Annotated in this window: 62 protein-coding genes and 1 tRNA gene (1 of these 63 cut by a window edge); 47 read left to right on the top strand and 16 right to left on the bottom strand. The window is 65.6% G+C overall.

All coding sequences use genetic code 11. From position 1 onward, the window contains the following. The 12 genes from ACSQ3P_RS08070 to ACSQ3P_RS08015 form a co-directional block, all read left to right on the top strand. A protein-coding gene (locus tag ACSQ3P_RS08070) for a hypothetical protein (protein ID WP_436165043.1) crosses the window boundary here: on the top strand, positions 1 to 58 show its end. 125 nt of this gene lie to the left of the window's left edge; the window shows 58 of its 183 coding nt (coding positions 126-183); its start codon lies off the left edge, out of view; the stop codon is at positions 56 to 58. Further along, entirely contained in the window at positions 55 to 264 is a 210-nt protein-coding gene (locus ACSQ3P_RS08065; protein WP_436165042.1) for a hypothetical protein, read from the top strand. Before ACSQ3P_RS08070 ends, ACSQ3P_RS08065 begins: the two co-directional genes overlap by 4 nt. Further along, positions 261 to 905, top strand: a complete 645-nt coding sequence (locus ACSQ3P_RS08060; protein ID WP_436165041.1) for a hypothetical protein — start codon at positions 261 to 263, stop codon at positions 903 to 905. The genes ACSQ3P_RS08065 and ACSQ3P_RS08060 overlap by 4 nt, the downstream gene beginning before the upstream one ends. Then, positions 905 to 2,641, top strand: a complete 1,737-nt coding sequence (locus tag ACSQ3P_RS08055) for a DNA primase family protein (RefSeq protein ID WP_436165040.1) — start codon at positions 905 to 907, stop codon at positions 2,639 to 2,641. The genes ACSQ3P_RS08060 and ACSQ3P_RS08055 overlap by 1 nt, the downstream gene beginning before the upstream one ends. Before the next feature lie 322 nt (positions 2,642 to 2,963). Beyond that, positions 2,964 to 3,725 carry a hypothetical protein gene (locus ACSQ3P_RS08050; RefSeq protein ID WP_436165039.1) on the top strand — a complete coding sequence of 254 codons (762 nt, stop codon included), beginning with the start codon at positions 2,964 to 2,966 and terminating at the stop codon, positions 3,723 to 3,725. Positions 3,726 to 3,974: 249 nt separating this feature from the next. Next, on the top strand, positions 3,975 to 4,565 hold the full coding sequence (locus tag ACSQ3P_RS08045) for a hypothetical protein (protein WP_436165038.1): 591 nt from the start codon (positions 3,975 to 3,977) through the stop codon (positions 4,563 to 4,565). Between the two features lie 22 nt (positions 4,566 to 4,587). Next, complete coding sequence (locus ACSQ3P_RS08040) at positions 4,588 to 6,633, top strand: terminase gpA endonuclease subunit (RefSeq protein WP_436165037.1); 2,046 nt, start codon at positions 4,588 to 4,590, stop codon at positions 6,631 to 6,633. 276 nt (positions 6,634 to 6,909) lie between these two features. Then, positions 6,910 to 7,119: a phage head-tail joining protein gene (locus ACSQ3P_RS08035; protein WP_436165036.1), complete on the top strand. Its 210-nt coding sequence runs from the start codon at positions 6,910 to 6,912 to the stop codon at positions 7,117 to 7,119. 1 nt (position 7,120) lies between these two features. Continuing rightward, positions 7,121 to 8,635, top strand: a complete 1,515-nt coding sequence (locus ACSQ3P_RS08030; protein WP_436165035.1) for a phage portal protein — start codon at positions 7,121 to 7,123, stop codon at positions 8,633 to 8,635. After that, complete coding sequence (locus ACSQ3P_RS08025) at positions 8,622 to 9,263, top strand: hypothetical protein (RefSeq protein ID WP_436165034.1); 642 nt, start codon at positions 8,622 to 8,624, stop codon at positions 9,261 to 9,263. The genes ACSQ3P_RS08030 and ACSQ3P_RS08025 overlap by 14 nt, the downstream gene beginning before the upstream one ends. Positions 9,264 to 9,343: 80 nt before the next feature. After that, entirely contained in the window at positions 9,344 to 10,972 is a 1,629-nt protein-coding gene (locus ACSQ3P_RS08020) for a phage major capsid protein (protein ID WP_436165033.1), read from the top strand. A gap of 89 nt (positions 10,973 to 11,061) precedes the next feature. Continuing rightward, entirely contained in the window at positions 11,062 to 11,400 is a 339-nt protein-coding gene (locus ACSQ3P_RS08015) for a DUF2190 family protein (RefSeq protein WP_436165032.1), read from the top strand. Here the strand turns inward: ACSQ3P_RS08015 and ACSQ3P_RS08010 are convergent. Next, positions 11,384 to 11,533, bottom strand: a complete 150-nt coding sequence (locus ACSQ3P_RS08010) for a hypothetical protein (protein WP_436165031.1) — start codon at positions 11,531 to 11,533, stop codon at positions 11,384 to 11,386. The two genes, ACSQ3P_RS08015 and ACSQ3P_RS08010, sit on opposite strands and share 17 nt — an antisense overlap. A gap of 59 nt (positions 11,534 to 11,592) precedes the next feature. On the opposite strand from ACSQ3P_RS08010, the gene ACSQ3P_RS08005 reads away from it, so the two are divergent. The 16 genes from ACSQ3P_RS08005 (at position 11,593) to ACSQ3P_RS07930 (ending at position 24,399) form a co-directional block, all read left to right on the top strand. Continuing rightward, on the top strand, positions 11,593 to 12,183 hold the full coding sequence (locus ACSQ3P_RS08005; protein WP_436165030.1) for a hypothetical protein: 591 nt from the start codon (positions 11,593 to 11,595) through the stop codon (positions 12,181 to 12,183). Next, on the top strand, positions 12,183 to 12,587 hold the full coding sequence (locus ACSQ3P_RS08000) for a hypothetical protein (protein WP_436165029.1): 405 nt from the start codon (positions 12,183 to 12,185) through the stop codon (positions 12,585 to 12,587). The genes ACSQ3P_RS08005 and ACSQ3P_RS08000 overlap by 1 nt, the downstream gene beginning before the upstream one ends. Positions 12,588 to 12,590: 3 nt before the next feature. Further along, positions 12,591 to 13,394 (top strand): hypothetical protein, encoded by an 804-nt coding sequence (locus ACSQ3P_RS07995; protein WP_436165028.1) that lies wholly within the window; start codon positions 12,591 to 12,593, stop codon positions 13,392 to 13,394. A gap of 14 nt (positions 13,395 to 13,408) precedes the next feature. Further along, positions 13,409 to 13,612, top strand: coding sequence for a hypothetical protein (locus ACSQ3P_RS07990; protein ID WP_436165027.1), 204 nt, complete (start codon positions 13,409 to 13,411; stop codon positions 13,610 to 13,612). A gap of 30 nt (positions 13,613 to 13,642) precedes the next feature. Beyond that, positions 13,643 to 15,145, top strand: coding sequence for a hypothetical protein (locus tag ACSQ3P_RS07985; protein WP_436165026.1), 1,503 nt, complete (start codon positions 13,643 to 13,645; stop codon positions 15,143 to 15,145). Between the two features lie 88 nt (positions 15,146 to 15,233). Further along, a complete protein-coding gene (locus ACSQ3P_RS07980; RefSeq protein ID WP_436165025.1) occupies positions 15,234 to 15,617 on the top strand; it encodes a hypothetical protein in 384 nt (127 codons plus the stop codon). Continuing rightward, positions 15,614 to 15,976 carry a hypothetical protein gene (locus tag ACSQ3P_RS07975; protein ID WP_436165024.1) on the top strand — a complete coding sequence of 121 codons (363 nt, stop codon included), beginning with the start codon at positions 15,614 to 15,616 and terminating at the stop codon, positions 15,974 to 15,976. The genes ACSQ3P_RS07980 and ACSQ3P_RS07975 overlap by 4 nt, the downstream gene beginning before the upstream one ends. Before the next feature lie 89 nt (positions 15,977 to 16,065). Further along, on the top strand, positions 16,066 to 18,000 hold the full coding sequence (locus ACSQ3P_RS07970) for a phage tail tape measure protein (protein WP_436165023.1): 1,935 nt from the start codon (positions 16,066 to 16,068) through the stop codon (positions 17,998 to 18,000). Further along, positions 17,997 to 19,187, top strand: a complete 1,191-nt coding sequence (locus ACSQ3P_RS07965; protein WP_436165022.1) for a DNA circularization N-terminal domain-containing protein — start codon at positions 17,997 to 17,999, stop codon at positions 19,185 to 19,187. Before ACSQ3P_RS07970 ends, ACSQ3P_RS07965 begins: the two co-directional genes overlap by 4 nt. Positions 19,188 to 19,204: 17 nt before the next feature. Further along, positions 19,205 to 20,320, top strand: a complete 1,116-nt coding sequence (locus ACSQ3P_RS07960) for a phage baseplate assembly protein (protein ID WP_436165021.1) — start codon at positions 19,205 to 19,207, stop codon at positions 20,318 to 20,320. Between the two features lie 6 nt (positions 20,321 to 20,326). Continuing rightward, entirely contained in the window at positions 20,327 to 20,824 is a 498-nt protein-coding gene (locus ACSQ3P_RS07955; protein ID WP_436165020.1) for a phage baseplate assembly protein domain-containing protein, read from the top strand. Then, a complete protein-coding gene (locus tag ACSQ3P_RS07950; protein ID WP_436165019.1) occupies positions 20,821 to 21,351 on the top strand; it encodes a phage GP46 family protein in 531 nt (176 codons plus the stop codon). The genes ACSQ3P_RS07955 and ACSQ3P_RS07950 overlap by 4 nt, the downstream gene beginning before the upstream one ends. Positions 21,352 to 21,364: 13 nt before the next feature. After that, on the top strand, positions 21,365 to 22,474 hold the full coding sequence (locus ACSQ3P_RS07945) for a baseplate J/gp47 family protein (RefSeq protein ID WP_436165018.1): 1,110 nt from the start codon (positions 21,365 to 21,367) through the stop codon (positions 22,472 to 22,474). Positions 22,475 to 22,478: 4 nt separating this feature from the next. Then, complete coding sequence (locus ACSQ3P_RS07940; RefSeq protein WP_436165017.1) at positions 22,479 to 23,114, top strand: hypothetical protein; 636 nt, start codon at positions 22,479 to 22,481, stop codon at positions 23,112 to 23,114. Positions 23,115 to 23,124: 10 nt separating this feature from the next. After that, complete coding sequence (locus ACSQ3P_RS07935; RefSeq protein ID WP_436165016.1) at positions 23,125 to 24,132, top strand: hypothetical protein; 1,008 nt, start codon at positions 23,125 to 23,127, stop codon at positions 24,130 to 24,132. Positions 24,133 to 24,141: 9 nt separating this feature from the next. Continuing rightward, positions 24,142 to 24,399 (top strand): hypothetical protein, encoded by a 258-nt coding sequence (locus tag ACSQ3P_RS07930; RefSeq protein WP_436165015.1) that lies wholly within the window; start codon positions 24,142 to 24,144, stop codon positions 24,397 to 24,399. Here ACSQ3P_RS07930 and ACSQ3P_RS07925 read toward each other — a convergent pair whose 3' ends face one another. Beyond that, positions 24,400 to 25,509, bottom strand: a complete 1,110-nt coding sequence (locus tag ACSQ3P_RS07925; RefSeq protein WP_436165014.1) for an acyltransferase family protein — start codon at positions 25,507 to 25,509, stop codon at positions 24,400 to 24,402. It lies immediately after the preceding gene. Between the two features lie 106 nt (positions 25,510 to 25,615). Between ACSQ3P_RS07925 and ACSQ3P_RS07920 the strand changes: the two genes are divergently transcribed. The 9 genes from ACSQ3P_RS07920 to ACSQ3P_RS07880 all read left to right on the top strand — a co-directional run bounded on the left by ACSQ3P_RS07920 (position 25,616) and on the right by ACSQ3P_RS07880 (position 29,642). Beyond that, a complete protein-coding gene (locus ACSQ3P_RS07920; RefSeq protein WP_436165013.1) occupies positions 25,616 to 25,933 on the top strand; it encodes a hypothetical protein in 318 nt (105 codons plus the stop codon). Between the two features lie 14 nt (positions 25,934 to 25,947). Further along, complete coding sequence (locus ACSQ3P_RS07915) at positions 25,948 to 26,082, top strand: hypothetical protein (protein WP_436165012.1); 135 nt, start codon at positions 25,948 to 25,950, stop codon at positions 26,080 to 26,082. Continuing rightward, entirely contained in the window at positions 26,079 to 26,303 is a 225-nt protein-coding gene (locus ACSQ3P_RS07910; RefSeq protein ID WP_436165011.1) for a hypothetical protein, read from the top strand. The genes ACSQ3P_RS07915 and ACSQ3P_RS07910 overlap by 4 nt, the downstream gene beginning before the upstream one ends. Beyond that, complete coding sequence (locus ACSQ3P_RS07905) at positions 26,300 to 26,782, top strand: lysozyme (RefSeq protein WP_436165010.1); 483 nt, start codon at positions 26,300 to 26,302, stop codon at positions 26,780 to 26,782. The genes ACSQ3P_RS07910 and ACSQ3P_RS07905 overlap by 4 nt, the downstream gene beginning before the upstream one ends. Position 26,783: 1 nt before the next feature. Continuing rightward, a complete protein-coding gene (locus ACSQ3P_RS07900) occupies positions 26,784 to 27,134 on the top strand; it encodes a DUF6527 family protein (RefSeq protein ID WP_436165009.1) in 351 nt (116 codons plus the stop codon). Next, positions 27,134 to 27,373 carry a hypothetical protein gene (locus ACSQ3P_RS07895; RefSeq protein WP_436165008.1) on the top strand — a complete coding sequence of 80 codons (240 nt, stop codon included), beginning with the start codon at positions 27,134 to 27,136 and terminating at the stop codon, positions 27,371 to 27,373. The genes ACSQ3P_RS07900 and ACSQ3P_RS07895 overlap by 1 nt, the downstream gene beginning before the upstream one ends. 120 nt (positions 27,374 to 27,493) lie before the next feature. Continuing rightward, positions 27,494 to 27,808, top strand: a complete 315-nt coding sequence (locus tag ACSQ3P_RS07890) for a hypothetical protein (protein ID WP_436165007.1) — start codon at positions 27,494 to 27,496, stop codon at positions 27,806 to 27,808. Continuing rightward, positions 27,808 to 29,175, top strand: a complete 1,368-nt coding sequence (locus ACSQ3P_RS07885; protein ID WP_436165006.1) for a hypothetical protein — start codon at positions 27,808 to 27,810, stop codon at positions 29,173 to 29,175. Before ACSQ3P_RS07890 ends, ACSQ3P_RS07885 begins: the two co-directional genes overlap by 1 nt. After that, positions 29,172 to 29,642, top strand: coding sequence for a dATP/dGTP diphosphohydrolase domain-containing protein (locus ACSQ3P_RS07880; protein ID WP_436165005.1), 471 nt, complete (start codon positions 29,172 to 29,174; stop codon positions 29,640 to 29,642). Before ACSQ3P_RS07885 ends, ACSQ3P_RS07880 begins: the two co-directional genes overlap by 4 nt. On the opposite strand, the gene ACSQ3P_RS07875 is transcribed toward ACSQ3P_RS07880, so the two are convergent. From ACSQ3P_RS07875 to ACSQ3P_RS07865, 3 genes are read right to left on the bottom strand one after another with little or no spacing between them, the layout of a single operon-like run. Continuing rightward, positions 29,643 to 30,320, bottom strand: a complete 678-nt coding sequence (locus ACSQ3P_RS07875; RefSeq protein ID WP_436165004.1) for a hypothetical protein — start codon at positions 30,318 to 30,320, stop codon at positions 29,643 to 29,645. Positions 30,321 to 30,342: 22 nt separating this feature from the next. Beyond that, positions 30,343 to 30,738 (bottom strand): hypothetical protein, encoded by a 396-nt coding sequence (locus ACSQ3P_RS07870; protein WP_436165003.1) that lies wholly within the window; start codon positions 30,736 to 30,738, stop codon positions 30,343 to 30,345. A gap of 23 nt (positions 30,739 to 30,761) precedes the next feature. Then, positions 30,762 to 31,049 carry a hypothetical protein gene (locus ACSQ3P_RS07865; protein ID WP_436165002.1) on the bottom strand — a complete coding sequence of 96 codons (288 nt, stop codon included), beginning with the start codon at positions 31,047 to 31,049 and terminating at the stop codon, positions 30,762 to 30,764. A 79-nt stretch (positions 31,050 to 31,128) separates the two neighbouring features. On the opposite strand from ACSQ3P_RS07865, the gene ACSQ3P_RS07860 reads away from it, so the two are divergent. Beyond that, positions 31,129 to 31,506 carry a hypothetical protein gene (locus ACSQ3P_RS07860; protein ID WP_436165001.1) on the top strand — a complete coding sequence of 126 codons (378 nt, stop codon included), beginning with the start codon at positions 31,129 to 31,131 and terminating at the stop codon, positions 31,504 to 31,506. Positions 31,507 to 31,706: 200 nt separating this feature from the next. Here ACSQ3P_RS07860 and ACSQ3P_RS07855 read toward each other — a convergent pair. Further along, positions 31,707 to 31,784, bottom strand: a tRNA-Pro gene (locus ACSQ3P_RS07855). Between the two features lie 207 nt (positions 31,785 to 31,991). Here ACSQ3P_RS07855 and ACSQ3P_RS07850 point away from each other — a divergent pair. Next, complete coding sequence (locus ACSQ3P_RS07850; protein ID WP_436165000.1) at positions 31,992 to 32,810, top strand: class I SAM-dependent methyltransferase; 819 nt, start codon at positions 31,992 to 31,994, stop codon at positions 32,808 to 32,810. A 43-nt stretch (positions 32,811 to 32,853) separates the two neighbouring features. On the opposite strand, the gene ACSQ3P_RS07845 is transcribed toward ACSQ3P_RS07850, so the two are convergent. Genes ACSQ3P_RS07845 through ACSQ3P_RS07835 form a run of 3 tightly spaced genes read right to left on the bottom strand, consistent with a single transcriptional unit; the run spans position 32,854 to position 36,783 of the window. Then, positions 32,854 to 33,978, bottom strand: coding sequence for an acyltransferase family protein (locus ACSQ3P_RS07845; RefSeq protein WP_436164999.1), 1,125 nt, complete (start codon positions 33,976 to 33,978; stop codon positions 32,854 to 32,856). A gap of 16 nt (positions 33,979 to 33,994) precedes the next feature. Beyond that, positions 33,995 to 35,179 (bottom strand): O-antigen ligase family protein, encoded by a 1,185-nt coding sequence (locus tag ACSQ3P_RS07840; RefSeq protein ID WP_436164998.1) that lies wholly within the window; start codon positions 35,177 to 35,179, stop codon positions 33,995 to 33,997. Between the two features lie 50 nt (positions 35,180 to 35,229). Next, positions 35,230 to 36,783, bottom strand: coding sequence for an undecaprenyl-phosphate glucose phosphotransferase (locus ACSQ3P_RS07835; protein WP_436164997.1), 1,554 nt, complete (start codon positions 36,781 to 36,783; stop codon positions 35,230 to 35,232). Between the two features lie 517 nt (positions 36,784 to 37,300). Between ACSQ3P_RS07835 and ACSQ3P_RS07830 the strand changes: the two genes are divergently transcribed. Both ACSQ3P_RS07830 and mdtI read left to right on the top strand, forming a co-directional pair. After that, complete coding sequence (locus tag ACSQ3P_RS07830; RefSeq protein ID WP_310151178.1) at positions 37,301 to 37,654, top strand: DMT family transporter; 354 nt, start codon at positions 37,301 to 37,303, stop codon at positions 37,652 to 37,654. After that, on the top strand, positions 37,651 to 37,989 hold the full coding sequence (gene mdtI, locus ACSQ3P_RS07825) for a multidrug/spermidine efflux SMR transporter subunit MdtI (RefSeq protein WP_069691156.1): 339 nt from the start codon (positions 37,651 to 37,653) through the stop codon (positions 37,987 to 37,989). Before ACSQ3P_RS07830 ends, mdtI begins: the two co-directional genes overlap by 4 nt. On the opposite strand, the gene ACSQ3P_RS07820 is transcribed toward mdtI, so the two are convergent. Next, positions 37,976 to 39,145 carry a glycosyltransferase gene (locus ACSQ3P_RS07820; protein ID WP_436164996.1) on the bottom strand — a complete coding sequence of 390 codons (1,170 nt, stop codon included), beginning with the start codon at positions 39,143 to 39,145 and terminating at the stop codon, positions 37,976 to 37,978. The genes mdtI and ACSQ3P_RS07820 overlap by 14 nt on opposite strands. Before the next feature lie 19 nt (positions 39,146 to 39,164). Continuing rightward, positions 39,165 to 39,725: a polysaccharide biosynthesis/export family protein gene (locus tag ACSQ3P_RS07815; RefSeq protein WP_436164995.1), complete on the bottom strand. Its 561-nt coding sequence runs from the start codon at positions 39,723 to 39,725 to the stop codon at positions 39,165 to 39,167. Between the two features lie 180 nt (positions 39,726 to 39,905). Here ACSQ3P_RS07815 and ACSQ3P_RS07810 point away from each other — a divergent pair, with 180 nt between their 5' ends. Next, positions 39,906 to 42,092, top strand: coding sequence for a GumC family protein (locus ACSQ3P_RS07810; RefSeq protein ID WP_436164994.1), 2,187 nt, complete (start codon positions 39,906 to 39,908; stop codon positions 42,090 to 42,092). Between the two features lie 174 nt (positions 42,093 to 42,266). Here the strand turns inward: ACSQ3P_RS07810 and ACSQ3P_RS07805 are convergent, their stop codons facing one another. Beyond that, positions 42,267 to 43,496 carry a GNAT family N-acetyltransferase gene (locus ACSQ3P_RS07805; protein ID WP_436164993.1) on the bottom strand — a complete coding sequence of 410 codons (1,230 nt, stop codon included), beginning with the start codon at positions 43,494 to 43,496 and terminating at the stop codon, positions 42,267 to 42,269. 228 nt (positions 43,497 to 43,724) lie between these two features. On the opposite strand from ACSQ3P_RS07805, the gene ACSQ3P_RS07800 reads away from it, so the two are divergent. After that, complete coding sequence (locus tag ACSQ3P_RS07800; protein ID WP_436164992.1) at positions 43,725 to 44,777, top strand: polysaccharide deacetylase family protein; 1,053 nt, start codon at positions 43,725 to 43,727, stop codon at positions 44,775 to 44,777. Positions 44,778 to 45,447: 670 nt separating this feature from the next. Here ACSQ3P_RS07800 and ACSQ3P_RS07795 read toward each other — a convergent pair. After that, the gene (locus tag ACSQ3P_RS07795; RefSeq protein ID WP_310151153.1) at positions 45,448 to 45,657 is read right to left on the bottom strand and encodes a DUF2842 domain-containing protein; all 210 of its coding nucleotides are present in this window, start codon (positions 45,655 to 45,657) and stop codon (positions 45,448 to 45,450) included. Positions 45,658 to 45,763: 106 nt separating this feature from the next. Between ACSQ3P_RS07795 and ACSQ3P_RS07790 the strand changes: the two genes are divergently transcribed. Further along, positions 45,764 to 46,912, top strand: coding sequence for a COX15/CtaA family protein (locus tag ACSQ3P_RS07790; protein WP_436164991.1), 1,149 nt, complete (start codon positions 45,764 to 45,766; stop codon positions 46,910 to 46,912). Between the two features lie 59 nt (positions 46,913 to 46,971). Here ACSQ3P_RS07790 and ACSQ3P_RS07785 read toward each other — a convergent pair whose 3' ends face one another. The 3 genes from ACSQ3P_RS07785 to ACSQ3P_RS07775 all read right to left on the bottom strand — a co-directional run bounded on the left by ACSQ3P_RS07785 (position 46,972) and on the right by ACSQ3P_RS07775 (position 50,293). After that, the gene (locus ACSQ3P_RS07785) at positions 46,972 to 48,249 is read right to left on the bottom strand and encodes an O-acetylhomoserine aminocarboxypropyltransferase (protein WP_436164990.1); all 1,278 of its coding nucleotides are present in this window, start codon (positions 48,247 to 48,249) and stop codon (positions 46,972 to 46,974) included. Positions 48,250 to 48,336: 87 nt separating this feature from the next. Next, positions 48,337 to 49,569: an FAD-dependent oxidoreductase gene (locus tag ACSQ3P_RS07780; protein WP_436164989.1), complete on the bottom strand. Its 1,233-nt coding sequence runs from the start codon at positions 49,567 to 49,569 to the stop codon at positions 48,337 to 48,339. Positions 49,570 to 49,762: 193 nt separating this feature from the next. Continuing rightward, positions 49,763 to 50,293, bottom strand: coding sequence for a CoA-binding protein (locus ACSQ3P_RS07775; RefSeq protein WP_436164988.1), 531 nt, complete (start codon positions 50,291 to 50,293; stop codon positions 49,763 to 49,765). A 249-nt stretch (positions 50,294 to 50,542) separates the two neighbouring features. Between ACSQ3P_RS07775 and ACSQ3P_RS07770 the strand changes: the two genes are divergently transcribed. The 3 genes from ACSQ3P_RS07770 (at position 50,543) to argC (ending at position 53,117) form a co-directional block, all read left to right on the top strand. Then, positions 50,543 to 50,824 (top strand): hypothetical protein, encoded by a 282-nt coding sequence (locus tag ACSQ3P_RS07770; protein WP_436164987.1) that lies wholly within the window; start codon positions 50,543 to 50,545, stop codon positions 50,822 to 50,824. A 20-nt stretch (positions 50,825 to 50,844) separates the two neighbouring features. Then, a complete protein-coding gene (gene speB, locus ACSQ3P_RS07765; RefSeq protein WP_436164986.1) occupies positions 50,845 to 51,801 on the top strand; it encodes an agmatinase in 957 nt (318 codons plus the stop codon). Positions 51,802 to 52,181: 380 nt separating this feature from the next. Then, complete coding sequence (gene argC / locus ACSQ3P_RS07760; RefSeq protein WP_436164985.1) at positions 52,182 to 53,117, top strand: N-acetyl-gamma-glutamyl-phosphate reductase; 936 nt, start codon at positions 52,182 to 52,184, stop codon at positions 53,115 to 53,117. Positions 53,118 to 53,183 lie beyond the last annotated feature (66 nt).

Here is a 53,183-nt window from a genome sequence, read left to right as displayed (position 1 = left end):
CTCGGCCTCTTGGTTCCTCACCGGATTGTCCGTGTGGTGCAGCGGGGCTGAGCCGTGAAGCTGTCCCCCGCTCTATCCGTTCTCATCACTGAGGCACTCGCCGCCGGCCGCGTCACACGTATCGCTATGGGCGAGCGCGCCCTGGCGCCGCGCCTTTCGCCTGCGCCGCTGCCGCTGCTGGTCAATGCCGAGCAATGCCTCGGCGGCCGGCAGGTCGAGCGCGCTCCCAATCTCGATGTCTATGACGCGGTGAGGGCTTCGTGAGAGTTCTCGTCGCCTGCGAATTCAGCGGCACGGTCCGCAACGCCTTTTCAGAGCGGGGGCACGACGCCTGGTCATGCGACCTTCTGCCGGCAGAGGATCGCAGCAATCGCCATATTGTGGGCGATGCCCGGATGATCCTTGATCAGGGCTGGGATCTGCTGATGGTCGCGCATCCGCCCTGCACGCGGCTCTGCAATAGCGGCGTGCGCTGGCTGACAACGCCTCCGCCTGGACGTTCGCGCGATGCGATGTGGGCCGAACTGGATGAAGGCGCGCAACTGTTCTCCGCCTTCTGGAACGCGCCGATCGACCGGATCGCGATCGAGAACCCGGTGATGCATCGCCACGCCAAGGCGCGGATCATCGGCTATCGCCCGCCGGCGCAAAGCGTCCAGCCCTGGCAGTTCGGCCATGGCGAGACGAAACGGACCTGCCTCTGGCTGAAGAACCTGCCGCCTCTGAAAACGACCGACATCGTCTCCGGCCGCGAAGCGCGTGTGCACCGCATGCCGCCGAGTGCTGATCGGTGGCGGGAACGTTCGCGCTTCTTTTCCGGAATCGCGGCTGCCATGGCGGCCCAATGGGGCGACCTCGACGGTCTGACCCCTGACCAGCGCGACCTGTTCGGGATGACTGCCTGATGACCGATGCTCCCGACACCGACCTCTCGGCCGAGCGGCTGCGCGCGCTGATCACCGGCGCGCAGGCCGCCTCGCAGGAGGAAGGCCCCGCAACCCCGTTCGGCGAAGACGATTCCGATGGGCCCTCGGATATGCCTGTCGGCAATGTCGTGCTCGCCGATGTCGAATGGTGCGCCGCTCTCGACCATTCCGATACCGACAATGGCAAGCGCCTGCTGCGGCATCGCGGCGCGGACCTGGCCAATATGCTCGAGGAGGGTTCGGACAAGGCGAATTGGCTGGTCTGGACCGGTAAGGTCTGGGACCAGTCGGACGGCTCGAAGCAGGCGCTGGCGACGGCGCAGCAGATCGGCGGCTTGATCGGCCTCGAAGCGGAGTATCTCAACCATACGCCCGGCGAGCTCGCGGCCATCCGCAAGGCCTCGGCCGAGGCGACGGAAGACAATCTCAAGGCCAAGGCGGCTGCGATCCTGGCGCTGGAGAAGCGGCAGGGTAAGCGGCGCGCCTTCGGTGTGTCCAGCAAGAACCTGGCGCGGATGAACGCCATGCTGACCTGCGCCGCGCCGTTCTGCGTGGTGAAGCCGGAAGCCTGGAACGCCGAGCAGCGCCTTGTCTATGTCGGCAACGGCACGCTGCGGTTTCTGCGCGAGGAGGATGTCGAGCGCTCCGGCGAGGTGCCTGTGTTCAAGGGCCGCGCCGTGTTCACGCCCGAGGGCTGGCGGCGCGAGGACCGCGTCACCCGGCTGGTGCCTGTCGATTACGATCCCAAGGCGACCTGCCCGAAATGGCGCGACTTCATCGCGACCTATCTGCCCGAGGCCTTGGTGCCGGGTGTGGCGCGGACGGTGCAGATCTATTCCGGCCTGGGCCTCACCGGCCTGCCGGTGCAGCGGCTGTTCTTCCATTACGGTCTGGGCGCCAACGGCAAGTCCGTATTCCTCGAGGTGCTGGCGCGTGTGCTCGGGCCGCTCTGCGAGGGCCTGCCGGCAGAATCTATCTCGGGTCAGTCGCAGAACGCCGCCGGCGGCGCTTCGCCGGATCTGGCGCGATTGCCTGGCGTGCGCTTCCTGCGCATAACCGAACTGCCGCAGGGCGAGCCGCTGCGCGAGGCGCTGGTCAAGCGCCTGACCGGCGGCGAAAAGATCGATGTGCGCACGCTGTTCAAGGGCTATTTCTCGTTCCAGCCGCAGTTCAAGGCGCATCTCTCCGGCAACGGTTACCCGACCATCTCAGGCTCGGATAATGGCATCTGGCGGCGCATGGCCGTGGTGCCGTGGAAGGTCACGATCCCTGAGAGCGAGCAGCGCGACTTCGAGGAGGTCGTGCGGGAATTCGTCCAGGAGGCGCCGGGCATCCTCAACTGGCTGATCGAGGGCATGCAGCTCTACGACGGCGAGGGGATGGTCTTCCCTCCTGCCATGGTCGACGCCGCGAAGGAGTATCGCGACGAGATGGACCCGATCGCGCTGTTTATCGAGAAGTGCATCCGGCCGGCTCATCCGGATGCGGATGCGCAGATCCGCGCCAACTTCCTGTTCGAGAACTACACCGCCTGGAGCGAGGCCAACGGCAAGAAGCCGAAAACCCTGACCATGTTCGGCAAGGTGATGAGCGCCCGCTACCCCAAGAAAGAGACTGCCGCCGGCATCGTCTACGTCGATATCGAACTGCACGACGTGCCGGCCCGGCCGCCGCGGCCCCGCAACCCCGATGACGAGCCTTTCGGTGGTCCATGACCCTCCATTTCTGCCGTTTTTGTGGAGGGTTGTGGTGGGTTCATGGAGGGTTTTTACCAACCCTCCATCGCGTTTTCCGGTTTTGCCTCAACGACTTGGCAGGCGCGATGGAGGGTATGGAGGGTTTACGCAGGCGTATGCATGACAATCGGGGTTCGGGGTGCTCGACATTTCTCTATGCGTCTAGACCCTCAAAAACCCTCCATACCCTCCACTCCTATGATCAAGTGTTTGTTCTGATTGGTGTTTTTATGATGGAGGGTTTTGGAAAACTATCCATCGACCCTCCACAACCCTCCATTGGCAGGAAAGGGCTCGCCTCATGGCTATGAAAGAGACGATCGATATCGAGGCGCTGCTCTACCGGGCCTATGCGCAGTATCGGGTCGACAAGGTCGGGCAGGGCGCTGCGGCGCGGATGATCGGGCTTGCCGGCGCTCCCGTGTTGTCGCAGCCGTCCTGGCAGCCGCGTGTCGACACCTCGGCGCCGGGCTCACGGCTGGCGGCGCGGGCAAGCGAGGTCTCCTCCGTGCCTGACGATCTGCTGGCCTTGCATGACCGTGTGCTGGCCTTGGCTGATCTCTGGTTCGCCTGGGCTGGTGATGATGTCGCTGTCTGGGACAAGGCGACGGCTGCCGAGGTCGGCTGCACGATCGAGAAGGCGGCCGATGCGTGGTGGCTGGTGCGCAATGGCGAGCCGGTCGAGCGGCTGGAGCAGGCCGGCGTCATGGTGCTGGTGATCCAGCACGCCCGTGACGGCACGCGGCCTGACGTGCATCCTGACTACAGCAAGCGCGTTGGCCGGCGGCCTGCAGATGCGGCGGCCCATGACCATCGCGGACGCAGGCGCAAGGGTGAGCCCGTGTCGCAGCGCGAAGTCCAGCATGACCGGGCCTGCTATCACGCATGGCGCTGTGCGCTGACGCTGTTGCAGATCGAATCCGAGGGCATGTTGGATAGCTACAGGGTCACCGGCCCGCTCGCCCCCGCTGCCCCGTGGCTGGCCGTGAGCAGCGCGGAGGTCGAAAGCGCGGCGATACGCCAGAATGTAATGACCTCCAACGCCATGATATCGCAGGACTAATCGCGTTTTGACGACGTGACCCTATTGTGGCACATTCGGAGCATCCCAAAAGGAACAGACAAGCCGCCCCGACGCCCTGCGCCGGGGTTCTTTTATGTCGCCTGATGGGCGGTTCGCGCAACATTCTTGCGCAATAATGTTTCAATTTTTGGGTCCTTCCCAGGCCACCCCGCCCCGCGACGTGAAAGCGGCGCGGGGTTTTTCCAGTGAGGCCCGTTTTCCGGGCGGGTTGACAGGGTTGCTAGGCCGATGACAGCGGTTGCCAGCGAGGTGATGTGGTCTGTGACCCGCATCGCCGAGCGCGACGGCGTCAGCCGGCAGGCGATCTCGAAGCAGGTCGCCCGGCTGATCGACCATCACGGCCTCGACGTTTCGCGAGACGGTCGCGGCAGGGTCTCTGCCGTCAACATCGTCCATTTCGACGATCTGCGCCGCCGCTTCGGTGATAGCGGCAAAGTCCATGAGCCCGCGCTCAAACCGACACTTCAGGAATCCAGCCCGGGCGGCGACGAGACGCTCGATGGCGCCCGCCGGCTCAAGCTGGTGCTGGAGACCGAGGCGCTTCGCCTTCGCCTGGCGGAGGAGAGCGGCCAGCTGATCCGCATGGACGCGATGGGGGAAGCCCTGGCGCGTCTGGGGGAGGAGATCGGCCGCATCATCGACCTGCCGCAACATGCCGACGCGATCGCCGCGGCTGCCGCCAAGGGCCTGCACGAACTGCGCATCGCTCTCAAGCGTGTGACGGTCGAGATGCGCACGGCCGTTGCCGATAGCTGCGCCGGCATCGCGCAGGCCGCACCACAGAAGGACGAAGCTTTGACGCCGGAGGGCAACGCCTAGCCGGTTCTCAAACTGGCAGCGCATGCGACAGGATCAGGCCCCGGCGATCGTCAGCCATCCCGGCGCGCTGCGCCAGGCGGCCACCATCCTGGAGAAGTCGCTCCGGCCGCCCGCGCCCATGCGGGTTTCCGAATGGGTTGGCCAGAACGTCATCCTGGTCGACGGGCCGAATGCCGGCAAACTCTGGCACCCGAGCGGCGCCCCCTACATGGTCGAGATCCTCGACCTGCTGTCGGACGATCACCCGTGCAACCTGGTGACGGTTCGCAAGAGCCAGCAATCGGGTGCCTCGATCGCGGCGCTCGCCTGGGTGCTCTACTGCGCCGACCGCGAGCCGGCGAACATGATCTACGCGGCGCCCGCGATCGACGCGCTGCGCAAGGTCAACTCGGCCAAGCTGCAGCCGCTGATCGATGCCTGGCAACGCAAGATCGGCCGCAAGCTGATCGTCGACCAGGTGTCGCGGGCCGGAGCGAGCTCGACGACTTACGAGAAGGTCTTCGCCAAAACCGGCCGGCTGTTCCTGGCCAACGCCAATTCGAAGACGGACCTCTCGTCCGTGACCACCAAGAAGGGGGTCAAGGACGAGGTCTCGAAATGGGAGATGATCCCCGGCGCGGGTAACCCGGAGGTCCTGTTTTTCGGGCGTTTCACCGCATTTCGCGGAACCGGCGACTGGAAAATCTTAGAAATCTCGACGCCGGAAGCCGATCTCGGCGACGAAACCGGCGAAAACGAGAACCACTGCCGGATCGATCGCAGCTTCAAGGCGGGTGATCAGCGCTATTGGCATGTCGCCTGCCCAGCCTGCGGCGTCTTCTTCGTCCACAAGTTCAGCCAGCTTCGCTACGACAAGGCAGCGCCGAAGCGCGCCACCTACGAATGCGAGAGCTGCCAGCATCAGATTACGGAGGCCGAGCGGCGCATCCAGCTGCAGCCCGAGGCCGGCGCCCATTGGCGGGCGACGGCCGAGGGTGAGGGCCGCCATCCCAGCTTCCATATCGACGCGTTCATCTCGTTGATGATGGGCTACGGGGCGATCGCCGAGGACTATCTCGCGACGCGCGGCTCGGGAGTATCCCTGCAGGACTTCTCCAAGCTGGTGCTTGGTTTGCCCTACAAGGTTCTGGTCGACGTTCCCGACTACAAGCGCCTGCTGGAGCGCCGCGAGGCGCATCTCAGGCGCGGGCACATCCCGCATGACGCGCTGCTGCTGACCGCGGCGGCCGACGTACAGATGCGCGGCATCTGGCTCGAAATCGTCGCTTGGACGCCAGACCGGCGCTCCTATCTGGTCGACGCGATCTATATCGGTGGCGACACCGACGCGCATGACGCGGCTGTGTTCCAGCGGCTGCGGGCCGAGACGATCGACCGGCGCTTCCCCGATGCCTTCGGGGGCTATCGGACGATCGATGCGCTCGCGGTTGATTCCGGCTATCGCGCCAATGTCGTCTACAGCTGGAGCCGCCTGAACCAGACGCCGCATCCCGATACGGGCCGCGACCTGGTGCTGGCGATCAAGGGTGACAAGGGCTGGGGCAAGCCCCCGCTCGGCACGCCGAGCCTGCAGGACATCGACCTTGGCGGCAAGAAGCTGCGGCAGGGCGCCAAGGTCTGGGCCGTCGGCACATGGCCATTGAAATCGAGCCTTTATCTCGATCTCGGCAAGCAGCGCCTGGGCGAGACGGCAGCGGAAGCGCCGCCCGGCTATTGCCACTTTCACGGCGATGCCGACGAGGAGTATTTCAAGCAGCTCTGCGCCTCGCACCTCGAGGATATCAAGGTGCGCGGCCGTCCAGCCGGCAAGCGCTGGGTGGATCTGCGCGAAAACCACTTCCTCGACTGCCGGGTCTACAACATGGCCATGGCCGAATATCTCGGCCTCTCCGTCACCACCCCCGACGAATGGGCAGCGCTTGCCCGCCACCGCGGGCTGCCGCCCGAGGTGACGAAGCGCGATCTCTTTACCGCTCCGGCCGAGGCCGTGGCGGCTCCCGAACCGAAACCAGAGCCTGCGCCGCCGCCAGTCGATGATTGGCTGGGCGGGCGCGGGCGTAACTGGTGACGAATTGGCCCAGAGCGGGCCGCTATATTCAAAGAGGGGTGTAGGCCCGCATGTCGCCTGACAGGCAGCGGACAACCGAACCCCGTTCAGCAGGCGGGCTTAAGCGCTGGTCAGGTAAGCGCCATGAGCAATCGACGAAGACTAGCCGGGCCTCGTCGTAGCCACAGGAAGTCCAAGAGCAAACAAGCCCGCTGTAAGGCGACGGGGCGAAACGTCGTCGGAGGTCTGCAAGCCTCCAAACCAATTCGGGCGAATGCCCATAACCGGTGGAACCCCATGGCCTGGACGCAGAGCGATATCGACGCGCTGAAGTCGGCCATCGCCACCGGTGTGAAGAAGGCGAGCTTCGGCTCGGGTGAGACGCGGCGCGAGCAGGAGTTTCGATCGCTTGCCGAAATGAAGCAGACGCTCGCGGACATGATCGATGAAGTCGCCGGCACCAATGCCGTGCAGCGCACCTCCATCACTCAGTTCACGCGCGACTGACATGAACCTGCTCGATGCGATTATCGGCGCGGTCTCGCCGGAAGCCGGCCTGCGCCGCTGGCAGGCGCGCCAGATGTTGGACGCGACGCGCGGCTATGACGCTGCCCAGAACGGCCGCCGTACGACTTCGTTCCGCCGCGGCGAGCAGTCGGCCAATGCGACGCTGACACGGGCGCTGCCGCTGCTGCGGGAACGCTCTCGCGAGCTGGTGCGCAACACCTTCATCGGCGCCCGAGCGCTCGATGTTCACGCCACGCATATCGTCTCGCCGGATCTATCTGTTCGGTTCTCGGGCACCGGGCCTGCCGTACGCCAAGCCCAGGCCCTCTGGGACGAGTGGGTGAAGGCTTGCGACATCGAGGGTGAGACGAGCTTTACCGGGCTGCTTTCGCTACTGGTTCGGGCATCGCTCGAAGCCGGCGACGCCATCGTGCGCATGCTCGACCGGCCGTTGAACGACAGTCGCCCGGTTCCGCTCGCGCTGCATGTCGGCGAGGGCGACCTGATTGACGAGACACGCGATGCCGGCACCATAGCCGCCGCAGCGCAGCACGCCCGCCTCGGCGTAGAGCTCGGCGAGCATGATGAGCGGCTGGGCTACTGGCTGCACCGTGTCGCGCCCGGCGAGCCGTTTCGCTTCCAGAATGCAGCGGTGCCGATGTCGGTCCTCGTGCCGCGGAATCAGGTGTGCCACCTCTATCGCCGTATTCGGCCCGGCCAGGTGCGCGGCGTGCCGCTGTTCGCCCCGGTGCTCATGGCCGCGCGCGACTTCGCCGACGTGATGGACGCGCTCGTCGTGAAGGCCCGGCTGGAAGCTTCGATCGGCGTCTTCGTCAAATCGAACGACCCTGCCAGTGGCCTCGGCCAGGCTGTTGCGGGCAAGCCCGGCGAGCCGCCGACGCGGCTGGAGCAGGTGCGTCCGGGCATGGTGCAGTATCTGCGCCAGGGCGAGGAGATGCAGGCCTTCGCGCCGGCATCCAACACCGCTTTCGAACCGATCGCCCGCGCATCCCTGATGGGGATCGCGGCCGGCATCGGCCTGACCTATCACCAGCTCACGGGCGATCTGAGCCAGGCGAATTATTCCAGCCTTCGCGCCGGACTGCTCGAGCACCGGCGGTTCACCGCCGACCTGCAGTGGCACATGCTGGCGCCGCAGGTGCTCGACCGGGTCATCGCCCGCTTTATCGACCGCGCCATCCTGGCCGGCCGGCTGAGGGCGCGTCAGGGCGGCTACCCGGCTCAGGTCATCATGCCGGCCCATGAGCCGGTCGATCCGAAGAAGGATCTGGAGGCCGACATCCTCGCCGTCAGGGCAGGGCGCATGTCGCCGCAGGACTTCATCGGATCCTGGGGGCGCGACTGGCGCGAGGTCATGGCCGAATACGCCGAATTCTTCACCGAGGCCGACAAGGTCGGCGCGGTCTTCGATACCGACGCCCGCCAGCGCACGCGCACGGGTCAGCAGATCACCGAGGCCCCCGGGCCGGAGGCTCCAGACAATGCAGACGCGTGACATCCCGGCGGCCTTGCCGATGCAGACCCGTCTCGCGGTCATTGCGGACGGGGCGATCGACCTCGCTGCTCGTACCGTCACCGTGACCTTCACGACCGGCGCCGCTGTGCGCCGTCAGCGTTGGAGCGGTTGGGAATCTCCGGTTCCCTTCGACGAGATCCTGACCGTCAGCCGCGACGCCATCAACATGGAGCGCCTCAATCTCGGCGCGCCGGCGCTCGATTCCCATAGCGCCGGTTCGACCTATTCCCAGGTCGGCGTCGTCGAGCGCGGCTGGATCGAGGGCACCGAGGGCAAGGCGTTAATCCGCTTCCCGAGCGAAGGCATCGACAAGGCTTCCGACCGCATGTTCGGCCTTGTCAGCGAGAAAATCATCCGCAGCGTCTCGGTCGGCTACAGCCTCGACCAGGTTCGTGTCGTCGAGGCCGCCAAGAAGGGCGAGGTCGAGAAGCGCATTGTCGAGCGCTGGACGCCTTATGAAATCTCCTTCGTCACGATCCCGGCGGACCTGCGCGCGCAGGTTCGCTCCGAGGATGCCCAGTCCTTCCCGCTCTCGATCGAGATGAAGAGCCGCATCGCCGATGCGGTCACCCGCATGCGCATGCGGTCTCGCCACCTCGCCGCCTGATCACCCGTTTGCCCCCTGCGCGTCCCGGGACCGCAGGAGAGGGCGTCTCCATGGTCCCGGACCAACTCAGGAGTATGACCATGAAGGGTCGCTTCGTCTTCCTTGGCGCCTTCGGCGTCATGTTCGCCGTCTTTGCCGCGCTGACCTTGTGGTCGGATGCTGCGTCCGCAGCCTCGCTCGTCAAGAGCGCTGCCGCGGTCGATCATTCCAGCTGGATGCACACCGCACTCCAGGCCTCGCCGGCGCTCATCGCACTGCGGGCGCAACTCAAGGACCTGACCACCCAGGCCGAGCGCAAGCTCGGTGAGGTCTCCGATAGTCTGGCGCCCGAAGCCATCCGCTCGATCGAGCAGGCTCACGCTGCGCTGGTCGAGCAGGCTGACTTGGTTCGCAGCCAGATCGCTGCCGAGGAGGTGCGCGCCAGCCCGACCCCGCACGACACTGGCGCCGTGCTGCGCGCCGAGCGCGAGCGCAGCGCCGGCATTCTCGACCTTGCCCGCCGCGCTGCCCTGACCGGCAACGAGGCCGAAACCGCGATCGCCGGCAATGTCACGATCGAAGCCTTCCGCGCCCAGATCTTCGATACGCTGGTGTCCCGCCAGGCATCGGGCTCTCATACCCGGATCGAGCGCGACGAGACCGAGACGCGGCGCCTCGCCATGTCGGAATCTCTCGCCGTGCGCTTCGGCGCCCCCGGCCTGCAGCCCGGCGACGCGGCGCGATCCTTCATGGATTACGGCATCGTCGATCTCGCCGCCGAGGTGATCGGCCATCGTGGCCGCATCGGCACCACCTTTGCAGCGCGAGAGGATATCATCCGCCGCGCCATGCATGCCTCGACCGATTTCCCGGTCATTATGGAGAATGCGCTCAACCGCGCGCTTCAGGGCCGCTATGCCGCGGCCGAGCCGACCTATCGCCGGCTCGCCCGACAGCGCTCTTACGTCGACTTCCGCGACCATATTTCGGTGCGTGTCGGCGACTTCCCCAAGCTGCAGGCGGTCAACCCTGAGGGCGGCGAGATCAAGGGCGGAACCTTCTCCGAGAGCAAGGAGAAGACCGCGGTCAAGGCCTACGCCGTGCGCGTCGACCTTTCCCGGCAGATGCTGGTCAATGACCGGATCGGGGCGATCGCCGCGGTTCTGTCCGACCAGGCCACGGCCGTCGCCATGTTCGAGGATGAAACCTTCTACGGCATGGCGCTGAGCGGCACCGGTGCCAACGGGCCGACCCTGATGGAGACCACCCGCCAGGTCTTCAACACCACGGATGGCACGCTGTCCGGAGCGAACGCAGCGATCACGATCGCCTCGATCAGCGCCGGCCGTGCGGCCTTGCGTAAGCGCACGTCGATGGACGGGCGCCTGCTCAACATCTCGGCCGCCATCCTGCTCGTCGGTCCCGACAAGGAGACCGAGGCGCAGCAGCTGGTCGCGCCGATCCAGGCGCAGCAGATCGGCAATATCAACCCGTTCTCCGGAACCCTCGAGGTCATCACGACCGCGCGCATCACCGGCAACGCCTGGCACCTGCTGGCGTCGCCGGCGATGCTGCCGATCTACGAGTGGGGCTTGCTCGAGGGCTATACGGCGCCGCGCATGCGCACCGACGAGCCCTTCGGCATCCAAGGCATGAGCGTGAGCTTGGAGCATGACTTCGGCTGCGGCGCGATCGATTTCCGCGGCGGCTACAAGAATATCGGGGCCTGATTGCCCTGACGAGCAGGATTTTGGCTGATCCCGCCGGTTCGCCGGCGGGATTTCCTAAGTCCTGACACCTCAACCTGGGAGACATCACCATGAAGAACTTCATCCAGCCGGGTGACGCCATCGACTTCGTCGCGCCGGGCGGCGGCGTCGTCGGCGGAACCGGCTTCCTGCTCGGAGCGATCTTCGGCGTTGTGCGCCACACGGCTGCGGCCGGCGAAAAGTCCATCTTGGACCTTGAAGGCGTGTTCACCCTGCCGAAGACGGCGGCGAACACCCCGGCGCCCGGCGCCAAGGTCTATTGGGACGATGCTGCCAAGAGCATCACCACGACGGTGGGCACGAATGTCGTGGCCGGCATCCATACCGGCCTGGCTGCCGCCAATGGCGGCGACGCGACCCTGCCGGTGCGCCTCAACGGCGCAGCCTGATGTCCTGCGGCGGCTGTTCCGAGCGGCGGGGCTTGATCGCCCAGGCCGGCTCGGCGGCCGTCAGGGGATCCTGGCAGGAGGCGGCGTCAGCGGCAAGAGCCGCCGCCGTCTCCGCCAAAACGGATATCGCCAAGGCCTCCGCCAGGGTGGCGCAGGCCGCGCAAGCGGCCATAGCGAGGCGAGGGCGCTGAGATGTCGGATCTGACCATCAGGACCGATGTCAGGCTGCGCGGCATCGACAATATGCTCGCCGCTGCCGGCCCGCGCGGCAATACCGCGTGGGCGCGTGCTCTCAACCGCACGGGCGGCCCGGTTTCGACGGCGACCAAGCGCTCGATTCGCAAGGTCCTCGGGCTGCGGCAGCACCCTTATGCCAAGCAGCGGCTCGGCGATGTGCTCAAGCGCACTACGAGCCAGCGCAAGGCAACCGCCGCCAATCTGGAATACTCGCTTGCCGGCTTCGGCAAGGGCCTGCCCCTGATCTTTTACCAGCCGAAGGAGGCGCCCGCCGGTGCTTCGGTCAACTGGCTCGGGGCGCGCAAGACGATTGCGCGCTCCTTCTACCTCTCGGGCAAGTTTCCCCGCCGCAAGCGCTCCAACATCTCCGATCGTGTCTCCGAGCGCGTCGGCAAGGGCCGCTGGAAGCTCGCCCGCCCGCTTGGCGCGAGCGTTCCCGAAGCGATGAACACGCCGGCGATCCGCTCGGCCTGGGAAAGCCAGGCTGCGGCGCGGTTGCCGCACAATCTGCGCTCTGCGCTCGAAGCCGTCCTCAGGGGCTATTGATGTCCGCTTTTGACGCTCTCGATGCAATGAACCTGCGCACCTCGCTGGTGCTGTTCGGGCGGCCCGCGACCTTGCATCCGATGAAGCCCGGTGCCTCCGGCGTCAATGCTGCGGCGGCCCCTGACACGTCCCGCGACACGCTCACCGGCGTGGCGGTCATCCGCTCGGAATGGTCTGAGCGCGTCCAGATCGGCGGCAACGGTCTACCGACGCCGGCAGGTGCTTTCAAACTCGGGGCTATGGGTATCCGCCATATCGCCACGGTGATGGTCTCGGGTCTGCCCTGGACGCCGGCGAAGGGCGACGAGCTCGAATATGAGGACCGTCCGGGACTGCGCTACCGCATGATAGAGCCGATGCCGGATGGTCTTTCCGGGTTGCATCTCGGCTTGAGCAAGGTCTGAACCATGTCGCTCGCCCCAACGGCCTTGCGTCTCGCGGCGGTCGAGGCGCTTTCGCCCTATGCCCAGAATATCGCGGCGACACCGGTATGGCCGACCTTCGCCGGCCGCCAGATCTTCGATTCCGAAATCGCGCCGGTTGCGCTGTCGGAAGCCGACCGCAGCCTGCCGGTGATCGTCGTCTCCTGCGATGCGACAAAGACGGAAGGTTACGGCACGGCGCCGGATGTGACGCTGCCGGGCGACGGCGACGAGACCGCGACGCTGGCCTTCGAGATTATGGTGCCCGTCAGGCTGGTCGGCTCCGATGGCACGGTGGCTTTCGATATCGGCCCGACCAACGCGCTGGCCAAGGCCTTGCTGGAATTGATCGAGGATCAGATCCTGCAGCGACTGGGCGAGGCACGCATGAACGGGCCACTGCTCCATGTGCTCAAGTCGATCTCCGAGATCGACAGCCAGTGCTATAGCGACCCCGACACCGATATCCAGCTCACTGCGACGCGGCTCGAGCTGAAGTGTCATATCCGCCAGCGCAGCGCCTGGCCGACAGGCTCGGGGCTCGAAGGTCTCGACGTGCTGCCGGATCCTTTGCGCAGCGTCGCGAAAGAGCTTCATCCGGAAAGCTATGGCGGCAAGGTCGCGCTCGGCATCGCCGAACTGATCGGCAACCCGGCCGCCTTCCCGGCGCTGAACGAATTGCGGCTCGCGCTCAATCTCACCCGGGCACCGGGCGAAACAGCGCCCGCGCCGGCCGATGCTACCGCGACCCCGCCGATCGGCGATGTCGGCGGAAGCGTCACCCTCTGATAGCCGAGGTCACCATGAGCCTGATCAAGACCGTCATCCTGGCGGACCCGGAAGCGCGCGTGCCCTGGCCTGGCGTACCGGGCCGTCTTCTGCCGGCCGAGCCTTTCGATGTCTCGATCGTCGATGCGTTCTTCTCGGCTCTGATTGCCGACAAGACCCTGATCGAGCCGCCGGCCGAGCCTGCTCCGCCGGCGAAAGAGACCAAGACCAAAGCCTGATCCCGTCCCATCACTGAGGAGCCCCATCGCATGGGAACGCTGTTCAATTTCATCCCCGGCAGCGGCCTGATCGCGCCCGGGCGCTTCTTCGAGGTCAACTCCGGCCCCCAGTATGAGGGCCAGTCCTTCGGCCTGGTCCTCGGCCACAAATCGGCGGGCGGATCGCTCGTCGACAACGCGCTGACGCTGTGCTCGACGATCGATGATGCGGCGCTGCTCGCCGGTGTCGGCTCGCAGCTCTATGAGATGTTCCGCGTGGCGCGCCGGGCCGCGCCGGTGCAGCGCATCTATATCGCCTCGATCCCGGTCACCGGGGCCGCGCCGGTTTGGACGCTCACCCTGACGGCGCTCGCCGCCGCCGGCGGCGACGGCGTGATCGAGATCGCCGGCCGCAAGATCAAGGTCAATGCCGGCGCGGCCGAGGCGGTCAACACCTCCGCGGCCAATCTCGCCGCCGCGATCAACGCTTTCGTCGATCCGCTGACCAAGGCCTATCTGCCGGTCACGGCGACGGTCGCGACCAATGTCGTGACCCTGACCGGCCGCCACGCCGGCACGACCATGAACGAGATCGAGATCGCGGTCGATGCCGGCATCGCCGGCAATGTCTATGTCGGCAAGGTCGCGATCGCCGCGACGGTCCCGGCCACGGGCACGGCCTCGGTAGCGACTGCGCTTGCCGCGCTCGGCGATGATCCTCATGACTGGATCATCTCGGCCTTTTCCGATGTGAGCAATTTTGCTGCGGCCTCAGCTGCGCTCTCCGACCTGTCGGGCCGCTGGGCCTGGAATGTCCAGATGTACGGGCATTACTTCAGCGTCAACACCGGCAACACCGGTGCCAACACCAGCTTCGGCCTGGCGCAGAACGATCGCCACCTATCGACGCTGGCGCGCGTCGCCTCGCCGACGCCGTCCTGGGAATGGATCGCGCAATATGTCGCGCGCGTGCTGCCCTGGCTCACCGACGACACGCAGGGCAATGCCTCGCGCAACCAGAGCGACCTGGTGCTCGAGGATATCCGTCCGCCGCGCGACCGCACGGTCTGGCCGAACTATGCCGTGCGCAACACGCTCGCCGGCTCCGGCATGTCGACCTGGGCGGTCAACGCGTCCGGCCAGGTGGTCATCGACAAGATGATCACCATGCAGCGGCTCACGGCTTCTGGGGCTCCCGACACCAGCTTCCGCGATATCCAGGCTATCGCTCAGGTGATGCTCGGCTTGCGCTACATGCGCGCCGGCCTGTCCTATCGCAACAGCAACAAGGCGATCGCGAACGCCAACCCCTCGAACCTGCCGGCCCTCACCACGCCGCCGGACATCAAGGCGGATGTCATCGCGCTCTATGGCGACCTGGTCGATCGCGGCCTGTTCGAGAACAAGGCCGAATTCTCCAGGCGGCTGAAGGTCGAGCGCGATCTCTCGAACCCGGCCCGCGTCAACATCAACATGGATCTCGACCGGGTGAACCCGCTCGACATCCTCGCGGCCAACGCGACGATCTACGCACAGTATCCCGCCGCCGCTTAATACCGAGGCGCCACGGCCTCACACTCGCCCGCCGCGCTGATGCGGCGGGCGCCTTCTTTCCCGACCTCTGAGCCCTGGAGCCTGCGCCATGTCCACTTTCGGCGGCGTCATCAAGATGCGCCTGTCCAACGGCACGAACCTGGCCGTGCGCGGCTCGGTGACGCATAACCCCGACGATTCCACTGACGAGAAGGTGGTCAACACCAACGGGTCAGTCGATATCACCAAGAAGCTCGAGGGCTATGAGGCTGGCATGTCTCTGGCGAACCGGGACGAGAATGGGGCGCCGATCAACGTTCCCGCGCTCAAGGCCCTGGGCCCCGCCGACATCACCTTCCTGCATGACAGCGAGCGCGTCGACCGGACCTATTCCAAGGCCAGCATCATCGGCCGCGCCAGCGTCGATGACATGACCGGCGAGATCACCGGCCTGACCATCGTCTCGGAGGGCTACCTGGAGACGCAGCGGTGAGCTCGGCCCCCGCGCCACGGCGTGAGGACCAGCCGGACGGCTCGGTGCGGATCTGTTTTGCCGCGCCGATCCTGCATTTTGCCGAGCCGAAGGGCTCGCTCCTGCTGCGCCAGCCGACGGTTTTCGATGTGCTCGATATCGGCGATCCCGTCTCCTGGATCTACGATGCGGCGAACAACAGCACCAGGGTTGTCGAGCGCGACAAGCTCAAGATCTGGTTCGCGCGCCTGATCGACGGGCACGACCCGGATGTTATCGGTCGCGAACGCGACACGGCGCTCGGCGTCCTGATCGAGGATGCGCTTCTCGGTTTTTTTCCGAGAGCGCGGACGCGGTTGAAGCCCGTATCCGCGCCCTGATTGCGGGCGGCGCTTCGCCGCTCGATGTCATGGCCCTCCCGCTGCCGCGCCTGCGGGTGATCGGCAGCTTCCTCGCCGGTGTATGAGCCATGACCACAATCGTGCGCGCCGAGGCGGTCATCACCGCCAAAAGCCAGTTGCGCCCAGGCCTGCGCGAGGCTGCGCGCGACCTGCAGAATTTCGCGCAGCAGCAATCCAAGGCGCAGTCCCTGATCGCCTCCGGCGTCAGCCGCATGGCGATGGCGGCCGGCGGAGCGATCGCGGGGGTGGCCGGCCTCGGCGCGCTCAAGGAGGCGACCAAGCGCTTCGCCGAGGTCGACCGCGCTATGACGCGCACCGGCATCACCGGCGACGCGACGGCCGAGGAGACGCGCAAGGGCGCCGCGGAGTTGCGCAACCTGGCGCGGGACACCGCGACGCTGTTCGATCCGGCGCAGAAGGGTCTCGATGCGATCACGGCCTCGGGCCGCGATTTCGGCGATGCCATGAAGATGATGCCGGATGTGCTCAAGACCGCGCAGGCCTCCGGCGCCGGCGTCGATGACATCGCCAATTCATCGATCTCCATGATCGATCACATGAAGATCTCGATCGAGGGGCTGGCGGAGGCGCAGGACACGCTCGCCATGGGCGGCAAGCTCGGCAAGTTCGAGCTCAAGGATATGGCGCGCTATCTGCCCTCGATGCTGCCGGCCTATAAGGCGATCGGCAAATCCGGACAGGAGGGGTTGCGTAACCTCGTCGCCATGCTCCAGGTCATCCGCGGCGGCACCGGCACGGCCGAGGAGGCCGCCGCCTCGGCGCAGAACATCTTCTCGAAGATGGAATCTGACCAGACGGTCAAGAACTTCAAGGAAATGGGCGTCGACCTGCCCAAGGCGATGACCAAGGCCCGCAAGGAGGGTAAAGACCTGCTCGATGTCTTCCTCGAGCTGTCGAACAAGGCGCTGAAGGGCGATCTGTCCAAGATCCCGCAGCTCTTCCAGGACATGGAGGTGCAGCGTGGCATGCGACCGTTGCTCGCCGACATGCAGAAGATCCTGGAACTGCGCGAGAAGCTGAAGAGCGCCAAGGGCACGATCGATATAGACTTCCAGCGCGTCAGCCCCGACGCGCAAGCATCGCTCGATCGCCTCAAGGAGGCCGCGGATCGCGCCAAGACAGCCATCGGCGCCCTGGCGACCGAGGCCGGCTCGCCTTACTTCAAGGCCGCAGCCGGCAATATCGACGCCGTCGCCCAGGCGATGGAACGCGCCGCCGAGGCTGCCCGCAAGGGCGGCTTCACCGGCGCGGTCAAGTCGCTGGCCGACGATGTTGGCGGCTCTGTCGTCAAGGATCTGCGCGAGCATAGCGACAACTTCGCTAAATTAGAGGACGACGCGACCCTCGGCACTGGTCCCAATCAAGGCGGCATGCTGGATTGGATGATCGGCGACACCAGCCGCGCGGCGACGCAAAAAGCGCTCGATGATCTGAAGGCCAAGGAAAAGCGCGGCGCGCTGTCCTATTTCGACAAGGTCAACAAGCGCAATTTTCAGAACAAGCTTGCCGAATTCGACGATGCCTGGTCGCGCGATCAGATGCGGCGCGTCGGCGCGATGCCGGAGCAGTTGACGAACGCCTCGCCGGAATTCGCCAATGAGATCGAAAGCGCCCGCGAGGCGCGGCGAGCTGCCGGCTTTCCCAAGCAACAGGCGCCGCTCTCCGGTGGACGCAAGGGCAACGTATTGCCGCCGACGCGGCCGTCCGGGCTCGGTCTGGCGCTGCCGCCGGTGCAGGGGCTCGATGATGTCAAGTCGAAGGTCGAGGCCGCCGCCAGCAGTTTCGACCTGCTCGGCCCGGCCGCGAAGAGTGCCGGCGGTCAGATCGAGACCGGGTTCACGGCGGCGCGCGGCCAGGTCCAGGCGTTGCTTGCCGATGTCACGGCCCTGCAGACCAAACTCAACAATCTGCGTGCCCCCTCGCTCTCCTTTGGCGGGGCAGGTGGCCTGCCGACCGGCAAATCCATGGGTGAGGTGCGATGACGGACTGGCCGCGCCTGCTGCTGCCGGCTTCCTTCAACGGCCAGGGCTTCTATGTCGAGAGCGGCACGGCCGAAGCCGGGCACAGCGTCTCGACCACGAAGATCCCGAATGGCCGCCATATCAATGAGAGCTTCGGCCCCAACGCCCGTAAGTTCGAGGTCACCGCCTATCTGACCGGGGCGCTCAGCCATGTCCGGGCCGAAGGCTTCCTCTCGGCCGCCGAGACCAATCATCGCGGCGTGCTGATCCTGCCCGATATCGGGCCGAGCCTGGTGCGCCTGACCAAGGCCAAGCGCGAATTCCAGAAGGACAAGCTCGGCTATATCGCGCTCTCGCTGGAAGCGGTGGCCGAGCCCGCCAATGCCGGCCTCCGGCTCTCGGCCAATGCGCTGGAGGCGCAGATCTATGCGGTGGCGGGTCTTGCCGCCACGGCCTTCGGGCTCTTCGCCGGCTCGTCCTTCCGGCTCGCCGGCCAGCCCTCGACGGTGCAGGAGGCGGCATACGATGCCGCCGCCGTGCCGCTCGGCGATCTCGTGGCGCTACGGGATTCCGTGCGGCTTGATCCTGCCGGCCGCGACGCGCTCGCGCCGGCCTTCTCGGCCGCTACGCTCGCGCTTGGCGGCCTGATCGACGATCCCTCAAGCTATGGGGTCGCGCTCGCCAATGCCGCGATCGCGCTCGGCGACGCTGCCGACCCGGCGACCCTGGCCGAGACGATCGTCGCTTTCGGCGCTCCCGATGATGCCCCCCCGCCGCAGGTCAGCCAGGGCACGGCGCTGATCATCGCCGAGAATGCCGGCTATGGTGTTGCCCTGCAATCGGCCGCGCGGGCGCTGGCGCTCGGCGAGGCGCAGGCGCGCCGGATCTATCGCGACCGTGGCGAGGCGATCGGCGCCCGCGCCATCGCCACCGCCGTCTTCGACGATGCCCTGTCGCGGGCCGGCCGGGCCGGGCTCGACATGGCCCGCGAGCTCTCGGCGATGAAGGGGCTGATCGCCGAATTGACTGTGCGCCGCGAGGCCGATCTCGCCCCGCTGATCACCGTTTCGGCCGGGCGTTCCCTGCCTTCTCTGGTCTGGGCCTGGTCGCTCTATGCCGACCCGCTGCGGGCCGAGGATCTGGCGCGCCGGGCCGGCGTGCCGCACCCCGGCTTTATGCCGGAGCGCTTCGAGGCGTTGGCCTCATAACTGGATAATGCTGCCAAATGGCATTCGAGATCGTCACCTTGAAAGCGGCGGGGCTGACGCTCCGTCCAGTGACGATCTCGATCGAGATCGCGCTCGACGAGGCTGCGCGCTCCTTCGAGGCCAAGGTCAAGCAGATCGGCATGACGCAAGCCGAGTTGCTGGCCACGCTCGCCGGCTCGCCACCCGTCACCATCCATAGCAAGGCCAGCGACGGCGTCACCTTCACTGAGAACGAGGATGGCGGCGACCTGATCCTGACCGGCCATGTCGAGAAGCGCTCGCCCTCACTGCGCTCCGCCGAGGCCGAATTGCCGATCGCCGGGCGCTCCAAGACCGGCGACCTGGTCGACAGCTCGGCCGAGCACGACACCGGCGAGTTCAAGGGCAAGAAGGCCACCGAGATCCTCGGGCCGCTCGCCAAGGATTACAGCATCACGGTCGAGAGCGATCTCGAGCACAAGCCGCGCGATGTTTTCCGGCTGCGGCCGGGCGAGACGATCTTCACGGCGGGCGAGCGCATCGGCCGGGCTGAGGGCTTCTCGATCACCGACACCGAGAAGGGCAATCTCAAGCTGGCCAAGGCCGGCACAAAACGCCACGCCGGCTCGCTGACCGAGGGCGTCAACATCCTCGACGCCAGCGCAGTGCATGACGACAGCAAGAAATTCTCCAAGGTCAAGGTCAAGGCGCAGGCTCCCGACGGCTACGGCCCCGGCGAGTTGCAGATCGAGAGCGAGGCTACCGACGAGACGATCACCCGCAAGCGGGTGCGCATCGTCGTGCCGCCTGAGCTGATCAAGAAAGACGACAGCCGCGCCCGGGCGAAATGGCATCGCGACCAGGCCGCCGGCGCCGGCACCACGGCCGAGATCACGGTCACGGGCTGGCGCGACGAAGCCGGCACGATGTGGAAGCCGGGCCTGCTGATATTCACCGAAAGCCCCTCGCTCGGCATCGTCCAGGACATGCTGATCAAGAAGGCCAAGCTCGAGCAGGACGCGGCCGAGAGCTCAAACGGCACCCGCGCCACGCTCTCCCTGGTCGATCCGCGCACCTTCGGCGGCAAGAAGGGCAAGGGCACGAAATCCGGCAAGGAATGGGACACCGGCAAAGCCGGGGGCGATGATGATTGAGCGGCCATGATCACCGAATTCGGCGAAGCCTCGACCGTCACCCGCGGCAAGGTCGTTGCGATCAACGACAGCGCGCGCGGCCAGACGATCACGATCGACGGCTATAGCGGCGAACGCTTCACCGGTGTCCTGCGCGGCCAGCCGCATGGCTTCTCCTCGCATCCGCCGATCGGCTCGATCGGCTATTTCCTGCGCCAGGGCTCGTCCGATCGCCTGACCGCGATCGGCTATGAGAGCGAAGGTCGCCCGGTGAATTCGCCGGTTGGGACGGCCGTACTCTACGACGACAACGGCAACCAGATCTTCGCCAAGGGGTCTGACGGCGTCAGCATCAAGGCCGTCAATGGCGGGGTCATGGTAGAATCTGACACCGGCACGATCACGCTGAAGCGCGGTACCCTGACCGTGACGGTCTCAGCCACGCGCGTCGATCTCGGCGGCACCGGCGGCCAGGCCGTGCAGACGGTCGGCGGCCCGTCCACGAAGGTCTTCGCCATCCTATGAGCTACGACATCAGCATCACCAAGGCCGCCACGGCGACGCCGGCGCTGTTCTGGTCGACCTTCTGGGACACGGCCGAAAACCTCGGCGACTGGCGCTTGGCGCCGGCCAATGACGCGGTCAATCCGGGCGGGCTCGACGCCTCCCGGCAGCTGGCCACGGCCGTGATCATCTCGCTTTTCACCGACCGCCGCGCGCCGGAGGGCTGGCGGCCCGATGTCGTCGACCGGCGCGGCTGGTGGGGCGATGCAGTGGCGCCCGAGGGCGAGGAGCCCGAAGAGATCGGCTCGCATCTCTGGCTGCTGCGCAACGAAGTCGCGACCGAACAGGTCGCCGAGCGGGCGCGGCTCTACGCGGTCGAGGCGCTGGCCTGGATGCTGCGCGACCAGGTCGCGGCGACAGTCACGGTTACGGCCGGGCTGATCGAGGATCCGCGCCGCGGCGTCTGGCTCGATGTCCAGATCGCCGGGCGCGATGGCGTGATCGTCTACAGCCAGCGCTTCGCCCGGCTTTGGGCTGAAATCAAGTAAGCAGGGAACCGCGATGGCCTGGCAGTCGAAATCCCTGCGCGAGCACGTCACCGATGCGGTGCGCGCCTTCAATGCTTATCTGCCCGGCGCCGATGCGGCGCTCGCCCGCAACAACCTCAAGCCCGTAGCGAAGATCATTGGCGGCGCGAAATTCGAGCTGGAGAAATTTGCCGCCTGGTCCTCCGACCAGAAATTCATCCTGACCTGCGACGAGAGCTTGCTCCCCCGCCACGGCGCCGAGATGAAGCCGGCCGTGCCGCTCAAAGATGCGAGCCCAGCCAAGGGCCCGGTCACTGTCACGGCGACGACAGCAATCAGCCTTGCGACCGGGGCGCTGCTGACCCGATCGGATGGCGCGATCTTCAGCGTCGATGCCGGCATCGTGTTGGGCGGAGCCGGCACGTCAACAGTCCAGGTCACGGCCGTGCTGGCCGGTGCTGCCGGGGCGACTGATGCCGCCGCTGTCCTGACGATAAGTTCTGGCCTGACCGGATCGGCGACATTCGCGGTGGCGGCTGACGGGCTCGGCGGCGCGGCCGATCGCGAGGCTGGCCCAGCTTATCGGGCCCGCCTGCTCTTCGCCAAGGCCTTCCCCGACCATGCCGGCGCGCCGGCCGACTGGCTGCGCTATACGCTGGCCGTGCCCGGCGTGACGCGGGCCTTCATCGAGCCGCTCGGCCAGGGCCGCGGCACCGTCGTGGTCTATCCCTTCTTCGACCTGACGCGCCCGAACGGCATCCCACTCGAAAGCGACCGCGCCGCCGTGCTGAGCGCGCTGCTCGTCAGCGGGCCGGGCGCGGCCCTGCCGGTGGTGCGCATTCCCCAGGCGGTGCCGATCCCGATGATCGTGCAGAACCTCTCGCCGGCGACGCCTGAGGTGCAGGCGGCTGCCGCGGCCGAGATCGCCACCACATTCTTCCGCAACAGCCGGGTCGCCGGTCTCGCCGATCCGCACCCCTCGATGCCCTTCCTGGCGACGCCGGCGGCCTTCTCTCGCTCATGGATCTGGCAGGCGATCGCCAATGCCTCGGGCGAGCAAAGTCATGTGCTGGTCAGCCCGACCACGGATCAAGCCCTGACGCCCGGCCAGACCGCGGTGCCGGGCCCCCTGACCTTCGCGTGAGCCGATGACCACGACCGACATCTGCCACAGTGACGCGCAGGTTGCCGCCTCGATCGCGGCGCTGCGCCCGCGCGGTGACGCCTGGCGGAATAGTGGCCATGACGCGCTAGCAGGCTCGGTCATGGGAGACTGGTTCGGAGCGCTCGGCGCAGCCTTCGGCTCGACCGAGCGGCGGTTCTGCGCGCTGATCGACGAGTTCTTCTGCTCGAGCGCGAATGAGACGCTCGACATCTGGGCGCTCGAATATGGCGTGCCCGATGGCTGCGACCCTTTCGCGGATGTCTGCGAGAAGGTCAACGCCGTCGGCGACAGCATCCCGGCCTATGCCGTCGCCGCGGCGTTGAAACGCGGCTGGTCGATTGCGATCACGCAGGACTTCGTCACTATCGTCCAGGATTGCCTGATGGGCCATGGCCGCATGGGCACATTGCTCATGGGCGCCCAACAGGGCGTCGCCTGGCGCATCAGCGTCGATCTGGCGGCTTCGCCGGCCTATGTCGCCGCCGACAACCGCAAGCCGCTGATGGGCCGCATGCTGATGGGCTGGGCCTTCGAGTGCGGCCCCGACATCGAGGGGCTGCGCTGCCTGATCCGCCGGATCGCTCCGGCCCATGCCGATCTCGTCTTCACGACGGTCTGAGGAGAATACGATGGTTGATCTCTGGGGCCCCCTCGCTTTCGGCTCCCTCAACTCTGCGGCGTCGCGTCCGGCTTATACGCCGAGCAATGGCGGCGCCGATCCCGAGACCTTTTTCAAGGACTGCAGTTCGCCCTCGGCCGCCGATGGCACAGAATGGCGCTCGGCCGGCCTCAACATGCTGCTGGTGCAGATGCGCTCGGCGGCGCGTAAGAGCGGCGTCGCTGTCAGCAATCTCGACGACAATCTGCTGACGCGGGCGATCCGCAAGGGTTATGGCTACATCGCCGCGCCCGGCGGAACGGCCAATGCGTTGACGGCAACCTTCGATCCGCCCTTCCTTTCAGCGAGCGAGATGACTGGTGCGCTGCTCTGGCTCAAGATTGTCAGCACGAACACCAGCGCAACCGTCAATCTCACTGTCGATGCTCTCGCGGCCTATCCCGTCAAGCGCCTCGGCGCGGCGGCGCTCCAGATCGGCGACCTCCAGGCACCCGGCATCTATGGCCTGGCCTTCGACGGAACGCAGTTCCAGATCGTGGCTGGCGGTGGGCTGGCGCTGCCGATCGGCGGTTCGACGCTCAAGGCGCCGAAGCTGGTCGGCATCATGGCGACCGCTCTGGCCGCTGGAACCTCGATCCCGAACGCGACGACGACGACCGTCAACTACGGGACGACCAAGAAGAACAATCTCGGCACATCGACATGGAACGGCAACACGCTGACCGTAGGCGCCGGCGAGGCGGGCTTGTGGCAGGTGACGGCTAATGTCGAGTACGGGGCTGGCGCAGGGTCCTCTTTTGTGGCGCTAGGTCTGACGACGACGAGCGGCGTCGGCTCCTATTCTGCATCGAGCTCCGGAACCGGCGGCGATGGGCAGGCAGTCTCCGTTCCGGGAATTGTCCCCTTGGCCGTCGGCGAGACGGTGAAAGCCCAGACCTTCCATCAGCTTGGCGGCACGGCCAGCACGCTCGCCCGCGACACGTCGCAGTTTTCCGCTTTCCTTATTTCCTCCTATTGAGGCTCGGACATGCAGCTCGATATCGACGCAGATTCAGTCACAGGTCTGATGACCAGGCTTCCGCTGGAGGCCGCGACGTTCCGCTCCGGGATCGTCTACGAGAATGGCATTCTGTCCGTCCCGGAGGAATTCGCCTCTGCGGCTAAGGCTGTGATGGCGAAAGAGGGCTGGCAAGATCCTCTGCCTGCTCCAACCCTCTCGCCGGCGGAAAAGCTCGCCGCCTTCCTGGCTGCCAACCCCGACGTGGCGTCGATGGTCGGCTTGTGACTATTCGGCTGGTACGCCCTGAGGAATGATGGGTCGGCCAGGGCTCAACCTTCGGAGCAAGCGGAGGATGGGCACCTCGAACCAAGAGTAGACCCCGAACGATACAACGACGCTCGCGGTGATCGACAAAATCATTCCCACCAAATCGTTCGTAGCGAGCCACGAGATTGAGGTGCCAGCCGCGCGGAACGTATCCAATACAATCGTATGCATGAGATAAATCGAGTAGGAGGCTGCGCCCAAGGCCAGCATCGGGCGGTTAGCCGCACGCCGTCCGATGCTGTGAAGGAGCAATGCAGCCAAAACCACAGCTGTGGGCACGACATGGCCGCCGATGACGATCGTTGCCCGGCTCGATGGTACGAATTGACCGGCGAGCCAAACTGCAAACACCAGCCAGCACAGGATCGCCGTTGATGCCGCATTTCGGATGGCGATCGGCTCCATCCAGCGCCACGCATAATAGCAGCCGATCCCGAGGATGAAAAAGGCGATATAGCCGTGCCCATAGGCCCCGCAGATTGGCCCGCAAGCGGCTGTTTGCGTTGCGATGATCAGGCTGCCCAGAAACGCCACGCAAATCGCGGGTGCCCATTGTCTACTGATAGCCAAAGCGGCTGAGAAAAGCAGGTAGAAGAACATTTCCAAGTTCAGCGTCCAGCCGACGCCTAGAATCGGAGGCTCTGCCGAGGGTAGGAACAATAAGCTACGAACCAACGCCCATGCATGGGCCGGTGTTTGTAGGGTGCTTGCTTGAGCGGCGAACCAATTCACAATCTGTATGGGATCACTGACCAGCCACTTGGCCCAGAGCGGGTAAACATAGGTTGGATTGGCGAAGCCGAAGTTGAACCAGACCAGAGCAAAAATCGTCGCGAACCAGTAGAGCGGTACGATCCGGATCAACCGCTTGACCAGAAACCCGTCGGTGCTGGCGCGCGAGATGTAGGTCATGATGAAGCCGCTGATCACAAAGAACAGCGCCACGCCACCAAGATCAATGTGGATGCCGAAAACACGGAAATCGGTGTGGTAATAAACCACCGAGAGTGCCGCGATCCCTCGCAACACCTGAATATTCGAGATGGTTTCGGACTGTGGGCTTGGCATGGCTCACTGCTACATCAAGCAACGCTCTGAAACAATCCAGCCACACGGGCCGATCGATCCCCCGTCAGCCGCCTTCGGGCGGCCTTTTTATGCCTGGAGCATCCCCATGCTGCGCATCGCCGCCCTGGCGCTGCTGGCCTGCGCCTGCGCGCCGGCCGCGGCCCATAACTGGTATCCTTACGATTGCTGCAGCGATCGCGATTGCTGGCCGATGGGGCTCGACAGCGACGCGCGCGAGCCGGATCCGGCGATCGTGCCCGGCGGCTATCGCCTGCGCGATGGCACCTTCGTCGCCGAAGCCGACACCCGGCCCTCGCGCGATGGGCGCTTCCACATCTGCCGCGAGAGCGGCCGGGCCAATGGCGGCGTGATCGCGCCGATCGACAAGCCGGTCTGCCTGTTTGTGCCCAAACCGACCTTCTGAACCGGAGATTCCCGATGAACTGCCTCGCTGCCTTCGGGCTGGCGCTGCTGGCGCTTGCCTGCCTGCCCGCCTGCGCCAGCCGTCGCGACGATGGCGCCGGCGATCTCTGGAAGATCGTCACCTGCACCCGTGCGGAGACCTGCCGATGACCCTGGTCTGGAACTGGCGGCGCGTGCTCAAGCGCGCCTGGAGCATCCGGCTCGGCATCCTCGCCGGCCTGCTCTCTGGCGCCGAGGTGGCGCTGCCGCTGCTCGACGGGCTGCTGCCGGTGCCCAAGGGCGTCTTCGCGGCACTGTCCTTCATCGCCACCGGCGGCGCGCTCGTTGCCCGCTTCGTCATGCAGCAATCCGTTTCGGGAGGTGAGGTATGAGCCGCGTCCGCAAGAGCGCTGCTGTCGCCACGATCGCTGTGTCCCTGGTTGGCGGCTTCGAGGGCTTGCGCCAGAGCGCCTATCCCGACCCTGCGACGAAGGGCTATCCCTGGACCGTCTGCTATGGCGAGACGCGCACGGAAGCCGGCAAGCCAATCCGCCCCGGCATGAGCTTCACGCTCGAGCAGTGCAAGGCGATGCTGATCGCCCGCGCTGACGAGTTCGGCGACGGTGTGGAACGCTGCGTCCCCTCCGCCAGGGAGATGCCGGCGAGGCGTTACGTCGCGCATCTCAGCCTCTCCTACAACATCGGCGTCGGAGCCTACTGCAAGTCGAGCGTCGCGCGCCTGCAGAACGCCGGGCAAACCCGCGCAGCTTGCGATTCCTTCCTGAAATGGAACCGTGCCGCTGGCGTGGTCTTCCCCGGTCTCACGCGCCGCCGACAGGCCGAGCGCGCCCTCTGCCTGGAGGGTTTGTGACATGGCCGCACAAGGCGTTCTGCGCACCGTCGAGGGCGGGCGGGTCGCGTTCAAGTGCCCCGGCTGCATGGAATTGCACCAGATCCGTGTCGAAGGCGAAGGCCGGCCTCGATGGGAGTTCAATGGCAATTTCGAGCAGCCGACCTTCAGGCCGTCCATCCTCGTGAATGGCGTGCAAAGCATCATCGATGCTGAGGGTGAATGGACCGGCGAGTTCGTTCTCGACGAGAGCGGCAAACCGCGGGCGCTCGTCTGCCACTCCTTCGTAACTGATGGCCAGATCCAGTTCCTCGGCGATTGCACGCACGCCCTGGCTGGCCAGACCGTCCCATTGTCATCGGAGGGTTTGTGATGCCGGTCCTTGCCCTGCTGAAGCTCATCCCGCTGCGCGTCTGGCTGGTGCTCGCGGCGATCGTCGCAGTTGCCCTCTGGTACTGGCAGCAAACCGGAGCCGCCTATGAGCGCGGCAAATCCGAAACCATCTCCACCATCCAGAAAGGCCAAACTGATGCGCAGGACCGTGCTGAAACTGAGCGCCGCAAGCTTGATCGCGGCGATGACAGCGGCGTGCGCGGCTTCGACCGCGATTAAGGTCGATGGCTGCACGGTCTTCGCACCGATCTATGGCTCGAAGAAGGACACGTCCGGCACCCGGGATCAGGTCGACGCGCACAACGCCAAGGGCGTCGGCGCCTGCGGGTGGCAGCAGCCATGAACGAAATCAGCCTGCCCGTGGTCGTGCTGATCTCGTTTGCAACCGTGCTGTCGACGCTGGCCGCGAGTTGGGGCGTGGTGCGCTTCCAAGGGGCCCAGCACGACAAGCGCATCGCGCGGCTCGATGAGCGCTGCGAGGCGCTCGGCCGCGAGCTCTCCAGCTTCAAGCTCGACGCTGCGAACCGCTTCGTCACCGACGAGATGATGACCAAGCTCGAGGATCGCGTCATCGCCGCGATCGACCGTCTGGCCGATCGCCTCGACAAGATCTTCGAGAACCGCATTACGCCACGCCGAGGAAACCAGAGCTGATGCCAAATCCTTATCTGCAGCAGCCCTTGAGCCAGGCCGAGGCGCAGGCCACGATCGCGGCCGTCGAGACGGCGGTCGACACTGGGGCCGTCTGGCCATTGGCCAAGGGCGGCGTCGGCCGTTCCGCCCTGGTCGAGGCCTCCCGCGTGCTCGGCATCGCCGCCTCGACCATGCGCAACCGCCTGCGTCAGGCGCACAAGCTCCATGGGCTGGCACCGCTCGGCGTCACACTGCCGGAGCCAGCACCGCGCCCCGATGGCACGGCGAAGCCCGGCAAGGCCAAGCGCGAGGCCTCTGCCGAGGAGCAGCGCCGCGTCGTCGGGCTCGAAGACGAGGTCGCGCGGCTGCGACGCCAGGTCAAGGCGCTGCACCGCGCCGATCTCGACGCCGATTCCGTCAAGATCTTGCTCGGGCGGCTGGCGCGGGCGGAGGTGGAGCCGCCGGCCTGGACGATCGCTTCGCACCGCACCGGACCCGGCACGCCCGAGGTTCCGGTCACGGTCTGGGCCGACTGGCATATGGGCGAGGTGGTTTCCTCCTCCGAAACCAATGGCCGCAACGCCTATGATCCCGAGATTGCGGAGGCGCGGGTGCGCCGGCTGGTCGAGGCCACGGTCTCGCTCGCCCGCGAGCATGGCCCGGGCCGCTATCCTGGCATCGTCGTCAACCTGCTCGGCGATTTCGTCTCAGGCGGCCTGCATCCCGAGCTCGCCAAGACCGATGCGGAGGAACCGCTGCCGACGGTGCTGCGCTGCGTCGAACTGCTGTCCTGGGCGTTGGGCGAGATGCTCGCAGCCTTCGGGGCCGTCTATGTGCCCTGCGCCTCGGGCAATCACGGCCGGGCGACGCAGAAGCCGGAATTCAAGCGCTATGTCTGGAAGAACTTTGACTGGCTGATCTATCAACTGCTCGCCCGGCACTTCGCCGGGGAGCCTCGCATCACATTCGACATTCCCGACACCAATGAGGTGCATTACCGCGTTTTCGGCCAGCGCTATCTCGCCATGCATGGCGACATGCTCGGCGTGAAGGGCGGCGACGGCATCATCGGCTCACTCGGGCCGATCGCGCGCGGCGAGACCAAGGTCGGCAAGCAGGCCGCGGCGCTGGGGCTCGACTATGACGTCCTGGTCATCGGCCACTGGCACCAGATGCTCTGGCTGCCGCGCGTCATCGTCTCGGGCACTCTGAAGGGCTGGGACGAATACGCCAAGAACGCGCTGCGCGCCCCGCCGGCGCCGCCCTGCCAGCCGCTCTGGTTCGTGCATCCGCGCCGCGGCATCACCTCGCGCTGGGAAATCCAGGTCGAGGAGCCGCGCGCCGGGCAGGGCGAGGAATGGGTGAGCATCCGGAGGGCCGCGGCATGAGCGAGTTAGTGGCAGGGCAGGGCGATCCTGCGACCAAGCCGACCAACCCGAAGGATGCGCTGGCCGTGGCAAAGCTGCCGCTGCACCTGGTGCCCGACACCATCGAGGCCTATGCAGCGCTGGCCTTCGCGGAGGGGGCCTCGAAATACGGGGCGTATAACTGGCGCGTCGCCGGTGTGTTGGCCAGCGTCTATCACTCGGCGCTCAAGCGGCATCTGGCGAAGTGGCACAATGGCGAGGAGGCCGACCCGAAGACCGGCGTGCCGCATCTCGCCTCGATCATCGCCTGCGCCGGCATCCTGCTCGACGCCAGGCTCTGCGGGAAGCTTACCGATGACCGCCCGCCGGCGGCGCCGATATCGGATCTGATTGACGGGATGGAGGCTGATGTGGCGCGCGTGTTTGCGATGTTCGCCGACCGGATGCCGAAGCATTTCACGATCGAGGATGTCCTTCCTTCAATCTAGTTAGCCTCGTTTCTCCGGGTTAACTGCTCGCGCCGCCATCCAAACGAGAAAATCTCGCCCGGTCGGTGTTATCGCAGCCTTTGTCCCAGGGGCGAGGTTGGTAGAGGACGTTTCGATCAACCCGGCATTACGAAGAAACCCAGCCCACGTTTCGAATGAGAAGTTTGATCCGTCGTAGAAGGATGGATCCGCTGCGACTGCGTCATTGAACAGACGGATACCTTCGGACACGTCGATCGGACCTCTTTGATTTAATGCATTGAGAGCTGCGATCTGGCTGCCAAAAATTAGTCGGTAGGCTGCTTCGTGGCTCCTCTCGACTGCGGCCGCTGCCCACATTCGAATGGCCCAATCTCGCTGCAGGGCGATATCACTATTGTAATCCTGCTCCAGACTCCGCAGTAAATTTTGCTCAAGCGGGGTGTATATCGTGTTGTCAGGAGGTCGGGTCGATCGTAAAATTTTAGGTTCTGGCAGCTGAGGCCTGTTCTCTTGCTCGTTTTGTCCTGCCGACTGAGCGTCGGCTTTATCGAATCCAACGTTCACCCAAGGTCCGTTTACATGTAAGATCTGACTTAGCTTGGTTTGTATCGTCGATTTAAATGCAATAATGATTACGACGCCAAGGCAAAGAGCTGCAAATGGCCAGCTGGAAAGTACGTGAATAATCTCGATCATGTATGAAACTACGTCAGATAATTCAGTTGTTTGCAATAGCTGTTCTAGACCGTAGTGACGGTGTCCCCAGCGTATTACCGGTTCCGCCATCCGGTTCCGCCGCGCGGCGCTTCATCATCGCGACATACCAGGGCCGCGCGCGCAGCACCGCCATGTGCCGGAGATGGTCTTGCCAGCCATCCTCGCCGATGCTCTTGCGAAAGCGAACCCAGAGCGCGCGGAAATCCGCCATCGCGTCTTCGCGCGTTTCCGCCCGGCCGCTCTTGTTGACCGGCGCCGTGCCCTGGACTGTGATCGACCATCGCCATGGGCTGTTGGTGAAGGGCTGGATCACCGATCCCACGATCTCGCCGTCGTAATAGACGGACCACATACGACCGTCTTCGTCATGCTCCTGGCGCTTGAGGACGAGATTCATGGCGAGCGCGGCCTCTTCGAAAATCAATGGCGCGTCGCGGCGTCATCGCCGACCTCGCCGGAGCGCCGAGCTCTGCGCGACCATGTCCAGCCTCCGTGGTTCTGCTCGACCTCCCAGAGTTCCGGGTCGTCGGCCCCGGACGGGGTATGGAAGGCGTAGTCGCGCCCGCTCTCCAGGGCGTAGGGCGGCTCGAAGGCGACCTGCCGCGCCTGTCCCCGAACTGTCGGCAGGTCGATCCGGCTCAGCGTGAAATTGCCGCCTGAGTGGATGACGCGAAGAACCTCCTGCGCAGTGAGCTTCGTACCGATCACAGCTTGACTCCCGAAGGGGTTTGTTCTGATTTCGTTCTCATACGGGAGAGCGAGGATCATGTCACCATCGGAACCGTCTTTGCCGACGGAAGACACGCCTTTGCGTGATTATCCGTGGATCGTGGTGCGCCTTCGCTGCCATTTCTGCCGAAGGGGCGGCGACTATCGCCTCGCTGACATCGTCGCCAAGCATGGCCCGCGCATCACGATGGGGCGGATCGTCGTCGGCTTTGTCGGCGGCTGCCATTGGGCACCGTGGAACCCGACCCGCAAGCCGCAGAAATACGGCATGAAGTGCGGCGGCTTTTGCCCCGACCTGCGCGCCAGCCGGCCCCCCGACCTGCCGCCCTCGATGACGGGACTGACAGTGGTCGATGGCGGCAGGGGCGACCAGCTGCCGGCCGAGCCCGGGGAACAACCACGCCGCCGGCGCGTGGGCGGGACGAACGACGCGTAAGCGCATCGCGAATGTCGCGGCGAACTGGGGCCGGCGCGGCGCCTACAAACGATTCTCATGCGAACAGCTGGAGAACATCTGTCGGGACTTTGTCGGGACTTTCCGTCCCGAAACCTGCGGATTGAGCCCGTTTCGTTCCCAATCGGTCAGCCACCCCCGAAATGTGGCCGCTTCCAACATACTGATAATGTAAGGAAAAATGGTCGGAGCGAGAGGATTCGAACCTCCGACCCCTTGTCCCCCAGACAAGTGCGCTAACCGGGCTGCGCTACGCTCCGACGGCTCGGCTTATAGTGTCGCGTTGCCGTGGATGCAATGAGCTTCGACACATTGTCGGTGACTCCGTGAAAGGAGCGTTCAACTGCCCCGAAGTGGTGCATGGCGGATCGGGCGCCGTTAACCTTCGATTAAGGCTTTGGTTGCGGGTCGGGGCCTGTTTCCGCATCGTATCGGTCGGGCTGGGGGGCCTTCAGGCGGAGATGACCATGTCACTGGCGACAGCCACAGTGGAGCGGAGCAAGGTCTCCGTGCCGGCCCCTGCGAAGTCGCTGGGCTCGATCGAGACCTTCTTCCGCGATCTCGCCCCGGACTGGCATTCGCAATGGGCCTGGGACCATTACGAAGCGACGATTCTCGATCTCTCCAGTCATTTCGGCCTGCGCCGCGTCTGCGAGATCGGCGGCGGGCGCGATCCGCTGTTCTCGACCGCCCAGGCGGCGCGCCACGGCATCGACCTCATCGTCAACGACATCGATGCGGGCGAGCTGGCGCTGACGCCCGCCGGTCTCAGGACGGCGCGATTCGACATCGCTGGCGATCTCTCCGAGCCGGATGTCACGCGCGGCGGCTATGACCTCATGGTCTCGCGCATGGTCTTCGAGCATGTCCATGACGTCGAGCGCGCCTGGACCAACATCCATGACCTGCTGGCGCCGGGCGGCGTCGCGCTCGCCTTCTTCCCGACGCTGTGGGCGCCGGTCTTCGCGATCAACCACATCCTGCCCGAGAAGCTTTCGCGCGCGATCGTGCATGCGCTCTATCCGGCGCGGCGTGATGGCGGCGGCGATCCGAAATTCCCGGCCTTCTACGACTGGTGCCGCGGCAGCAAGCGCCAGCTCGGGCCGATGCTGAACCGCGCCGGCTTCAGCGATGTCCATATCCAGCGCTTCTGGGGGCACGGCTATTTCGACCGCATGCCCGGGCTGAAGCAGGCCGACCATGTCTTCAACGCGCTGGCGGCGAAGACCGGCTGGGATTTCGTGACGACCTACGCCTATGTCGTGGTGCGCAAGGACCGGGTCTGAGCGGCTGGACCGCACTGAGGCGACGGTGCGCGCATGATCGGTATCAGGGTAGCGCTGGCGCCTGGTTCGGGACATGCCGGGGCAGTGCGGATGGGGGCCTCTTGCGGGCTTGAAGCCGGCGCAGCAGGGGCCGTTCGACCCAGCGATAGACCAGGACCGATCCAAAGGTTGCAACCAGAGCAGCGACCGCGACATAGGCCGCCAGCGGGGCCGCGTCGCCAACCAGGCTGATCCAGAGGTTGCGAAAGGGCCGCAGGATGAAGGGGTGCGCGAGGTAGAGGCTGTAGGAGGCGTCGCCGAGCGCCACGAGCCCCATTGTCATGCGCGACGATGTCGATTCCGAGGGGAGGAGGGCCGCGGCGGCGACGATGAGGAGGGCCGGCAGCCCCCATCTCAGCGCGTCTGGAAGCACGGCTTGGCCATCGAACCCAGGAATACCGTCGAAACCTGGAATCCGGAGCATTCCGGCAAAGCCGAGCGCCCCCAGCGCGATCGCCACCGGCGCCGCCAGGCGCGCGCCGTTGAGATAGGCGACTGCGAGCAGGCAGCCAAAGAGGAACTCCAGGATGATCGACTGGGTCCAGAAGGCGAGCTGCACCTGCTCGGGCCGAAAGACCATTCCGACGATGGCGAGCGCGACAAGGACGAGCGCCAGCGCCGCAATCCCCTTTCGGAGCGGCAAAGCGAGCGCTCCGGCGAAGAGAACGTAGAAGAACATCTCCATGTTCAGCGTCCAGCCGAGCGCCATGACGGGGCGGATTTCGCCCGGGATGCGAAAGCTGGGGATGAACAGATAGGACGCCAGAACGTGCTGCCAGTCGCCAATCGGCACGTTGAGCAGGCGCGGGGCGAGGAGGGCGCCGATCAGCAAGGCTGTCGTCAGCAGCCAGTAGAGTGGCACGATCCTGGTGAGACGGCGGGCCAGAAAGATTCGCCAGGCTCCGGGCCGGCCGAAGAGATCGACCGACGTGTAGACCATGATGAAGCCCGATATCACGAAGAAGATGTCGACGCCGAAACCCCAGTTCACGAACGAAAGATCGACGGCCGGCCGGCCGACCAAGGCGGAAATGGCTTCCGTTTCATGCACGGAATGGCCGACGACGACGAGAAAGGCGGCCACCGCCCGGAGCACCTGGATATTGAGGTTGTGCTTTGAAATGGCCATGCGCTCGCCCACGGATTTATGCCGTGACATGTGTTGCCCTTGTCTGGGCGGCTAGCCCCCAGACAAGGCCCAGCATCAGGTAGAAATGCCGCCAGTGATCGGTGTCGATCTGCACGCCTTGCAGGATGGTGGTGAACAGCACCGACCACAGAACAATCGCGTGGTTTTGCGTCGGCGTACGCTGGAAGACGAGCCGCCATCCGACATAGAAGGTCGCCGCCATCAGCGCGAGCCAGGCGATGCCGCCAAGCCAGCCATAGGACGCGAAGGCGTTGATATAGACGTTGTGCGGATCCTGCTGGTAGAAAATCCAGCGGAAACGCAGCGGGCCAAGGCCATTGGGATCGTCGAGCAGCATCGGAATCGAGCGCAGCTGGCTGCCGAACCGACCCGTGACACCCTGATCGTAGCTCTGGTCGAGGCTGGCCCGGACTTCGAACACGGCGCGGATGTCCTCGAATGACAGTGCGACCATGAGCGCGATGAAGGCGAAGATCAGCGTGGCCAGCGTCAGCAGGACGATCCGCGCCCGCCGCGACGCGCTGGGCGCGGTCAGGAAGGTCAGCACCATCATCAGCAGGACGGAGCCCACGAGATTGCCCCATCCGCCGCGGGAGAAGGTCAGGAACAGGGCTGCGAGCGGCACGCTGATCGTCAAAAGGCCACGCAACAACCCACACCGACCGATCAGGATATGCTGGATCGCAAAGGCGATCGGCAGAACCAGGAACGGGCCCAGCACGTTGGGGTCCTTGAAGGTCCCGGATGCGCGTCCGTAGAGGCTGAAGATGCTCCCGAGGCCTGCGACGTCGAAATACCCCAGAATGCCGGCGATGCCGGCGCACCAGGTTGCGACCAGATAGCCCTTCCGCAGCGTCTCCAATCGCCCGAGCGCGTCCTCGGCCATGATGGCGGCAAGGACGACGGCCGTGATCATCAGGTAGAGCGAGACCGCGATGAAGCGAACCGAGTCGGGGTCGCTCATCCACGGGACCAGGGAAAAGAAGCCCCCGATATTGAACGCCAGCAAGAGCATCGCCAGCGGCAGCAGCTTCTGCGAGAAGCGAATTCCGGTCACAGCGAAGACGAGCAGTACGATCAGAAACGATATCTCGTATGGCGAAGGCTCGATCAGGGCGACCCAGCTCGAGGCTGTCAGAAGCCACAGTGAGCCGCGCTTGATGGCGGCGTGAGATACCATCAGGCGGCTGCGTTGGCCTCCTTTGTCTCCATCCCTTTCCGCGAGCGCGCTCAATAGGCGTTCTCGTTCTTGGTCAGCAGCGAGAGCGGCGTCTTCACCAGGATGTAGAGGTCGAGCAGCACCGACCAGTTCTCGATGTAATAGAGGTCGTGCTCGACGCGGCGCTGGATCTTGTCCTCGGTGTCGGTCTCGCCGCGCCAGCCATTGACCTGGGCCCAGCCGGTGATGCCAGGCTTGACCTTGTGGCGGGCGAAATAGCCGTCGACGACCTGCTCATAGGCGCGGTTCGAGGCGGTGGCGTGGATCGCATGCGGGCGCGGCCCTACCAGCGAGAGATCGCCCTTCAGGATGACGTTGAGGAGCTGCGGCAACTCGTCGATCGAGGTCTTGCGGATGAAACGGCCGACGCGGGTGACGCGCGGATCGTCCTTGGTGACCTGCTTGGCGGCGGCGAAATCGCTCATCTCGTGGTAGAGCGAGCGGAATTTGAGGACTTCGATCAGCTCGTTGTTGAAGCCGTAGCGCTTCTGCCTGAACAGGATCGGCCCCTTCGAATCGAGCTTGATCGCGATTGCGGTCGCGAGCATCAGCGGCGAGAGCGCGATCAAGGCGATCGTGCCGACGATCTTGTCGAAGACGAATTTGACGACGATGTCCCAATCGGCGATCGGCCGGTCGAACACGTCGAGCACGGGCACGGCGCCGATATAGGAATAGGAACGCGGCCGGAACCGGAGCTTCGACATATGCGCGGAGAGGCGGATGTCGATCGGCAGCACCCAGAGCTTGCGCAGCATGGTGAGCAGCCGCGCCTCGGCCGAGATCGGCAGGGTGAAGATCACCAGGTCGAGCTTGGTGCGGCGCGCGAACTCGACGAGATCGTCGATCGTGCCGAGCTTGGGGTAACCGGCGACGAGATCGGGCGAACGGTCGTCATTACGGTCGTCGAAGACGCCGCAGACGCGAAGCCCCGTGTCGCGCTGCGCTTCCAGCGCGTGGATCAAAGCCTCGCCCGCCTCGCCGCCGCCGACGATCGCCGTGCGCCGCTCCAGCCGGCCCGAACGCGTGAGCTGGCGCACGCTCAGCGTCACGACCAGCCGTTCACCGAGCAGCGCGGCAAGGCCACCGGCATAGAACCCGAGCAGCCAGATGCGCGAGACCTGGTCACCGATCTTGAGGAAGAAGAAGGCTGCCAGCGCGATCATGAACAAGGTCGTCCAACCCGTCACCAGCCTGACCGCCATGGCGACGAAATTTCTGAGCGCGCCGACATGGTAGAGCTGTAGCGCCTGAAAGGAGGCGAGCGCTCCGATCGCGAGCGCCGGAATCGTGACCTGGTAGGGCAGGGCGTTGTCGATATTGCCCGCCACATAGAGCCAATAGACCAGCCCGCCCACGCCGACGACGGCCAGCACGTCGAAGAGCCGGACGAAGCCCTCGATCATCACGGGTGACAGCGTCGGCTTGACCGGTATCGCGGCGATGCGCTCGGCCAGCGGGTGGAAGGCACGCGTCGCGCCGCCCTTGGAGGGGCCGAACATCTCGGATGTCGCGGCCGCAGCCGCGTCGACCTTGATCAGATCGCGAACATCGAAAGCGCCCATGACATGCCATCCCGGTCCGGCCGGCAAGCCGAGGCTTCCGGGCTTCTTACCTTGCGTCTAGCGGAAAATGTTCACGGAAGGCTTAATCGGACCCGTCGTTCTTGCGGAGGATTCGCAAGGAAATTGACTGGAAACGCCGCGTCGGCGAGCTCCGTTCCGGCGGTTTTAGGCCTCACGAAAACGCGAAATCGAAAGGGTGATTTTCGCTTGGCTCATCAATGTATTAATCCGGAGTTTGGATGGCTGTTTTCTCTGGTTTTTGTTCTAGAAAAGTTGTTTCAAGTTGACAAAAAGCAACGTTGCGGGCATATCTGACTGCGATGAGTGTCTGAGAAGCACATTTTTGGGCGGATTTTGAGAGCGGCTTTTGGTCGTTGTCGCGATGCCGCTGTGCTGCTTTCGCGGAGTTCCCGCTGAAGGCTTTCAATCCTGATGCCGTCTTTCAAAACTCGAACTTTTGCCTAGCTGCCTTGCGCCGCCCCCGCGACGTCCAGCGCCGGCTTCGCCCGTGTGCAACATGTCTTTTCATTGGTTGGTTCTGCTCGCGGCCATTGCCGTCGAGATCGTCGCGACGGCCGCGTTGAAGTCGGTCGTCTCGGCGCCGTTCATGGTCACGCTCCTGCCGCTCATCCTGATCGGCCTGTCCTTCACGCTGCTCAGCGTGGCGCTGCGCGTCATTCCGTTGGCCGTCGCCTATGCGGTCTGGGAGGGGCTCGGCATCGTCGGCATCGCGGCTGCCGGCCATCTGCTTTTCGGCGAGCATCTCACGCCGACGCGGATCGTGGCGCTTTGCGCCATCATCGCCGGCATCGTGCTGCTCGAGCGCGGCGTCGGCGGCGAGGCGGAGGAGCATGAGGGGAGGCTGGCATGACCACGCCCCTTCTGCCACAAGGCCTGGCCATCGCCTGGCTGGTGCTGGCGGTCCTGCTCGAAGTCTCCGGCACTTATCTGCTCAAGCTCTCCGACGGCATGAAGCGCTGGCTCACCGGCGGTGTCGGCATCCTGCTCGTGGTCGGTGCCTTCGCTGCCTTGGCTCAGGCGATCAAGGGCATGGACCTGTCCGTCGCCTACGCCGTCTGGGGTGGCGCCGGGCTGGTGATCACCGCGATCGTCGGCATGCTCGCCTTTGGCCAGCGCATCCGCCCTTCGGGCTGGGCTGGGATCGCGCTCGTCATCGCCGGCGTCGTGGCGCTCAAGCTGCTGTGACGCGGGCGGCCATCGCGTCGCGATAGGCGGCGATCACGCCGTCGGTCATGGCGTCGAGGCGGAAATTCTGGCGGACATGCTCGGCGAGGTCGGCGGCTTGCGCCTGGCGCTCGGCGTCGGGTGTCGCCAGGATCGAGCGGATGGCCTCGGTGAGGATCGCAGGATCGTTGGTCTGGATCAGTCGGTGCCTGTGGCGCGGGCCGTAGATCTCGTTGATGCCGCCGACATCGGTCGAGATCAAGGGCTGGGCCGCGGCCGCCGCCTCCAGGATGACATAGGGCAGCGATTCCGCCCGTGACGGGATCACCATCACGCGGGCCTTCGAGAGTGCCCTGCGGATCGGCCCCGGCGGCTCGAAGACGCATTGCTCCGCGATGCCGCGATCGATCGTCATCTTGCGCAGCTCAGCCTCGTCTGGTCCCGAACCGACGATCAGGATGCGCGGCGTCAGCGCGTGCTGGCTCTTCAGCAAAGCGAGCGCGTCGATCAGCGTGTCGACGCCCTTGGCCGAGCGCAATTCCCCGAGATAGAGCAGGTCGAACGCCGCCTGAGAATGGTCGATCGGCTCGAACTCCGCCTCGGAGATGCCGTTCAGCACGATGCGGTGGTCGGTTCGCGGCATGTGCCCGACATAAGCCTCGAAACGCCCGGCGATGAAGCGGCTCTCGAACAGGAACATGTCGGTGGCGCCTTCGAGCAAGCGCTCGACGGCCATGTAGATCTTATGCTCGGTCCCGCCGGGCTTGTAGTTGAAGCTGCCGCCATGGGGCGTATAGGCCGTGGCATAGCTCCGGCCCAGGCTGAACAGGGCGGGAATACGCCCGTACACCCCGCCCTTCGAGCCGTGGCAATGGACGATGTCGGGCCTCAGCGCCTTGCGGACCGAGATCTCGCTCATCTGCGCCTTCGCATCGGTCAGGCTCGGATAGCGCGACATCGGCACGCGGGTCACGCCGAGCGAAAGCTGGGGCGAAAGCTCGCGGAAGACCTCGTCGGCGCGGGTGCCGCCCGTGGTGGCGTCGCAGAAAATGCCGACATGGTGGCCGCGCTCGACCTGGCCGCGGGCGAGATCGAGCACATGCCGGAACAAGCCGCCGAGCGGCGCGCGGAAGACATGGAGAATGCGCAGCGGCTGCGCCTGCGTGCTGTCCGTCATCGGAAGCGCTCCGGACGGATCAGAACCAGCGTTCCTTGATGACGATCGTATCGCCCGGCTGGACGGCGTAGGTGATCGGTACCGTCGCGGTCACCAATTGGCCGTCGACCTGCCGCGTCACCTCTGCCGAGGAGCGCTGCCCGCGCGGAGTGAAGCCGCCGGCGATTGCGACCGCAGTCTGCACCGTCATGCCGTTGACGTAAGGAAACTGGCCCGAATTGGTGACTTCGCCCAAGACGAAGAACGGGCGGTAGGTATCGACCTCGACCGAAACCTTGGGCTCGCGCAGATAACCGCGCCGCAACCGCCCCTCGATTGCCTTTTCGAGCTGCTGGGTGGTGTGCCCCTGCGCCTCGATCGTGTCGATCAGTGGCATCGAGATGCGGCCTGCGCCGTCGACCGCGTAGATGTTCGAAAGATTGTCCTGCCCGAAGACGATGATGCGCAGGCGGTCGCCGCTGGCGAGTCGATAGGGGCCGCTGGGCTGGGCGACGGCATAATCGGCATCGACATAGCGCGGCGCGCAAGCGGTCGCGGTCATTGCGATGGCCAGAGCAAGAGGGGCGAGATGGCGACTCATCACGAGCGATACCCATGCGGAAACTGAAATCAGGACTAGGCCGATATGGTTAAGAAAGCCTGATGATGAACAAGGTTTTGCTGTCCATTGCCGGCTTTAACTCGGCACTAACCTTACTGAGCTTTGATGATGGTCGCGTTCTCTCCGGAGCGCCGCGAAGTGTCCGTGAAGGGAAGCGTCATGACAGCTCAGACCGAGAGCCAAGCGCGAGCCGAGAGCCAGGCACGAACCGAAAACTATGGGCGTGATGCCGGCGAGGCGCGCGGCGACATGCTCGATCTGGCGGCACTGTGGCTGGCGATCAAGCGTCGTAAGCTCTGGATCATCGCCCCGACGGTGGCGGCGCTCGGCCTGTCCTTCGTTGCCGTCAACCTCGTGCCCGCCCGCTACACCGGCGAGGCGCGCATCCTTCTGGAGAACCGCGACAGCTTCTATACGCGGCCGGGGCAGAGCACCGGCGAAAGCTCGGGCCAGCAATTCGACAGCGAAGGCGTGCAGAGCCAGGTTCAGGTCATCATGTCGCGTGACCTGGCGCGCGAGGCGATCAAGCGCATCGGCCTCGTCGGCAATTCCGAGTTCGATGCGGGTGCCGGCGCGCTGAGCGCATTGAAGAAGATCGGCGTGATGATCGGAATCGGCGGCCATCCGGCCGATCGTTCGCCGGAGGAGCGCGTCCTCGAGAAATATTATGACCGCTTGCTGGTCTATCCCGTCGGTCGCTCGCGTATCGTCTCGGTCGAGTTCACCTCGCATGATCCCGAGCTCGCGGCCAAAGGCGCCAACACCATCGCCAGCACCTATCTGGAGACGCAGGAGGCGGCGAAGCAGGACACGGCGCGCAGCGCCTCCTCCTGGCTCTCGACCACGATCGAGCCCTTGCGCAAACGCCTCGCCGAGGCCGAGGCCAAGGTCGAGGAATACCGCTCGCGCAATGGCCTGCTGGTTGGCGCCAACAACACCACGATCACCTCCCAGCAGCTCACCGACCTCTCGGCTCAGCTTTCTGCCGCCCGCAGCCAGCAGGCCGAGGCGCAGGCCAAGGCTGGCCTGATCCGCGACGCGATCAAGCAGGGCCGCACCTTCGAAATTCCCGATGTCGCCAATAACGAACTGGTACGCCGCCTGATCGAGCAGCGCGTCAATCTGCGCGCCCAGATCGCGCTCGAATCGCGCAACCTTCTCTCCGAGCATCCGCGGATCAAGGAGTTGAATGCCCAGCTCGCCGATCTCGAGGGCCAGCTCCGTGCTGCCTCGGAGCGCGCGGTGCGCACCCTGGAGAATGAGGCCAAGATTGCCGGCCAGCGTGTCGAGAGCTTCACCGCCGCCCTCGACGGCCAGAAGAAGAACGTCTCCAGCGCCAATGACAGCGAGGTGCAATTGCGCGCCCTGGAGCGCGAGGCCCGCACGCTGCGCGACCAGCTCGAGCAGTATATGCAGCGCTACCGCGAAGCGATGGCGCGCGACACTCAGAACGCCGCCCCGGCCGATGCGCGCATTATCTCGCGCGCCGTCGAGCCGACCGAGCCGTCCTTCCCCAAGAAGATCCCGACCATGGTCGTGGCGACGCTGGCGACCTTCATGATCGCGCTGGCCGCAGTCGCCTCGCGCGAATTGCTCAACGGGCAGGCCGGTGCGCCGTCCGGCAAGCCGCAGCGCGCTCCGGGGTGGGTCGGCGGCGGCACGACCGCCCGCACCGACCCGCGCCGCGAGCGCGTCGCGGGGCTGCTCACCCATGGCGGCCGGCTCGGCCAGATCACGCTCGACCTCGATCGGCCGGAAGAGACGCTGGCCGATCTCGCCGAGCGGATCGACGAACCGCCGCGCGGCATGGCCCCCATGGTCGTGGTGCTGGATGGCGGCGGCGACGGCGCGACGACGGCGCGCGACCTGGCCGAGCTTTTGTCCCAGCGCTGCCGCTGCATCATCGTCGATCTTGTCGTCGACGAGGATCTCAGCCAGGCCGGCTTCTCGGAACTGCTCGCCGGCGAGGCGCTGTTCTCCGACATCATCACGCGCGCCGAGGGCTCGCGGCTGCACCGCATCGGGCCCGGCCATGCCGGCCGTGACGCGGTGCTGGCGGCGCCCGACCTCGTCGAGGTCGCGCTCGACGCCCTCTGCGAGACCTACGACTGGGTGCTGGTTGCGGCAGCCTCGAGCGATGACAGCGCCGTTCTGGCGCCGATCGCGGGGCGCGCCCAGGGTGGGCTCGTCATGGCCGGCCAGGTCGGCAACGGCCACGCGGTCGAGGCGGCCTATCGCCTCTCGGATCTGACGAAGGCGCCGGTCGCGCTCGTGCTCGATGCGCCGCCCGTGAACCTCGCCGGGGCGATGGCGATGATGCGCCAGCACGACGAGGAGCCGGCCTGAGGTCTGGAGCTCGTTCGGAAACTCCAGCCCTCATCCTGAGGAGCCATTCCTGTGGGAATGGCGTCTCGAAGGATGCTCCAGGAGACTCCCGAACCACCTGGAGCATCCTTCGAGACGCTGCTTCGCAGCTCCTCAGGATGAGGGCTGTGGGAATCCCTGACGGTCTCCGAGGGGCTATTCCTCGCTCGCGCTGCGGCCTCGGTTCAGCCAGCCCGAGGCGCGCTGCGCCAGTTTCAGCAGCACAGGCGAACTCTTGACCCGGCGCTTGAGCGCGCGCTTGGCCCGGGCCACGCCGGCGAAGGCGCGTCCCTTCACTGTGAGCGGCAGGAAGGTGTCGACCAGCTCGTCGCGATCGTCGCAGATCGTCGTCTTGTAGCGCGCTTCGCCGACGCCGAGATCGAAGACGCTGATGCCGGCATTGCCTTTCAGCTTGATCAGGTCGACCAACAGGATCTCGCCGGGGCTGGTCTTGGCGACCTCGCTGTCCATGTCGAAAGAGGTCGCCATCCCGGAGAAGCGCTGGCCCTGCACCGCGCCGACATAGGTCGCGACCGAACGGCCCTCGACATCGAGCGAGTAGAGTTCGAGCGCCGGCGCGACCGCGCCTTCCGTTGCGGCGGCGCGCTGCAGGAAGGAGCGCATCGCCGGATCGGCGAAAGGATCGGGCACACCCAAGGCCCTGAAGCGCGCGGCCTTCTGGATCAGGAAGGCGTCGATCACGCTGGCGATCTCGGCCTCGCTCTCCGCCTTGACCAGTCGCGAGACGCCGAAGCTGGCGAAGCGGTTGCGCTTGTTCTTGAGCTTCTTATGCGCATGGCTGCTCATGGCGCGCCGCAGCGCACCGTCGGAATCGCCCGGCGTGAGCGCGAGCTTATAGGCGCCGCTCGGGCTCGGCCCGGCCGCGAGCAGGGCCGTCGGGTTCGCCACGCCCTGCCACAGCGTCGGCTGGTTGACGAAGACGAAGGCGTCGAGCCCGCCGATCGCCGCCCCGATCTCGTCGAGCATCCGGTGCGTCGTCTCGGCATCGAGGGCTGCGGCGAAATCGGGCGCGTAGAGGCCCATATGGTAGTTGGCGTGCTTGCCGCCGATGAATTCGGCGAAGCGAATGCCGTTGCGGCGCGTGATGACCAGCGGCAGGATCGCGATGGCCTGGGCCAGCGCATCGCGCAGCACGGCATAGCGGAAATCCATGCCATGGGCCGCGCCGACCGTCTCGGTGAAGGGCTGCACCCAGCCATAGGCCTGATAGGGCGTCACCAGCGCATGCGCCTCGAGCGCGTGCCAATCGGCTTCGATCGCGGCGATGTCGGAGGCGATCGCAAGCGATCGCCAAGGCCGGGCGCTGAGCGCGCTGCGGTTCTCGGTGAGGGACAAGGCCGAAGGGCGTTCGGCGAGTGCGGACATGCTCAGGCGGCCTCTGCGGGCAAATGATGAGCCCTTTTAACCCGCTATTGTGAACAGACCGGTCAAGCTCGCGTGAGCCGGCCGCGAGATCGGTGAACAGCGTTACCGAGCGGTTGCTAGAGCATTTTCGAGCGAAGTGGACACCGGTTCGCGCGAAGAAAATGCGATAAAACAAGGAGGTAGAGCATTTCCGCGGGGAGAAACGCGGAAATGCTCTAGGGATAAACGATGAATCTGCGCCACAAAGCCTTCTCGGCCGTGTTTAAGGCGATCGCGCTGACCCGCGCCGACCGCTGGGGCAGGGGCCTTGCGCAAGGCGCAGGCGTGATCCTGACCTTGCACCATGTCCGGCCGGCTTCCACGGCGGGATTCCAGCCCAACCGCCTGCTGGAGATCACGCCGGAGTTTCTCGACCTGACCCTGACGCTGATCAGGGCGCAGGGTTATGACATCGTCTCGCTCGACGAGGCGGTCACGCGCCTGACCAGCAACAGGCAGAGCCGCTTCTTCGTCGCGCTGACTTTCGATGACGGCTATCGCGACAATCTCGACCATGCCTGGCCGGTGCTGGCGAAGCATGAGGCGCCCTGGACATTGTTCGTGACGCCGGGCTTCGCCGACCGCAGCGCGCGGCTCTGGTGGTTGGAGCTGGAGGAGACGATCCGCGCCCTGCCGCGCATCGCGGTGGAGCTGCCCGATGGCGGCTTTGCCGCCCGCACCGAAACCGACACTGAAAAGCAGCAGGCCTTCACCGCGCTCTACTGGCGTCTGCGTAAACAGCCGGAAGCGATTCTGCTCTCTGCGATTTCCGCCCTGACGCAACAGGCCGGTGTCGATTCTACCGCACTCACCGAGCGCGAATGCCTGCCCTGGGAGACACTGCGCGCCGTCTCGGGCGCGCCCGGCGTGACGATCGGCGCCCATACGCTCAGTCACCCGATGCTGGCGAAACACGAGGCCGAGATCGCCCGTAGCGAGATCGTCGAGAGCAAGGCGCGCCTGGAGGCGGAGCTCGGCATTCCGATCCATCACTTCGCCTATCCCGTGGGAGACCCGACCTCGGCTGGTCCGCGCGAATTCAAGATGGCGGGGAAAGCGGGGTTCGCCAGCGCCGTGACGACGCGACCGGGCCATCTCTTCGACGCGCATGCGCGCCATCTCCACGCCTTGCCGCGCGTCTCGCTCAACGGTCATCACCAGAGCGAGGAGGCGGTGCGGGCGCTGCTCTCGGGCCTGCCGTTTCTGCTGTGGAACCGGGGGCGGCGGGTGAATGTGGGGTAGCTTGGCGGGGACGATGCTGTGAGTGGTGAATTTTTTGGACTCGTGATCATACCGGCTGTCTTGTTCGCTGGTGGATGGCTCTTATTCTATATGAGTGAGACGACGTATGAGGTCGTTCTCGCTAAGATATTTGGGTTTTTACTGCTCACTCCATTCCTGTTCATCGCGTCCATGTCAGCAAATATGCCTCATGTTCACGACGATCCGGCGATAGCGCCGACTTACGGCATGTTTATATTGGCCGGAATAATATTTAAGTTTAATAGAAAGGTCGGGATCTATTTTACAGGAGTCCCGTATGCGGTGATGCTGTATTTTTACTTAAGTAGATAGAGGTGTTCCAGCTCGCGTCGAAAATCTCGGTTGGCTCTTGCCGCGCGTTTCGCTCAACGGTTTGCCTCAGATCGAGGAGGCGGTGCGAGGGCTACTCTCGGGCCACCCGTTTCTGTTGTGGAACCGGGAGCGGTGGGTGAGCGTGGGGTAGCTGCGCTGCCGCTTCCCTTCTCCCCTCGCGGGAGAAGGTGGCTCGGCGAAGCCGAGACGGATGAGGGGGCGCTCGACGATTGCTGGCTTGCCTTAGAAGGTTAGTCGGAAAGGGCACGGCACCCCCTCATCCGCCCCTGCCGGGGCACCTTCTCCCGCGAGGGGAGAAGGGAAGAAGCGTCGCGCCTCACCTCTCGTCCTTGCGCTCCATCCAGCGGATCAGCGGTAGCAGCGGCAGGACCCAGGCGAGGCCGAGCGCGATATAGGCGATCGTCTGCACCAGCTTCGGCGCCTCGGTGATACGGCCCTGCGCCAGCGCCATGGCGACGAGCGCGTAGATGCAGACGAAGACGAGGATCGCGACGGTGCCGATCAGCTTGCGGTGGCTCTGGGTCATGCTTCGTCTCCGGCCCTGCGAGCCGTCGGCTGCGGCAATGCGGGCGTTGTCGGGTCTATCTTGCGGGTCTATCTGTCACCCGCGCGCCTGATTGTGAAGCGCGGCATTGACGAGCGAAGGCGCAGCTTCCGTGACGATCGCCCTGGACCAGCCCGTTTCCCAGACGAGCAGCAGCACAAGCCATGCCGGCATCCGTCGCTGGCTCTGGATCGTCGCCGCGCTCGTCTTCGTCATGGTCATCGTCGGCGGCGCGACGCGGTTGACGGGCTCGGGCCTCTCGATCACCGAATGGAAGCCGATCACCGGTGCGCTGCCGCCGCTCTCGGAGGCTGCCTGGGCGGCCGAGTTCGAGAAGTATCGCGCCAGCCCGCAATACCAGCTCCTCAATGCCGGCATGGCGATCGGTGAGTTCAAGTTCATCTATTGGTGGGAATGGGGCCACCGCCAGCTCGGCCGCTTCATCGGCCTGGTCTATCTCGCCGGTTTCCTGGTCGTGGCGCTGCGCCGCCTGCTGCCATGGCGGCGGACGCTCGTTTTGTTCGGCATGGGCCTGCTGCTGGGCCTGCAAGGGGCGATCGGCTGGATCATGGTGGCCTCGGGGTTAGAGCCCGGCATGGTCGCCGTCGCGCCGGTGAAACTGACGCTGCATCTCACCTTCGCCGGGCTGTTCTTCGCCTCGGTCATCGCCTTCGCAACCTCACTGACACCCCTGCGGCGCATCGAGCCGGCGCGGGGGCGGCCCGTCGCCTGGCTGCTCCTGGCGCTGCTGTTCCTGCAGATCGCGCTCGGCGGGCTCGTGGCGGGGGCGCGGGCGGGCTTCACCCTCAACACCTGGCCGTTGATGGACGGCGCGGTCGTGCCGCCGGCCTCGATGCTGTTCGCGCAGAACCCGTTCTGGGAGAACTTCGTCGATAATGTCGCTCTGGTGCAGTTCAACCACCGCCTCGGCGCCTATCTCCTGCTCGCGGTCGCGCTCTGGCACATGCTCTGGCTGCGCCGCGTCATGCCGGGCTCCGGTGCGGCCAAGCGCGCGACCGCGATCTCAGGCCTCGTCCTGGCGCAGTCGGCGCTCGGCATCGTGACCTTGCTGCTGGTCGTGCCGCTCTGGGCGGGGCTGGCGCATCAGGCGCTCGGCTTCACCGTGCTCGCCATGGGCGTGGTGCATCTGACGCGTAGCTCTGTCATTCCGGGGTTTCGCGCAGCGAAGAACCCGGAACCCACGACTGGGCGCAACCTCGCAAGCGGGTCGGCCTGAGCACCGGCACGTGGGTTCCGGGCTCGCTGCTGCGCAGCGCCTCGGAATGACATTGAGACTCAGCCCAGCGCCTGATCGAGATCGTCGATCAGGTCGGCGACATCCTCCAGCCCGATCGAGAGCCGCACCACCTCCGGTCCGGCGCCCGAGGCGGTCTTCTGTGCGTCCGTGAGCTGGCGATGGGTGGTCGAGGCCGGGTGGATCACCAGCGAGCGGGTATCGCCGATATTGGCGAGATGCGAGAACAGCTTGAGGTCCGTGACCAGCTTGACGCCGGCCTCGTAGCCGCCCTTGAGGCCGATGGTCATGACCGCGCCGCCGCCCTTGGGCGAATAGCGCTGGGCGAGCTCGTAATATTTATTGCCGGGCAGGCTGGCATAGCTGACCCATTCCACCGCCGGATGGCTCGACAGATGTATGGCGACGGCCAGCGCGTTCTCGCAATGGCGCTGCATGCGCAGCGGCAGGGTCTCGATGCCGGTCAGGATCAGGAAGGCGTTGAAGGGCGACAGCGCTGGACCCATGTCGCGCAGGCCGAGCACGCGGGTCGCGATGGCGAAGGCGAAATTGCCGAAGGTCTCGCCCAGCACCATGCCGTTATATTCAGGTCTGGGCTTGGACAGCATCGGGTAGCGGTCATCGCCGACCCAGTTGAACGAGCCGCCATCGACGATGATGCCGCCGACGGAGTTGCCGTGCCCGCCCAGGAATTTTGTGGCGGAGTGCACGACGATGTCGGCGCCATGCTCGAAGGGGCGGATCAGATAGGGGCTCGCCATCGTGTTGTCGACGATGAGCGGGATGTTGTGCTTCCTCGCGATGGCCGCGATGCCGGCGATGTCGACCACGACGCCGCCGGGATTGGCGATCGATTCGATGAAGATCGCCTTGGTCTTGGGCGTCACCGCGGCGGCAAAGCTCTCAAGATCGTCGGAATCGGCCCAGATCACGCCCCAGCCGAAGTTCTTGTAGGAGTGGTTGAACTGGTTGATCGAGCCGCCATAGAGCTTCTTGGCGGCGACGAACTCGTCGCCCGGCTGCAGCAGCGCGTGGAAGGTCAGGAACTCGGCGGCGTGGCCCGAGGCGACGGCGAGTGCCGCCGTGCCGCCTTCGAGCGCAGCCACGCGCTCCTCCAGCACCGCATTGGTCGGATTGCCGATGCGGCTGTAGATATTGCCGAAGGCCTGCAGGCCAAAGAGCGAGGCGGCGTGGTCGACATCGTCGAAGACGAAGCTGGTGGTCTGGTAGATCGGCGTGGCGCGCGCGCCGGTGGCTGCGTCAGGGGCCGCGCCCGCATGGATGGCAAGCGTGTGGAAACCCGGTGCGCGGTCGGTCATGGCGTGCTCCCTGAAGACTTCTGAATTCGAGACGATGCGTTCGTTTTAAAGAACGGCCTCGACGGCGTCAATTCATGGGCCGGGTGCTCAAGGGCGGACTGCGAGCTGCGGCCCGATATGCTCCGGCCTGATTCCGAGGCCGACGATGCGCGCCGGGATGCGGCGCAGGATCGGGAACCAATCGAACAGCCTGACCAGGAAGGGCGGGCCGAGCGGCGCATCGCTGTCGGCGCGCGCCAGGAGCGGCGAGATGATGCGGTTTTGCGCCAGAACCTGGATGCGTTGCGTCGCCCTGGTCGGGAATTCCCGGCGCTCCTGCACGGCTGCGAGATCGGCGTCTGCGAGCCGCTTCTCGCGCAAGGGCGTGGCGAGGCGATTGGCCGCCGCGACCGCGTCCTGCACCGCGAGATTGATCCCGACGCCGCCGATCGGCGACATCGCATGCGCTGCGTCGCCGATGCAGATGAGGCCGGGGCGCCACCAGCGCTCGAGCCGGTCGACCGCGACAGTCAGCAGCTTGATCTCGTCCCAGTCCGCGATGACGTCGATCCGGTTGGCGAACCAGGGCGTGAGCTTGACGATGCCCTCGCGGAAGGCCTGGAGCCCGGCGGCGCGCAGCGCGTCGAACCGGCCCTTCGGAATGACGAAGGCGCATTGCCAGTAGTCGCCCCGGTCGAGCGTGACGAGCAGGCGGCCATTGGCGACCTGGCCGCCGGTCTGGCCGGGGTCGCCCGCTCCACGCGGCAGCCGGAACCAGAGCACGTCCATCGGCGCGCCGATATCGAGGCTCTTCAGGCCGGACGCCGCCCGGATATCGGAACGGCGGCCATCGGCCGCGACGACGAGATCGGCACGGATGCGGAGCGGACCGTCATCGGCCGTGCCGGTGAGGCCGACGATCCGGCCGTCCTCCTCGATCAGCCCCTCGGCCTTCGCATTCATCAGCAAGGTGAAGCGCGCCTGCTCGCGGCCCCTGTCGGCCAGGAAGTCGAGGAAATCCCATTGCGGCATCATCGCGACATAGGGAGCCACGACCGGTAGATGCGAGAAATCGACGAATTGGATGGTCTCGGTACCGAAGCGGATGGCGAGCTCGCGGGTCTTGGTATGCGGCAGCTTGAGGAAATCCTCGAGCAGGCCGAGCTCGTGCATCAATTGCAGCGTCGAGGGGTGGATGGTGTCGCCGCGGAAATCGCGCAGGAAGTCGGCATGCTTCTCCAGCACGACGACATCGACGCCCGCCCGCGCCAGCAGGAAGCCGAGCATCATCCCGGCCGGGCCGCCGCCGGCGATGCAGCAGGTGGTGGAGAGCTCGCGCATCGCATCGTCTCCGTGACCCAGCTTTCGACACCTGCTGATTTCACACGGAAACACGGCGTCATCCCGGGCAAGTGAAGCGCAGACCCGGGATCCATCGTAGGGCGCGGCGGAGCCCTATGATGGATCCCGGATCAGCGCCGCTACGCGGCTTGTCCGGGATGACGCAGCGGTTACGAGCAAAAACGCCATGGCCTCACGTCCCCGGCCGGTGGATCGTCAGCTTCTGAAATCCCTTGCCGGCGAGCACCGGCTTCTTCGAGGAGAGAATCCGCGAATTGATGCCCTGCCAGCCGATCTCGCCGGAGAGCCGGCCATATTCGATCTTGGGGCAGCGATTCATGATCACGGTGATGCCCTTCGCCTCGGCCCGCGCGGCGGCCTCGTCATTGCGCACCGAAAGCTGCATCCAGATGACCTTGGGCAGGGGATCGAGCGTCAAAGCCTCGTCGGTGATCGGTCCGGCCGCTTCCGAATTGCGGAAGATCTCGACCATGTCGATCGCGCCGGGGATGTCTTTCAGCGAGCCGTAGACGGTCTTGCCCAGCAGCGTCTGTCCGGCGAGCCCGGGATTGACGGGGATGACGTCATAGCCGCGATCGAGCAGGTATTTCGTCACGATCCAGCTCGGCCGCGCCTCGTTGCCGGAGGCTCCAACCAGCGCGATGCGCTTCACGCTCTTGAGGATCTCGCGGATCAGGCTGTCGGGGTAGGCGTCGTGAGGCATGAAGAGGATCCGGCGAGAGGGCAAGCGCGGTTCTACACCTGCGCTGGCGGAGCGTCGATCTCGAAGCGCGAGCGGTTCTCCCACCGGAAAATCCCTTGGAAACGACAGATTCGGCTGTGCAGCCCTGCCGCAGCGGCTGGAGCCGCGGGCGCGCCGTGCTAAATCTCAGAGCAGGATGCGAAAAAGTCGGAACCGGTTTTTCGCATTGATCCTGCTCTTGAACTAGACCCGCCGCCGCTCCGGAACTCCATGCGCGTCCTGCTCGTCCTGATCGCTCTCGGCATGATCGCCGTGCCTGCTCTGCTGGCGCTGTCGCGTGACGACGCGTCGCGCGCCCGGCGCATCGGCAGCGCGCTGGTGATCTTTCTGGCGCCGGCCATGGCGCTCGGGATGATCCATGGCGTGCCGGAGCTCAATGGCCGGGCGCTGGACTATCCCATCGCCTGGACGACGCTGCGGCTGGTGCTCTCGGCGCTCGCGCTGATCCTGCCCTGGTGCCTCTATGTCTGGCTTTCCGGCCCGCGCCGCTGAGCCCTTTCGAGATCGCTGACATGACCGAACCCGCCGACACCCCGACGATCGACCACGCCTTCACCGGCGACAGGCGCGGGGCCGCGCATGACCCAACCTATGCCGGGGCGCTCTCCTTCATGCGCCGCCGCTACAGCAAGGACGTCACCGGCTGCGATCTGGTGATCTGGGGCGTGCCCTTCGACCTTGCCGTCTCGAACCGGCCGGGCACGCGCTTCGGCCCGCAGGCCCTGCGCCGCGTCAGCGCGATCTTCGACGGCGACGCGCAATATCCCTCGCGCATCGACCCGTTCGAGCATCTCTCGGCTGTCGATTACGGCGATTGCCTGCTGCCGCGCAGCGATCTCCAGGGCTGCGCCAAGGCGATCGAGGAGGGGGCGGCGAAGATCATCGCCAGCGGCGCCCATCTCGTCACGCTCGGCGGCGACCATTTCATCACCTTGCCGCTGCTGCGCGCTCATGTCGCCCGCCATGGCAAGCTCGCTCTGGTGCAGTTCGATGCGCATCAGGACACCTGGGATGACGGCGTCGGCGCGATCAGCCACGGCACCTTCGTGCTGGAGGCGGTGCGCGAGGGGCTGATCGATGTCGAGCGCTCGATCCAGATCGGCATCCGCACGGTCGCTCCGCGCGATTGCGGCATCGCGGTCATCGACGGCTATGCCGCGCAGGCGCTGGGCGTGGACGAGGTGGCCGCGCGCATCAGGCAGCGGGTGGGGCAGGGTCCGGCGTATCTGACCTTCGACATTGACGGGCTCGACCCCGCCTTCGCGCCGGGCACCGGCACGCCGGTGGCGGGCGGGCTCTCCTCGGCGCAGGGGCTGGGCATGGTCTGGGGCATCCGCGACCTCGATTTCCGCGGCATGGACGTGGTCGAAGTCTCGCCGCCCTATGACCACGCCGACGCGACCGCAATCGCCGGCGCGGCCGTGGCGCAGCATTACATCCAGGCGCTGGCGCTGAAGAAGATGGGGTGAGGCGGTTGAATCGGTTTGGCAGCGCCGCGGCACAACCGATTCAGATCATTGAGATAGGCCCTCTCGTCATGCTCGGCCTTGTGCCGAGCATCCACGTCTTGAATACGACGCTTGTCGGACGAAGACGTGGATGGTCGGGACAAGCCCGACCATGACGGTGGAGCGTCGGCCTGCGTCGAGATTGACAGCACGGCCTCCCTCCATCATATCCCTCTGCATGATCACGAACCCGATCCGACGTCGCCCGACCATGGCCGCCCCTGCGCGACCGCGATGACGCTCGGCTGCTAGTCCGATTGTCCGCGACCGCGCCCTGAGCGCGGTTTTTTTATGTCTGAAGCCGACGAAGCAACCTGCTTTCGCACCCATCGGGGGTCCAGATGAGCCAGAACCTGAAATCCATCTTCATCGACGGCGAGGCCGGCACCACGGGTCTCGGCATCCGCGACAGGCTAGCGGCCGTGCCCGAGGTCGTCGTGAAGAGCATCAGTGCCGACAAGCGCAAGGACCCCGCCGCGCGCAAGGAGATGATGGCGGGCGTCGATCTCGTCGTGCTCTGCCTGCCCGATGATGCGGCGCGGGAATCGGTCGCGCTCGCCGATGAACTCGGCGGCGACGCGCCCAAGATCGTCGATGCGGCAACGGCCCATCGCGTCGCGCCGGACTGGGTCTATGGCTTCGCCGAGATGGCACCGGGCCATGCCGAGAAGATCGCCAACGCCAACCGCGTCTCCAATCCCGGCTGCTATCCGACCGGCGCGATCGCGCTGTTGCGGCCGCTGGTCGATGCCGGCCTGCTGGCGCAGGACCATCCCGTCACCGTCAATGCGGTGTCGGGCTATTCCGGCGGCGGCAAAAGCATGATCGAGGCCTATGAGGCCGGTGCCGCTCCGGCCTTCGAGCTCTACGGGCTTGGCCTCCATCACAAGCATCTGCCGGAATTGCAGCTCTATTCGCGCCTGACGCGGCGGCCGATCTTCGTGCCCTCGGTCGGGAATTTCCGGCAGGGCATGCTGGTCTCGATCCCGCTGCATCTCGACATGCTGCCGGGCAAGCCGACGACCGCAGCGCTCGAGGCCGCGCTGACCGCGCACTATGCCGGCTCGACCTATGTCAGCGTGGTGCCGAGCGCTCAGGCCGGCGGCAAGCTGGAGCCGGAATCGCTCAACGACACCAACCGGCTCGAACTGCGCGTCTTCGGCGATGATGCGCTGGGCCAGGCGGTGCTGGTCGCCAAGCTCGACAACCTCGGCAAGGGCGCGTCGGGTGCGGCGGTGCAGAATATCCGGCTGATGCTGGGGCTCACTGAGGGCTGACACCCGGCCTTCACGGAAACGTGAAGAGGCGCTTGTTCTAACGCAAGGCAGTTTTCGGGGCGCGTC

This window comes from Allobosea sp. LjRoot9, from assembly GCF_964252745.1.
In the GTDB taxonomy this organism is placed as follows: domain Bacteria; phylum Pseudomonadota; class Alphaproteobacteria; order Rhizobiales; family Beijerinckiaceae; genus Allobosea.
Note: the sequence above shows the minus strand (reverse complement) of the source record. Positions and strands in the feature narration are given on the sequence as shown.

What these genes read in the sequence shown, in the direction of transcription:
- ACSQ3P_RS07990 (WP_436165027.1), top strand. Translation starts at nt 13,409, where the DNA reads ATGAGCCTGATCAAGACCGTCATCCTGGCGGACCCGGAAGCGCGCGTG.
- ACSQ3P_RS07800 (WP_436164992.1), top strand. Translation starts at nt 43,725, where the DNA reads ATGAATCTGCGCCACAAAGCCTTCTCGGCCGTGTTTAAGGCGATCGCG.
- ACSQ3P_RS07995 (WP_436165028.1), top strand. Translation starts at nt 12,591, where the DNA reads ATGTCGCTCGCCCCAACGGCCTTGCGTCTCGCGGCGGTCGAGGCGCTT.
- speB (WP_436164986.1), top strand. Translation starts at nt 50,845, where the DNA reads ATGACCGAACCCGCCGACACCCCGACGATCGACCACGCCTTCACCGGC.
- ACSQ3P_RS07960 (WP_436165021.1), top strand. Translation starts at nt 19,205, where the DNA reads ATGGCATTCGAGATCGTCACCTTGAAAGCGGCGGGGCTGACGCTCCGT.
- ACSQ3P_RS07895 (WP_436165008.1), top strand. Translation starts at nt 27,134, where the DNA reads ATGCCGGTCCTTGCCCTGCTGAAGCTCATCCCGCTGCGCGTCTGGCTG.
- ACSQ3P_RS07980 (WP_436165025.1), top strand. Translation starts at nt 15,234, where the DNA reads ATGTCCACTTTCGGCGGCGTCATCAAGATGCGCCTGTCCAACGGCACG.
- ACSQ3P_RS08000 (WP_436165029.1), top strand. Translation starts at nt 12,183, where the DNA reads ATGTCCGCTTTTGACGCTCTCGATGCAATGAACCTGCGCACCTCGCTG.
- ACSQ3P_RS07810 (WP_436164994.1), top strand. Translation starts at nt 39,906, where the DNA reads ATGACAGCTCAGACCGAGAGCCAAGCGCGAGCCGAGAGCCAGGCACGA.
- ACSQ3P_RS07920 (WP_436165013.1), top strand. Translation starts at nt 25,616, where the DNA reads ATGCTGCGCATCGCCGCCCTGGCGCTGCTGGCCTGCGCCTGCGCGCCG.
- ACSQ3P_RS07945 (WP_436165018.1), top strand. Translation starts at nt 21,365, where the DNA reads ATGGCCTGGCAGTCGAAATCCCTGCGCGAGCACGTCACCGATGCGGTG.
- ACSQ3P_RS07785 (WP_436164990.1), bottom strand. Translation starts at nt 48,249, where the DNA reads ATGACCGACCGCGCACCGGGTTTCCACACGCTTGCCATCCATGCGGGC.
- ACSQ3P_RS07935 (WP_436165016.1), top strand. Translation starts at nt 23,125, where the DNA reads ATGGTTGATCTCTGGGGCCCCCTCGCTTTCGGCTCCCTCAACTCTGCG.
- ACSQ3P_RS07885 (WP_436165006.1), top strand. Translation starts at nt 27,808, where the DNA reads ATGCCAAATCCTTATCTGCAGCAGCCCTTGAGCCAGGCCGAGGCGCAG.
- ACSQ3P_RS07905 (WP_436165010.1), top strand. Translation starts at nt 26,300, where the DNA reads ATGAGCCGCGTCCGCAAGAGCGCTGCTGTCGCCACGATCGCTGTGTCC.
- ACSQ3P_RS08055 (WP_436165040.1), top strand. Translation starts at nt 905, where the DNA reads ATGACCGATGCTCCCGACACCGACCTCTCGGCCGAGCGGCTGCGCGCG.
- ACSQ3P_RS07770 (WP_436164987.1), top strand. Translation starts at nt 50,543, where the DNA reads ATGCGCGTCCTGCTCGTCCTGATCGCTCTCGGCATGATCGCCGTGCCT.
- ACSQ3P_RS07940 (WP_436165017.1), top strand. Translation starts at nt 22,479, where the DNA reads ATGACCACGACCGACATCTGCCACAGTGACGCGCAGGTTGCCGCCTCG.
- ACSQ3P_RS07930 (WP_436165015.1), top strand. Translation starts at nt 24,142, where the DNA reads ATGCAGCTCGATATCGACGCAGATTCAGTCACAGGTCTGATGACCAGG.
- ACSQ3P_RS07965 (WP_436165022.1), top strand. Translation starts at nt 17,997, where the DNA reads ATGACGGACTGGCCGCGCCTGCTGCTGCCGGCTTCCTTCAACGGCCAG.
- ACSQ3P_RS08045 (WP_436165038.1), top strand. Translation starts at nt 3,975, where the DNA reads ATGACAGCGGTTGCCAGCGAGGTGATGTGGTCTGTGACCCGCATCGCC.
- ACSQ3P_RS07835 (WP_436164997.1), bottom strand. Translation starts at nt 36,783, where the DNA reads ATGGGCGCTTTCGATGTTCGCGATCTGATCAAGGTCGACGCGGCTGCG.
- ACSQ3P_RS07910 (WP_436165011.1), top strand. Translation starts at nt 26,079, where the DNA reads ATGACCCTGGTCTGGAACTGGCGGCGCGTGCTCAAGCGCGCCTGGAGC.
- ACSQ3P_RS07820 (WP_436164996.1), bottom strand. Translation starts at nt 39,145, where the DNA reads ATGACGGACAGCACGCAGGCGCAGCCGCTGCGCATTCTCCATGTCTTC.
- ACSQ3P_RS07840 (WP_436164998.1), bottom strand. Translation starts at nt 35,179, where the DNA reads ATGGTATCTCACGCCGCCATCAAGCGCGGCTCACTGTGGCTTCTGACA.
- ACSQ3P_RS07805 (WP_436164993.1), bottom strand. Translation starts at nt 43,496, where the DNA reads ATGTCCGCACTCGCCGAACGCCCTTCGGCCTTGTCCCTCACCGAGAAC.
- ACSQ3P_RS07950 (WP_436165019.1), top strand. Translation starts at nt 20,821, where the DNA reads ATGAGCTACGACATCAGCATCACCAAGGCCGCCACGGCGACGCCGGCG.
- ACSQ3P_RS07890 (WP_436165007.1), top strand. Translation starts at nt 27,494, where the DNA reads ATGAACGAAATCAGCCTGCCCGTGGTCGTGCTGATCTCGTTTGCAACC.
- ACSQ3P_RS07955 (WP_436165020.1), top strand. Translation starts at nt 20,327, where the DNA reads ATGATCACCGAATTCGGCGAAGCCTCGACCGTCACCCGCGGCAAGGTC.
- ACSQ3P_RS08015 (WP_436165032.1), top strand. Translation starts at nt 11,062, where the DNA reads ATGAAGAACTTCATCCAGCCGGGTGACGCCATCGACTTCGTCGCGCCG.
- ACSQ3P_RS07850 (WP_436165000.1), top strand. Translation starts at nt 31,992, where the DNA reads ATGTCACTGGCGACAGCCACAGTGGAGCGGAGCAAGGTCTCCGTGCCG.
- ACSQ3P_RS07815 (WP_436164995.1), bottom strand. Translation starts at nt 39,725, where the DNA reads ATGAGTCGCCATCTCGCCCCTCTTGCTCTGGCCATCGCAATGACCGCG.
- ACSQ3P_RS08035 (WP_436165036.1), top strand. Translation starts at nt 6,910, where the DNA reads ATGGCCTGGACGCAGAGCGATATCGACGCGCTGAAGTCGGCCATCGCC.
- ACSQ3P_RS08025 (WP_436165034.1), top strand. Translation starts at nt 8,622, where the DNA reads ATGCAGACGCGTGACATCCCGGCGGCCTTGCCGATGCAGACCCGTCTC.
- ACSQ3P_RS07900 (WP_436165009.1), top strand. Translation starts at nt 26,784, where the DNA reads ATGGCCGCACAAGGCGTTCTGCGCACCGTCGAGGGCGGGCGGGTCGCG.
- ACSQ3P_RS08020 (WP_436165033.1), top strand. Translation starts at nt 9,344, where the DNA reads ATGAAGGGTCGCTTCGTCTTCCTTGGCGCCTTCGGCGTCATGTTCGCC.
- ACSQ3P_RS07795 (WP_310151153.1), bottom strand. Translation starts at nt 45,657, where the DNA reads ATGACCCAGAGCCACCGCAAGCTGATCGGCACCGTCGCGATCCTCGTC.
- ACSQ3P_RS07845 (WP_436164999.1), bottom strand. Translation starts at nt 33,978, where the DNA reads ATGGCCATTTCAAAGCACAACCTCAATATCCAGGTGCTCCGGGCGGTG.
- ACSQ3P_RS08050 (WP_436165039.1), top strand. Translation starts at nt 2,964, where the DNA reads ATGGCTATGAAAGAGACGATCGATATCGAGGCGCTGCTCTACCGGGCC.
- ACSQ3P_RS07875 (WP_436165004.1), bottom strand. Translation starts at nt 30,320, where the DNA reads ATGATCGAGATTATTCACGTACTTTCCAGCTGGCCATTTGCAGCTCTT.
- mdtI (WP_069691156.1), top strand. Translation starts at nt 37,651, where the DNA reads ATGACCACGCCCCTTCTGCCACAAGGCCTGGCCATCGCCTGGCTGGTG.
- ACSQ3P_RS07830 (WP_310151178.1), top strand. Translation starts at nt 37,301, where the DNA reads ATGTCTTTTCATTGGTTGGTTCTGCTCGCGGCCATTGCCGTCGAGATC.
- ACSQ3P_RS07985 (WP_436165026.1), top strand. Translation starts at nt 13,643, where the DNA reads ATGGGAACGCTGTTCAATTTCATCCCCGGCAGCGGCCTGATCGCGCCC.
- ACSQ3P_RS07780 (WP_436164989.1), bottom strand. Translation starts at nt 49,569, where the DNA reads ATGCGCGAGCTCTCCACCACCTGCTGCATCGCCGGCGGCGGCCCGGCC.
- ACSQ3P_RS08030 (WP_436165035.1), top strand. Translation starts at nt 7,121, where the DNA reads ATGAACCTGCTCGATGCGATTATCGGCGCGGTCTCGCCGGAAGCCGGC.
- argC (WP_436164985.1), top strand. Translation starts at nt 52,182, where the DNA reads ATGAGCCAGAACCTGAAATCCATCTTCATCGACGGCGAGGCCGGCACC.
- ACSQ3P_RS07880 (WP_436165005.1), top strand. Translation starts at nt 29,172, where the DNA reads ATGAGCGAGTTAGTGGCAGGGCAGGGCGATCCTGCGACCAAGCCGACC.
- ACSQ3P_RS08040 (WP_436165037.1), top strand. Translation starts at nt 4,588, where the DNA reads ATGCGACAGGATCAGGCCCCGGCGATCGTCAGCCATCCCGGCGCGCTG.
- ACSQ3P_RS07870 (WP_436165003.1), bottom strand. Translation starts at nt 30,738, where the DNA reads ATGAATCTCGTCCTCAAGCGCCAGGAGCATGACGAAGACGGTCGTATG.
- ACSQ3P_RS07775 (WP_436164988.1), bottom strand. Translation starts at nt 50,293, where the DNA reads ATGCCTCACGACGCCTACCCCGACAGCCTGATCCGCGAGATCCTCAAG.
- ACSQ3P_RS08005 (WP_436165030.1), top strand. Translation starts at nt 11,593, where the DNA reads ATGTCGGATCTGACCATCAGGACCGATGTCAGGCTGCGCGGCATCGAC.
- ACSQ3P_RS07970 (WP_436165023.1), top strand. Translation starts at nt 16,066, where the DNA reads ATGACCACAATCGTGCGCGCCGAGGCGGTCATCACCGCCAAAAGCCAG.
- ACSQ3P_RS07915 (WP_436165012.1), top strand. Translation starts at nt 25,948, where the DNA reads ATGAACTGCCTCGCTGCCTTCGGGCTGGCGCTGCTGGCGCTTGCCTGC.
- ACSQ3P_RS07925 (WP_436165014.1), bottom strand. Translation starts at nt 25,509, where the DNA reads ATGCCAAGCCCACAGTCCGAAACCATCTCGAATATTCAGGTGTTGCGA.